The organism is Caenispirillum bisanense, from assembly GCF_900230255.1.
Classification (GTDB): domain Bacteria; phylum Pseudomonadota; class Alphaproteobacteria; order Rhodospirillales; family Rhodospirillaceae; genus Caenispirillum; species Caenispirillum bisanense_A.
Genome location: NZ_OCNJ01000012.1, coordinates 1 through 55,058, shown reverse-complemented (window position 1 = coordinate 55,058; position 55,058 = coordinate 1). Strand labels below are relative to the sequence as shown.

Annotated in this window: 55 protein-coding genes and 1 tRNA gene (1 of these 56 running past the window's edge); 14 read left to right on the top strand and 42 right to left on the bottom strand. The window is 69.3% G+C overall.

Features of this window, described 5'->3' with window-relative positions; translation table 11 throughout:
* The 3 genes in view from CRP50_RS21070 to CRP50_RS21060 are tightly spaced (each overlapping or abutting the next) and all read right to left on the bottom strand, a layout consistent with a single transcriptional unit that may run on beyond the window.
* Positions 1 to 1,875: the 5' portion of a PP2C family protein-serine/threonine phosphatase gene (locus CRP50_RS21070; RefSeq protein WP_097281173.1), read on the bottom strand. The gene continues 99 nt to the left of window position 1, outside the view; 1,875 of the gene's 1,974 nt are visible here — the first part of the coding sequence; the start codon lies at positions 1,873 to 1,875; the stop codon falls past the left edge of the window.
* Complete coding sequence (locus CRP50_RS21065; RefSeq protein ID WP_097281172.1) at positions 1,872 to 3,728, bottom strand: hypothetical protein; 1,857 nt, start codon at positions 3,726 to 3,728, stop codon at positions 1,872 to 1,874. The genes CRP50_RS21070 and CRP50_RS21065 overlap by 4 nt, the downstream gene beginning before the upstream one ends.
* Positions 3,725 to 4,549 (bottom strand): hypothetical protein, encoded by an 825-nt coding sequence (locus tag CRP50_RS21060; RefSeq protein WP_097281171.1) that lies wholly within the window; start codon positions 4,547 to 4,549, stop codon positions 3,725 to 3,727. Before CRP50_RS21060 ends, CRP50_RS21065 begins: the two co-directional genes overlap by 4 nt.
* A 147-nt stretch (positions 4,550 to 4,696) precedes the next feature.
* Here CRP50_RS21060 and CRP50_RS21055 point away from each other — a divergent pair, with 147 nt between their 5' ends.
* Entirely contained in the window at positions 4,697 to 5,056 is a 360-nt protein-coding gene (locus tag CRP50_RS21055; protein WP_097281170.1) for a hypothetical protein, read from the top strand.
* Here the strand turns inward: CRP50_RS21055 and CRP50_RS21050 are convergent.
* A complete protein-coding gene (locus CRP50_RS21050; RefSeq protein WP_097281169.1) occupies positions 5,020 to 5,580 on the bottom strand; it encodes a Uma2 family endonuclease in 561 nt (186 codons plus the stop codon). The two genes, CRP50_RS21055 and CRP50_RS21050, sit on opposite strands and share 37 nt — an antisense overlap.
* A 113-nt stretch (positions 5,581 to 5,693) precedes the next feature.
* Here CRP50_RS21050 and CRP50_RS21045 point away from each other — a divergent pair, with 113 nt between their 5' ends.
* Positions 5,694 to 6,878, top strand: coding sequence for a hypothetical protein (locus CRP50_RS21045; protein ID WP_097281168.1), 1,185 nt, complete (start codon positions 5,694 to 5,696; stop codon positions 6,876 to 6,878).
* Positions 6,879 to 7,134: 256 nt separating this feature from the next.
* Here the strand turns inward: CRP50_RS21045 and CRP50_RS21040 are convergent, their stop codons facing one another.
* The 15 genes from CRP50_RS21040 to urtA all read right to left on the bottom strand — a co-directional run bounded on the left by CRP50_RS21040 (position 7,135) and on the right by urtA (position 21,425).
* Complete coding sequence (locus tag CRP50_RS21040) at positions 7,135 to 7,662, bottom strand: TIGR00645 family protein (RefSeq protein ID WP_217992098.1); 528 nt, start codon at positions 7,660 to 7,662, stop codon at positions 7,135 to 7,137.
* Between the two features lie 144 nt (positions 7,663 to 7,806).
* Positions 7,807 to 9,384 carry an alkyl hydroperoxide reductase subunit F gene (gene ahpF, locus CRP50_RS21035; protein ID WP_097281166.1) on the bottom strand — a complete coding sequence of 526 codons (1,578 nt, stop codon included), beginning with the start codon at positions 9,382 to 9,384 and terminating at the stop codon, positions 7,807 to 7,809.
* 94 nt (positions 9,385 to 9,478) lie between these two features.
* Positions 9,479 to 10,042, bottom strand: coding sequence for an alkyl hydroperoxide reductase subunit C (ahpC, locus tag CRP50_RS21030; RefSeq protein ID WP_097281165.1), 564 nt, complete (start codon positions 10,040 to 10,042; stop codon positions 9,479 to 9,481).
* Between the two features lie 146 nt (positions 10,043 to 10,188).
* Entirely contained in the window at positions 10,189 to 10,815 is a 627-nt protein-coding gene (ureG, locus tag CRP50_RS21025; RefSeq protein WP_097281164.1) for an urease accessory protein UreG, read from the bottom strand.
* Positions 10,812 to 11,492 (bottom strand): urease accessory protein UreF, encoded by a 681-nt coding sequence (locus tag CRP50_RS21020; protein ID WP_097281163.1) that lies wholly within the window; start codon positions 11,490 to 11,492, stop codon positions 10,812 to 10,814. Before CRP50_RS21020 ends, ureG begins: the two co-directional genes overlap by 4 nt.
* Positions 11,482 to 11,976 carry an urease accessory protein UreE gene (gene ureE / locus CRP50_RS21015; protein WP_097281162.1) on the bottom strand — a complete coding sequence of 165 codons (495 nt, stop codon included), beginning with the start codon at positions 11,974 to 11,976 and terminating at the stop codon, positions 11,482 to 11,484. The genes CRP50_RS21020 and ureE overlap by 11 nt, the downstream gene beginning before the upstream one ends.
* Positions 11,977 to 12,311: 335 nt before the next feature.
* Positions 12,312 to 14,021 (bottom strand): urease subunit alpha, encoded by a 1,710-nt coding sequence (gene ureC, locus CRP50_RS21010; protein ID WP_097281161.1) that lies wholly within the window; start codon positions 14,019 to 14,021, stop codon positions 12,312 to 12,314.
* A 4-nt stretch (positions 14,022 to 14,025) separates the two neighbouring features.
* A complete protein-coding gene (locus tag CRP50_RS21005) occupies positions 14,026 to 14,337 on the bottom strand; it encodes an urease subunit beta (protein WP_097281160.1) in 312 nt (103 codons plus the stop codon).
* 11 nt (positions 14,338 to 14,348) lie between these two features.
* The gene (locus CRP50_RS21000; protein ID WP_097281159.1) at positions 14,349 to 14,651 is read right to left on the bottom strand and encodes an urease subunit gamma; all 303 of its coding nucleotides are present in this window, start codon (positions 14,649 to 14,651) and stop codon (positions 14,349 to 14,351) included.
* A 254-nt stretch (positions 14,652 to 14,905) separates the two neighbouring features.
* Positions 14,906 to 15,745, bottom strand: coding sequence for an urease accessory protein UreD (locus CRP50_RS20995; protein ID WP_097281158.1), 840 nt, complete (start codon positions 15,743 to 15,745; stop codon positions 14,906 to 14,908).
* Positions 15,720 to 16,415 carry an urea ABC transporter ATP-binding subunit UrtE gene (gene urtE / locus CRP50_RS20990; RefSeq protein ID WP_097281157.1) on the bottom strand — a complete coding sequence of 232 codons (696 nt, stop codon included), beginning with the start codon at positions 16,413 to 16,415 and terminating at the stop codon, positions 15,720 to 15,722. The genes CRP50_RS20995 and urtE overlap by 26 nt, the downstream gene beginning before the upstream one ends.
* A gap of 2 nt (positions 16,416 to 16,417) precedes the next feature.
* Positions 16,418 to 17,203 (bottom strand): urea ABC transporter ATP-binding protein UrtD, encoded by a 786-nt coding sequence (gene urtD, locus CRP50_RS20985; protein ID WP_097281156.1) that lies wholly within the window; start codon positions 17,201 to 17,203, stop codon positions 16,418 to 16,420.
* Positions 17,196 to 18,350 carry an urea ABC transporter permease subunit UrtC gene (gene urtC, locus CRP50_RS20980; protein ID WP_097281155.1) on the bottom strand — a complete coding sequence of 385 codons (1,155 nt, stop codon included), beginning with the start codon at positions 18,348 to 18,350 and terminating at the stop codon, positions 17,196 to 17,198. The genes urtD and urtC overlap by 8 nt, the downstream gene beginning before the upstream one ends.
* A 28-nt stretch (positions 18,351 to 18,378) precedes the next feature.
* Positions 18,379 to 20,019, bottom strand: coding sequence for an urea ABC transporter permease subunit UrtB (gene urtB / locus CRP50_RS20975; protein ID WP_097281154.1), 1,641 nt, complete (start codon positions 20,017 to 20,019; stop codon positions 18,379 to 18,381).
* Between the two features lie 122 nt (positions 20,020 to 20,141).
* A complete protein-coding gene (urtA, locus tag CRP50_RS20970) occupies positions 20,142 to 21,425 on the bottom strand; it encodes an urea ABC transporter substrate-binding protein (RefSeq protein ID WP_097281153.1) in 1,284 nt (427 codons plus the stop codon).
* A gap of 453 nt (positions 21,426 to 21,878) precedes the next feature.
* Between urtA and CRP50_RS20965 the strand changes: the two genes are divergently transcribed.
* The 4 genes from CRP50_RS20965 (at position 21,879) to CRP50_RS20950 (ending at position 25,449) form a co-directional block, all read left to right on the top strand.
* Positions 21,879 to 22,619, top strand: coding sequence for a response regulator transcription factor (locus CRP50_RS20965; RefSeq protein ID WP_217992097.1), 741 nt, complete (start codon positions 21,879 to 21,881; stop codon positions 22,617 to 22,619).
* Positions 22,620 to 22,697: 78 nt separating this feature from the next.
* Positions 22,698 to 23,390: a TetR/AcrR family transcriptional regulator gene (locus tag CRP50_RS20960; RefSeq protein WP_097281151.1), complete on the top strand. Its 693-nt coding sequence runs from the start codon at positions 22,698 to 22,700 to the stop codon at positions 23,388 to 23,390.
* On the top strand, positions 23,387 to 24,691 hold the full coding sequence (locus tag CRP50_RS20955) for a phenylacetate--CoA ligase family protein (protein WP_097281150.1): 1,305 nt from the start codon (positions 23,387 to 23,389) through the stop codon (positions 24,689 to 24,691). Before CRP50_RS20960 ends, CRP50_RS20955 begins: the two co-directional genes overlap by 4 nt.
* Complete coding sequence (locus CRP50_RS20950) at positions 24,688 to 25,449, top strand: enoyl-CoA hydratase/isomerase family protein (protein WP_097281149.1); 762 nt, start codon at positions 24,688 to 24,690, stop codon at positions 25,447 to 25,449. Before CRP50_RS20955 ends, CRP50_RS20950 begins: the two co-directional genes overlap by 4 nt.
* 13 nt (positions 25,450 to 25,462) lie before the next feature.
* On the opposite strand, the gene CRP50_RS20945 is transcribed toward CRP50_RS20950, so the two are convergent.
* Positions 25,463 to 26,389 carry a LysR family transcriptional regulator gene (locus CRP50_RS20945; RefSeq protein WP_097281148.1) on the bottom strand — a complete coding sequence of 309 codons (927 nt, stop codon included), beginning with the start codon at positions 26,387 to 26,389 and terminating at the stop codon, positions 25,463 to 25,465.
* 95 nt (positions 26,390 to 26,484) lie between these two features.
* On the opposite strand from CRP50_RS20945, the gene CRP50_RS20940 reads away from it, so the two are divergent.
* Complete coding sequence (locus CRP50_RS20940; protein WP_097281147.1) at positions 26,485 to 27,297, top strand: NAD(P)H-dependent oxidoreductase; 813 nt, start codon at positions 26,485 to 26,487, stop codon at positions 27,295 to 27,297.
* Positions 27,298 to 27,384: 87 nt separating this feature from the next.
* Here CRP50_RS20940 and rpsA read toward each other — a convergent pair whose 3' ends face one another.
* From rpsA to aroA, 3 genes are all read right to left on the bottom strand, one after another.
* Entirely contained in the window at positions 27,385 to 29,193 is a 1,809-nt protein-coding gene (gene rpsA / locus CRP50_RS20935) for a 30S ribosomal protein S1 (RefSeq protein WP_281257959.1), read from the bottom strand.
* Between the two features lie 206 nt (positions 29,194 to 29,399).
* Positions 29,400 to 30,038, bottom strand: a complete 639-nt coding sequence (gene cmk, locus CRP50_RS20930; RefSeq protein WP_097281145.1) for a (d)CMP kinase — start codon at positions 30,036 to 30,038, stop codon at positions 29,400 to 29,402.
* Complete coding sequence (gene aroA / locus CRP50_RS20925; protein WP_097281144.1) at positions 30,035 to 31,408, bottom strand: 3-phosphoshikimate 1-carboxyvinyltransferase; 1,374 nt, start codon at positions 31,406 to 31,408, stop codon at positions 30,035 to 30,037. The genes cmk and aroA overlap by 4 nt, the downstream gene beginning before the upstream one ends.
* 256 nt (positions 31,409 to 31,664) lie before the next feature.
* Here aroA and CRP50_RS20920 point away from each other — a divergent pair, with 256 nt between their 5' ends.
* Together CRP50_RS20920 and CRP50_RS20915 are read left to right on the top strand one after the other, a co-directional pair.
* On the top strand, positions 31,665 to 31,991 hold the full coding sequence (locus CRP50_RS20920) for a TIGR02300 family protein (RefSeq protein WP_097281143.1): 327 nt from the start codon (positions 31,665 to 31,667) through the stop codon (positions 31,989 to 31,991).
* A 198-nt stretch (positions 31,992 to 32,189) separates the two neighbouring features.
* Positions 32,190 to 32,265: transfer RNA gene (locus tag CRP50_RS20915), tRNA-Ala, on the top strand.
* 61 nt (positions 32,266 to 32,326) lie between these two features.
* Here CRP50_RS20915 and CRP50_RS20910 read toward each other — a convergent pair.
* Positions 32,327 to 33,175 (bottom strand): hypothetical protein, encoded by an 849-nt coding sequence (locus CRP50_RS20910; RefSeq protein ID WP_097281142.1) that lies wholly within the window; start codon positions 33,173 to 33,175, stop codon positions 32,327 to 32,329.
* Positions 33,176 to 33,356: 181 nt separating this feature from the next.
* On the opposite strand from CRP50_RS20910, the gene CRP50_RS20905 reads away from it, so the two are divergent.
* The 4 genes from CRP50_RS20905 (at position 33,357) to CRP50_RS26565 (ending at position 36,000) form a co-directional block, all read left to right on the top strand.
* Positions 33,357 to 33,827, top strand: coding sequence for a CoA-binding protein (locus CRP50_RS20905; protein WP_097281141.1), 471 nt, complete (start codon positions 33,357 to 33,359; stop codon positions 33,825 to 33,827).
* Between the two features lie 122 nt (positions 33,828 to 33,949).
* Positions 33,950 to 34,789 (top strand): ParA family protein, encoded by an 840-nt coding sequence (locus CRP50_RS20900; protein WP_097281140.1) that lies wholly within the window; start codon positions 33,950 to 33,952, stop codon positions 34,787 to 34,789.
* Entirely contained in the window at positions 34,782 to 35,318 is a 537-nt protein-coding gene (locus CRP50_RS25280; protein ID WP_141415216.1) for a hypothetical protein, read from the top strand. Before CRP50_RS20900 ends, CRP50_RS25280 begins: the two co-directional genes overlap by 8 nt.
* Complete coding sequence (locus CRP50_RS26565) at positions 35,305 to 36,000, top strand: HEPN domain-containing protein (protein WP_141415215.1); 696 nt, start codon at positions 35,305 to 35,307, stop codon at positions 35,998 to 36,000. Before CRP50_RS25280 ends, CRP50_RS26565 begins: the two co-directional genes overlap by 14 nt.
* On the opposite strand, the gene gyrB is transcribed toward CRP50_RS26565, so the two are convergent.
* The 18 genes from gyrB to ubiE form a co-directional block, all read right to left on the bottom strand.
* A complete protein-coding gene (gene gyrB, locus CRP50_RS20895; protein WP_097281139.1) occupies positions 36,001 to 38,442 on the bottom strand; it encodes a DNA topoisomerase (ATP-hydrolyzing) subunit B in 2,442 nt (813 codons plus the stop codon).
* 16 nt (positions 38,443 to 38,458) lie between these two features.
* Complete coding sequence (recF, locus tag CRP50_RS20890) at positions 38,459 to 39,583, bottom strand: DNA replication/repair protein RecF (protein ID WP_217992096.1); 1,125 nt, start codon at positions 39,581 to 39,583, stop codon at positions 38,459 to 38,461.
* A gap of 101 nt (positions 39,584 to 39,684) precedes the next feature.
* The gene (dnaN, locus tag CRP50_RS20885; protein WP_097281138.1) at positions 39,685 to 40,803 is read right to left on the bottom strand and encodes a DNA polymerase III subunit beta; all 1,119 of its coding nucleotides are present in this window, start codon (positions 40,801 to 40,803) and stop codon (positions 39,685 to 39,687) included.
* A gap of 133 nt (positions 40,804 to 40,936) precedes the next feature.
* Positions 40,937 to 41,494 carry a hypothetical protein gene (locus CRP50_RS20880; protein ID WP_097281137.1) on the bottom strand — a complete coding sequence of 186 codons (558 nt, stop codon included), beginning with the start codon at positions 41,492 to 41,494 and terminating at the stop codon, positions 40,937 to 40,939.
* 5 nt (positions 41,495 to 41,499) lie between these two features.
* Positions 41,500 to 41,694, bottom strand: coding sequence for a hypothetical protein (locus CRP50_RS20875; protein WP_097281136.1), 195 nt, complete (start codon positions 41,692 to 41,694; stop codon positions 41,500 to 41,502).
* 59 nt (positions 41,695 to 41,753) lie between these two features.
* Positions 41,754 to 43,247 carry a chromosomal replication initiator protein DnaA gene (gene dnaA / locus CRP50_RS20870; RefSeq protein ID WP_245913596.1) on the bottom strand — a complete coding sequence of 498 codons (1,494 nt, stop codon included), beginning with the start codon at positions 43,245 to 43,247 and terminating at the stop codon, positions 41,754 to 41,756.
* Positions 43,248 to 44,016: 769 nt separating this feature from the next.
* Positions 44,017 to 44,286, bottom strand: a complete 270-nt coding sequence (gene rpsT / locus CRP50_RS20865; RefSeq protein WP_097281135.1) for a 30S ribosomal protein S20 — start codon at positions 44,284 to 44,286, stop codon at positions 44,017 to 44,019.
* Between the two features lie 148 nt (positions 44,287 to 44,434).
* A complete protein-coding gene (locus tag CRP50_RS20860; protein ID WP_097281134.1) occupies positions 44,435 to 45,211 on the bottom strand; it encodes an enoyl-CoA hydratase in 777 nt (258 codons plus the stop codon).
* Positions 45,212 to 45,276: 65 nt separating this feature from the next.
* Positions 45,277 to 45,657 (bottom strand): hypothetical protein, encoded by a 381-nt coding sequence (locus tag CRP50_RS20855; RefSeq protein ID WP_097281133.1) that lies wholly within the window; start codon positions 45,655 to 45,657, stop codon positions 45,277 to 45,279.
* Positions 45,658 to 45,672: 15 nt separating this feature from the next.
* Positions 45,673 to 46,527, bottom strand: a complete 855-nt coding sequence (mutM, locus tag CRP50_RS20850) for a bifunctional DNA-formamidopyrimidine glycosylase/DNA-(apurinic or apyrimidinic site) lyase (protein ID WP_097281132.1) — start codon at positions 46,525 to 46,527, stop codon at positions 45,673 to 45,675.
* A 132-nt stretch (positions 46,528 to 46,659) separates the two neighbouring features.
* Complete coding sequence (cysK, locus tag CRP50_RS20845; RefSeq protein ID WP_097281131.1) at positions 46,660 to 47,613, bottom strand: cysteine synthase A; 954 nt, start codon at positions 47,611 to 47,613, stop codon at positions 46,660 to 46,662.
* 106 nt (positions 47,614 to 47,719) lie between these two features.
* Positions 47,720 to 48,175 (bottom strand): RrF2 family transcriptional regulator, encoded by a 456-nt coding sequence (locus tag CRP50_RS20840; protein WP_097281130.1) that lies wholly within the window; start codon positions 48,173 to 48,175, stop codon positions 47,720 to 47,722.
* Between the two features lie 26 nt (positions 48,176 to 48,201).
* On the bottom strand, positions 48,202 to 48,696 hold the full coding sequence (gene dut / locus CRP50_RS20835; RefSeq protein WP_097281129.1) for a dUTP diphosphatase: 495 nt from the start codon (positions 48,694 to 48,696) through the stop codon (positions 48,202 to 48,204).
* A complete protein-coding gene (gene coaBC, locus CRP50_RS20830; protein WP_097281128.1) occupies positions 48,693 to 49,922 on the bottom strand; it encodes a bifunctional phosphopantothenoylcysteine decarboxylase/phosphopantothenate--cysteine ligase CoaBC in 1,230 nt (409 codons plus the stop codon). Before coaBC ends, dut begins: the two co-directional genes overlap by 4 nt.
* Before the next feature lie 42 nt (positions 49,923 to 49,964).
* Positions 49,965 to 50,804, bottom strand: coding sequence for a hypothetical protein (locus CRP50_RS20825; RefSeq protein ID WP_097281127.1), 840 nt, complete (start codon positions 50,802 to 50,804; stop codon positions 49,965 to 49,967).
* A gap of 83 nt (positions 50,805 to 50,887) precedes the next feature.
* Complete coding sequence (locus CRP50_RS20820; protein WP_097281126.1) at positions 50,888 to 51,298, bottom strand: hypothetical protein; 411 nt, start codon at positions 51,296 to 51,298, stop codon at positions 50,888 to 50,890.
* A 126-nt stretch (positions 51,299 to 51,424) separates the two neighbouring features.
* Positions 51,425 to 52,972 carry a 2-polyprenylphenol 6-hydroxylase gene (gene ubiB, locus CRP50_RS20815; protein ID WP_097281125.1) on the bottom strand — a complete coding sequence of 516 codons (1,548 nt, stop codon included), beginning with the start codon at positions 52,970 to 52,972 and terminating at the stop codon, positions 51,425 to 51,427.
* Between the two features lie 19 nt (positions 52,973 to 52,991).
* Complete coding sequence (gene ubiE, locus CRP50_RS20810) at positions 52,992 to 53,816, bottom strand: bifunctional demethylmenaquinone methyltransferase/2-methoxy-6-polyprenyl-1,4-benzoquinol methylase UbiE (RefSeq protein ID WP_097281124.1); 825 nt, start codon at positions 53,814 to 53,816, stop codon at positions 52,992 to 52,994.
* Between the two features lie 125 nt (positions 53,817 to 53,941).
* On the opposite strand from ubiE, the gene CRP50_RS20805 reads away from it, so the two are divergent.
* Entirely contained in the window at positions 53,942 to 54,610 is a 669-nt protein-coding gene (locus CRP50_RS20805; RefSeq protein WP_097281123.1) for a glutathione S-transferase family protein, read from the top strand.
* Positions 54,611 to 55,058 lie beyond the last annotated feature (448 nt).

The following is a 55,058-nucleotide window of genomic DNA, read 5'->3' as shown; positions in this document are numbered from 1 at the left end:
CTCGGGCGACGGATCGTCCGCCGCCCGCAGTGCCTCGGCCACCCGCGCCCGCGCCGGGGCCGACCCGTGCGCCGGCACCAGACCGGGCGACGGGAAGACGACGGCCGAACGCGCCGGCAGGTCGAACGCGCCTTCGCCGGCGGCGGCCTCCGCCTCGGCCGTGCGCGCCAGTTCCACGGCGTCGCCCAGGCGGCGCACGGCGACCGGCGGCGCGAAGCCCCACCCGGCCCAGGTGACCGTCGCCGACGGCGCATCCAGCGTCACCGCCATGACCGCATAGGCGTCGCCGTTGTCCTCGCCGCTCAGCAGCTGGCGGGTGCGTTCGAGCGCCGGGCCGGGCGTCATGCCGGCCGCCAGCAGGGCGCGCAGGGAGGCGCGCGCCGTCGCCGACTGGAACCCGCCCGCCAGGCCGCCGGCGGCCGGCTGGCCCAGGGTGACGGCGAGCGTGGTCTCATCAAGCCAGAAATAGTCGTAGAAGGCGCCGTCGAAGTCGCTCGCCGGCACCAGCAGGCCGCCGACGTCCAGCGACGGCCGCGGCAGCAGGCCGCGCGGCAGCATGGACTGCTGCATGCGGCGGGCGATTTCCAGCTGCTGCTGCAACTGGAACAGCTCGGTCTTGGTCTCCAGGGCGGCGCGCAGCTCGGTCACCAGCTTCTCCAGCCGGCGGTGCTGGTCGCCGACGCGCTCGGCCATGACTTCCACCGCCGCCGCCAGGGCGCGGTCGCCGCCGCGGGCGCCGTCGCCGCTGCTCATCATCTCGATGCGCGCGAGGTCGGCGAGCAGGGAGTCGCGGCCCTCCGGCGACAGGGTATTGGCCATCTGCATCATCTGGGCGCGGATGAAGTCCTGCTGGCGTGCCCATTGGCGGCTGCGCTGCTCCTCGCTGTCGCGCAGGCGGCGCACGCGGTCGCGGAAGATCTTGATGGAGCGCGCCATCTCGCCGATCTCGTCGCCGCGCTCGTGGCCCGGCACCTCGACGCTCGTGCTGCCGCGCGACAGCTGCGACAGCGCGGCGATGGCGGGCTCCAGCGGCCCCAGCGTGCGCACCAGGAACCACCGCATGGCGAAGATCAGCAGGGCGCAGACGCCGAGCACCAGGGTCAGCGACAGGCCGTCCATGACGTCGAGCCAGCGCACGAAGAGGGTGCGGTCGCGCAGCACCACCACATGGCCCTGCGGCTGGCCGCCCGGCTGGCGCAAGGGAACGGCGACGCCCTGCACGGCGCCGAGCTGGGCCTGCGTCACCTCGAAGGTCGCCCCGGCGCGGTTGGCGAAGGCGTCGGCCACTTCCGGCCACTCGATGGCACCGGCGGCGGCGGCGGGGCGGCCGGCGGGGTCGAGCAGGAAGCCGGCGACGCCGGCGGTGCGCACCACCTGCCCGAGCACCGGGCCGAGTTGCTGCACGGCCACGAAGCCCTTGGCGGCGGAGGCATCGCCGCCGGCCCCGGCCACCAGGAGGGCGAGGCCGTCGGGCGCCGAGGACACGGTGTGGAAGCCGCGGCGGGCGGAGACCAGCTGGCTCACCCGGCGCTCGTCGAGGCGGGTCGGCGCCGCCCCCGGCGGCCACACCAGGATCACCTGGCCGAGGGAATCGTAGACCGTCACCTCGCGGATGCCGCTGGCGGCCAGCGGGTCGAGGGCGGCCATGGCGTCGACCATGTCGCCCCCGCCGATGGCGGCGGCGACGCGGGTGCGGGTGACGTCGGCCGCCTCGGCCACCGTCGCTTCCCACACGCGCTGCAGGGCGAGGCGCTCGGTATCCTCGGTGAGCGAGGATTCTAGGCCGCGGCGCACCACCGTCACCGCAGTCAGCACCAGGGCGAGCAGGGTGATGGAGAGCGCGAAGAGCAGGATGACGCGGCGGACGATGCTCATCGCTTCAGCCCCCCGCGCAGGGCAAGCGCCCCTTCGGCCGCGGCGGCGGCGGCGGCGGCGAGGGCGCAGAGCACCAGCAGGCCGGCGGCGCCCACCGGGCCGGTCACCCAGCCGGCGACGACGCCGAGGATGGCGGCGAGCGACGCCCACGGCCAGGCCGTCCCGCCGTCGTCCAGCGCCTGCAGGCCGCGGGCAGCGGGCGCCGCGGCACCGATGACGAGGCCGCCGATGGTGACCGCCAAGGGCGCGTCGGCCAGCGGCGCCACCACGGCGGCGACCGCCAGGGCGGCGGGAATGGTCACCACCGCCACCATGCGCGACCGCCAACGGTAGAGCACCAGCAGCATGGCGCCGGCCCCGACGGCGGCGGCCAGATGGGCGCCCCACAGCACGATGGTGCCGAAGGCGGCGCCCGGCATGAAGGGCGTCACCGCCGCCAGCCACAGACCGGCGCCGGCCCAGGCGACGATGGGCAGGGCGAGCGCCAGCGGCCGCTGCGGCACGCCGGCATTGCCGCGCGCCGCGGCGGCGGTGCCGAAGCGGCTGCCCTGCAGGGCGAGGCCGACGAGGGCGAGGATGGCGACGACCCAGCTCATCCACGTGCCGCCGACCAGCGATTCCAGGTGCACCACGCCGGCCCCGGCCGACAGGCCGAGGGCGCCGTGCACGGCGGTGCCGGCGGTGATGGCGGGGTGACGGCTGGCGACGCCGGCCACCGCGGCGACGGCGGCGGCGGTGGCGAGCGCCAGCAGCGGCAGGGCGAACAGCGCCTCGTGGAACACCGGCAGCACGACGATGATGGCGGCCGCCAGCCCGGCGGCGAAGGCCGGCCGCGGCACCGGCGGCAGCAGGCGCAGGAAGGCGCCGGCGGCGGCACCGGCGACGGCGGCCGTCACGGCGGCCACCGGCGGGATGCTGGCGTCGCCGCCGGTCATCACCATGCCGGCGGCGATGGCGGCGACCAGGGTGATGCGGAAGGTGGCCGGCCCGACGGCGAGGCCGCCGTGATCGAGCCGCAACGGCACCAGCCCGTCGGGCGCAAAGGCGCCGGAGCGGGTGAGATGATCGCCGAGCTGCCCGGCGGCGGCGGCGGCGTCACGGTTGAAGCTGAAGTCGCGCACTTCCAGCAGGTAGGCGTGCGCCCGCGCCACGCGGTCGTTGACGGCCACCAGCAGTCGGTTGAGCGCCTCGGCCAGCGGCCCCACGGGTCCGTCGCGCAGGTCGCCGGAAGAAGCGTCGAACTTGCGCTCGGCCATGCGCTGCTGCAGCGCGACCACCGTCTGCTGCGGCCGTTCCACCAGATCGCGCCAGGTGCTCAGCACCATGTGCCCGGCCAGCAGCAGAGCGGTGACCAGCACCACCACGAAGCGCAGGCCCGCCCCGTCCAGGCCCGGTGGGCTGACGTCGGTGGCGCGGCCGAGCACCAGCCGGCCGACCACGGCCCCGTCCACCACCACCGGGAAGGCGGCGGCGACGACGCCCGCCTGCTCCAGCGCAGCGGCATCGGTGGCGCCGCTGACGAGGTCCAGCCGCCCCGGCGCCGACCAGCGCCCGACGACGCGGCCTTCCGGCGTCTCGACGGCGGCGATCACCACCCCTTCGGCAGGTCCGAGTTCCTCGCCCAGGTAGTCGGACAGGCCGACGGCGTCGGGCAGGGCGATGCCGGCGCCGACGTATTCGGCGATGTCGCGGGTGATGCCGCCGGCCACCAGCTCCAGCCGCAGCGCCGCGCTCTCCCGCCCGAGAGAGGCGGCGGAGAGCACCAGCGACATGGCCGTCGTCACCCACGGCACGATGACGACGGCGGTCGCCACCATGAACAGCAGGGCGAGGGTGCGGGTATTGGCGGTCATGCCGCTTCTCCCCGGCGGGCGGCGGCGGGATCGGCGGCGGCGCGCGGCGGCGGCTCGGCGGCCTGCGAGCGGTCGAGGCGGCGGACTTCCTCTTCCACCGTGCGCAGGCGGCGCAGCACGTCGCCGAGGCCCGGCAGCGCCTTCAGGATGGCGTCGGACGGTGTCTTGCCGGCGGACACGGCGGCGGCGGCGGCCTCCAGGTCCTCGGCGGCGGCGGCGTTGCGGGCGGCGGCGGTGCGGGTGGCGAGCGCGGTGCCGGCCACCGCCAGCACGGCGGCGACGGCCAGCGCGAGGCCACCGACGATCACCGGCAGCCGCATGGCGGAGATCACCTCGATGATGACGTCGCGGCGCAGGGCGCGGGCGACCACGGTGCCGCTGCGCTCGCCGAAGGCGTTGACGACGGCGGCGCCGACCACGTTCTCGGCCGCCGTCTCGCGCGTCCAGCCGCCGGCGACCTCGGCGCTGCCGGCGGCGCCGCCCAGCCATTCGGTGGGCGCCGCGGCGCCGATGCGCTCGTGCTCGCTGGCGAAGACGACGACGCCGGCGGCATCCAGGATGTAGATGTCGGCGCCGCGCTTCACCGCCAGGCTGAGCGAGTCGACCAGGGCCTGCAGGTCGGCCTGATATTCCAGGGGGTAGCCGAGGGCGGCACGCGCGGCGGCCGGGCCTTCCACGCGGTTGACCAGCGTTTCCAGCTGGTCGAGGGCGAGGCGCGTCTTGACTTCCTCGAGCGTGGCGAAGAACGTCGCCAACGCCAGCGCCAGAACGACGGCGGCGCACAGCCAGACGGTAATCGCAAGGCGACCGAACCCTCGCATTTCCCTCCCCCAAAAGGAAACCCCAATCCCCACCTCAGGATGGCGCACTCTCCCTTGGTTTACAACAGCGGTTGGATATCCTCGGCAGCGGCGCGCGTCGGCTGCGGCAAATCAGGGTCATTTTACGCGCGGCAGGAGATTTGACGCATGGCGCTCGACCGACGCTTGCACGCCATCCTGGCCCGGCTGGAGGCTCCGGGCGGCGAGGCCGTGGCGGCCCTGCGGGCGCTGGAACGCCTGCTGCCGGAGCGGGCGAGCCTGGCCGACGTGCTGTTCGTCGGCCTGCACCACCTGCGCCAGGACATCGACGATCCGTCGCTGGTGGTGGAGACACGGCGCCTGACCGCGCAGGCGGAGGCGGCCGAACGGCGGGCGGAAACCGCCGAGCGCCGAGTCGCGGCCATGGAGGCCGCCCTGCGTTCCGCTCTCGACGAGATCGAGGCGCTGCGCGGCGCCCTCGACCGGCCCGATCAGCCGTCCTCGTCGGGCGGCGCGAGGTCGGGGTAGGCGACCAGCAGGAACAGCGACACGCCGAGCGCCGCGAGGCGGATGGTGGCCTGCGTCCCTTCCACCAGATCCTCGCGCCATTCCCCGCCGATGCGGCGGTTGACCAGGCAGGCCGGGCGGTCGGCGGAGAACAGCAGGATCTCCTTGGCCGTGCGCTGGCGGCGGTAGACTGCCAGCCGCGCCGCATCCTCGGGGCCGAGGTCGGTGACGTCGGGCACCACCAGGGCGATGAGCGCGACATCGGCCCGCCGCCCCACCTTGGCCGGGATGGAGACGATGACGTCGGCGATGCGGTAGTGGTCACCCGCCTCGTCCTCGATGCCGACGCCGGCCCCGGCGTCGATGCGCTGGCGGCCGTCGGCGCGGCGGGCGCAGCCGGTGATCGCGCCGAACACCGACAGGCCCCGCATCACCAGCGGCTCGGGCCGCGGCGACAGCGTCACCACCTCGCCCGCCACCAGCTCCTGGCGCCAGCCCATGGCGCCCATGTTGGGGTCGGCACTGATGAACTCCTTGAGGCGCATGGGGACTCCTGCTTGCGATGCCGATCCTTCGGATGAGCGGCTGACCAATTGCGGTGGTCGGGATTTTAGAGCATCCTTTCCGCGATTCCATTGCAAGATGCCGGGACCGACCGATGAAGAAGATGCCGATGCCGCCGCCGGCGACGCTTCAGCCGCGGTACTGGGGCAACCTCTCCCAGTATCACGAACTCTACGAGCCGGAAGGTCTCGTCGATGCGGTCGAGGATTTCGACAAGCTGTGGAGCAAGATCAACTGGAAGACCTTCCAGGCCTCCACCCATTCCCGCATCACCGACGCAGACAAGCTCGAGAAGATGCGCAAGAGCATGGCCACCACCTGGGCCAAGCGCATGAAGAACGTGCATGGGCAGCTCGACAGCATCGTCCTGAAGTCGCGCAAGCTCATCGCCGACATCCCGGGCGACAAGAAGGAGGCGGTCAAGCCGCTGAACGCGCTGCTGCCCGACGTGACGCGGTTCCGCAAGGGCATCCCCCTCAAGTTCGACGACAGCGACTTCCTGGAAGCCATCGAGGCCCTGCAGGGCGACGATGACGACTCCGGCGGAGGCGGCGCCGGCGGCAAGGGGAAAGGAAAGGGCAAAGGCAAGGACAAGGACAAGGACAGCGAGAAGGAAAAGCCCATCGACGCGGGCGCCTTCCGCAAGGCCGCCGCGGCCATCGCCACCGCCGCCAAGAGCGGCGGAGCGCCGGCTTCGACGGTCGCCAGGATCCACGGCGAGGCGCTCGACATCATCGGCGGCCACAACAAGGACCAGCGGGCGCAGAACCGCTTGTTCAAGAGCCTGATGCCGCTCGGCGGCGACAAGATCGCCAAGCAGGTGGCCAACGGCCTCAAGGATCGCGCCGCCGCCAAGATCGCCGACTCGCTGCCCGACGACGTCGCCGCCAAGCTGAAGAAGGTGGGCTTCAACCCCGGCGCCAAGAACGAGAACAAGCAGAAGCTGGAGAAAATCGCCAAGGAAATGGAAAAGTCGACCGCTGCCATCAAGAAGGCGCTGGAGACTTCCTACAAGCACATCGGCAGCCTGACCAAGGCCGCCAACGGCAACGCCATGATGAACAAGAAGCTGGACGAGACGGAGAAGCTTCTCGACATCATGTCGCGCATCTACGGCGACATCGAGTCCTTCACCGGCACGGTGACGGAAGCGGCCGAACTGATGAAGAACGGCAAGCCGACCAACGGCATCCGCCTGGAAAAGCTGGAAGCCGACCGCCTCGCCAAGGCCTTCGGCCTGCTGGAACGCTGGGCGGCGAGCTGGCAACGGATGGTGTAGGCGGCGCGACGCGCCCCTTCCCCTTCCCCTCCCCCACCCCTTGTCATGCGCGGACTTGATCCGCGCATCCACGACGTCCCCGGCGGCGGCCGCGCGGCGCCTCTGCCACGGCTGACGCCGTGCACGCCGTGGATGGCCGGGCCGAGCCCGGCCATGACGAATTCAGCTGTGTTTTCAAAGGGCTGACATGGTGGGCGGCGCCCCCCCGGCGGCAACCGCCCGGCGCCTTCCCCCACACCCGCCGCGCCGGGTGACGTCAGTGTCCGGCCTTGCCGTCGCTCGACCCGACATGCGGTTCCACGTCGTGCGACCACTTGTCCATGAGCGCCAGCACCATGCCCGAGACGGCGATGGTCAGGTGGATGGCGATGAGCCAGGGCACCTGCTCGGGGTCGGGGCCGTCGGGGTCCATGAAGACCTTCAGCAGCTGGATCGCCGAAATGGCGGCGATGGAGCCCAGCAGCTTCAGCTTCAGGCCGCTGAAGTCCATGGTGTCCATCCACGCCGGGCGGTCGTGGTGATCGCGGGCGAAGCGGGACACGAAGTTCTCGTACGAGACGAAGATCACCATCAGCATCAGGTTGGCGAGCAGGGTCATGTCGACCAGCGCCAGCACCATCAGCACCACCTGCTGCTCGGTCATGTCGAAGATGTGCGGCAGCAGGTGCAGCAGTTCCTGGCCGAACTTCAGCATCAGCGCGGCGATGCCCAGCACCAGCCCGACGTAGAACGGGAACAGCAACCAGCGGCTGGCGAACAGCCCATTCTCGATCTTGTGTTCCACCCCGATGATCCCCCGAAAGTGGTAAGTGACGGTCGGGGCGGACTTTGGCACGACCCGCCGCGGGAGGCAACGGGCGGTGCCGCACATGCGAACAGCCCGGCCACGAACGGCCGGGCTGCTGCATTCGACAGGGTAATCCGGCGCTTACGCCGCGGCCCGGGCCGGCTGCGGCAGGCGGATCAGGTAGTCGAAGGCCGAGAGCGCCGCCTTGGAGCCCTCGCCCATGGCGATGACGATCTGCTTGTAGGGCACGGTCGTCGCATCGCCGGCGGCGAAGACACCCGGCACCGACGTACGACCGCCGGCATCGACCTCGATCTCGCCGCGCGGGCTGAGGGCGACGGTGCCCTTCAGCCACTCGGTGTTGGGCACCAGGCCGATCTGCACGAAGATGCCTTCCAGCTCCAGGGTGTGCAGGGCGTCGGTGGTGCGGTCCTTGTAGGTCAGGCCGGTCACCTTGTTGCCGTCGCCGACCACCTCGGTCGTCTGGCCGGAGGTGATGACGGTCACGTTGGGCAGGCTGTGCAGCTTGGCCTGCAGCACGGCGTCGGCGCGCAGCTTGGTGTCGAACTCGATGAGCGTGACGTGCGCCACGATGCCGGCCAGGTCGATGGCCGCCTCGACGCCCGAGTTGCCGCCGCCGATCACCGCCACGCGCTTGCCCTTGAACAGCGGGCCGTCGCAGTGCGGGCAGTAGGCCACGCCCTTGTTGCGGTAGTCGTCCTCACCCGGCACGTTCATCTGGCGCCAGCGGGCACCGGTGGACAGTACGACGGAGCGCGACTTCAGCACCGCGCCGCTCGCCAGGTGCACCTCGATCAGGCCGCCGGTCTCGGTCGCGGGCACCAGCGTCTCGGCGCGCTGCAGGTTCATGATGTCGACGTCGTAGTCGCGCACGTGCTGTTCCAGCTGCGCGGCCAGCTTGGGGCCTTCGGTGTGGGAGACCGAGATGAAGTTCTCGATACCCATGGTGTCGAGCACCTGGCCGCCGAAGCGTTCCGCCGCGACGCCCGTGCGGATGCCCTTGCGGGCGGCGTAGATGGCGGCCGACGCGCCGGCCGGGCCGCCGCCGATCACCAGCACCTCGAAGGCGTCCTTCTGCTTGATCTTCTCGGCCTCGCGGGCGACGGCGCCGGTGTCGATCTTGGCCAGCACCTGCTCCAGGCTCATGCGGCCCTGGCCGAAGGTTTCGCCGTTGAGGAAGATGGTCGGCACCGCCATGACCTTGCGGGCCTCGACCTCGTCGGGGAACAGCGCGCCGTCGATGGCGACGTGCTTGATGTTGGGGTTGAGCACGCTCATGAGGTTGAGCGCCTGCACCACGTCCGGGCAGTTCTGGCACGACAGCGAGAAGTAGGTCTCGAAGCGGTATTCGCCGTCGAGCGCCTGCACCTGGGCGATGACGTCCTGCGCCGTCTTGCTCGGGTGGCCGCCGACCTGCAGGAGGGCGAGCACCAGCGAGTTGAACTCGTGCCCCATGGGGATGCCGGCGAAGCGCACTTCGACGGCGGTGCCGGCGCGGCGGATGGCGAAGGACGGCGTGCGGGCGTCGTCGTCGGCGCGGACGACGGTGATCTTGTCCGACAGCGCGGCGAGGTCCGTCAGCAGCTCGTTCAGCTCCTGCGACTTGGCGCCGTCGTCGAGGGACGCGACCAGCTCCACCGGCTGGGTGATGTTCTCGAAGTAGGCCTTCAACTGGGTCTGGATGGTGCTGTCCAACATGGCGGCTGGGCTCCCCTCGGCGTGTCGGTTCGGAAGGTCCGCGAAGGCCCGGACGGACGCGACGTCCGGGCCTTCCACGGCTGATGCGGCAGACTTAGATCTTGCCGACCAGGTCGAGCGACGGAGCGAGGGTCTTCTCGCCTTCCTTCCACTTGGCCGGGCAGACTTCGCCCGGATGCGCGGCCACGTACTGGGCGGCCTTCACCTTGCGCAGCAGCTCGAGCGCGTCGCGGCCGATGCCGCCGGCGGTGATCTCGACGATCTGGATCTTGCCCTCGGGGTCGATCACGAAGGTGCCGCGGTCGGCGATGCCTTCTTCCTCGATCAGGACCTCGAAGTTGCGGCTGATGGCGAGGGTCGGGTCGCCGAGCATGGTGTACTTGATCTTGCCGATAGCCGGCGAGGTGTCGTGCCAGGCCTTGTGGGCGAAGTGGGTGTCGGTGGAGACGCTGTAGATCTCGACACCGAGCTTCTGGAATTCGGCGTAGTTGTCGGCCAGGTCTTCCAGCTCGGTCGGGCAGACGAAGGTGAAGTCGGCCGGGTAGAAGAACACCACCGACCACTTGCCCTTCAGGTCGGCGTCAGTGACGGTCTTGAACTGGCCGTCCTTGTAGGCATTGGCCTTGAACGGCTTGATCTCGGTGTTGATCAGGGACATCGAATTCTCCAGTGGTTGGGTGTGCCTCTCGACAGGAGTGAATGTAGCGAGGCCCAGACCAGATGAGAAATTCGTTATATTGCCATTTTTAACAGGCTGAATCGATCAAACAGGAAGGGAGCCGCGGCCCCCTTCCCCCGCCTGCCTCACCGCGGGTCGCGCAGGCCGCCCTTACGGACCAGGAAGTCGATGACCTCCGGCACGCCTTTGCCGGCCTTCACCTGGGCGAACAGGAAGGGCCGCTCGCCGCGCATCTTCCTGGCGTCGCGGTCCATCACCTCCAGCGAGGCGCCGACCATGGGCGCCAGATCGATCTTGTTGATGATGAGCAGGTCGGAGCGCGTGATGCCCGGCCCACCCTTGCGCGGGATCTTGTCGCCCGCCGACACGTCGATGACGTAGAGCGTGATGTCGGCCAGTTCCGGCGAGAAGGTGGCCGACAGGTTGTCGCCGCCGCTCTCGACGAAGATCACCTCCAGGTCGGGGAAGCGGCGGTGCATGTCGGCCACCGCCGCCAGGTTGATGGAGGCGTCCTCGCGGATGGCGGTATGCGGGCAGCCGCCGGTCTCGACGCCGGCGATGCGCTCCGGCGGCAGGGCGCCCGAGCGGGTGAGGAACTCGGCGTCCTCGCGGGTGTAGATGTCGTTGGTGATGGCGGCGATGCGCCAGGTGTCGCGCATGGCCTTGCACAGGGCGTCGAGCAGCGCCGTCTTGCCGGAGCCCACCGGGCCGCCGATGCCGACGCGAAGGGGGGAGGATGCGGAAGCGGTCATGAGCGGAACAGCCTCGTGTACTGGGTTTCGTGGAACATGCTGAACAGGTCGACCATGGGCGCGGCGGCGCCGAAGTCCTCCGGCGGACGGGCGAGCGCGGCGCGGGCGGCGGCGGCGACGGCGGGGCCGAGCGCCGCCTGCACGCGCTGGCCGTCGGTCTGGCCGAGCGGCACCAGACGCACCGCCGCGCTCACCAGATTGGCGGTGAAGGCGTGCAGGAAAGCCGTCAGCGCCGGCGCCAGCGGCACATCGTGCGCCGCCGCCGCCACCGCCACGGCGACCGGATAGGCCGGCGGGCGGTCGAGGGCGGCGCAGCGCTCGGCCAGGGCATCGAGGCGCGGGTGCGGCCAGCTGGCCTGCACGGCGGTCAGGAAGGCGCGGCCCTGGGCGGCGCTTTCCAGCGCCAGTTCGGCGGTGCCGCGGAAGGCGTCGGCAACTTCGATCACGCGGTCCAGCGCGGCACCCTCGGCCGCCCAGGCGTCGCGGAACAGGTCGGCGTCGCTGCGGCCGGCGCCGTGGGCGAGCACGCCGCGCACCCAGTCCTCCAGCGTCGCCCGGTCATGCACGGCTCCGCTTTCCACCGCCCACTCCAGGCCGTGGGAATAGGTATAGGCGCCGACCGGGAAGGACGGCGACAGCCAGGTCATGAGGCGGTAAAGGGCGTCTTCAGTGATCATGGCCGTGGTCGTCTTGGTGGTGATGACCGTGGCCGTGGCCGTGCCCGCCGCCGGAATAGGCGCCGCCCTCCGGCTGGAAGGGGGCGGAGCGGCGGCGGACACCGGCGCCGAGGCCCTGCACCATGGCGGCGATGACGTGATCCCACGCGATGCGCAGTGTATGCGCGTCCACCACCTGCAACGGCAGATGCCGGTTGCCCAGGTGCCACGCCATGCGGGCGAGGTGCAGCGGGTCGGTGCAGGCGATGTCGGCCACCTCCTCCGCCGCCGCGACGACGCGCAGCACGCCGCCATCGTCCAGCGCGAGGCCGTCGCCGTCCACGAGCATGACGGCGTCCGGCAGGTCGAGCAGCACGTCGCCGCCGTCATCGACAGGCAGCCGGATGCGCCGCCGATGCCGCTCGGCCACGGGGAGGGTGACGGTCCCGACGGCGGACGCGGCGTCCCAGGTGCCGGCGGGAAGGACGGTGGTGGCTCGGGTCATGGGGGTGGTCCTTGGGCGTTGTGCTTTTTGTAGCCACCAAGACACCAAGGACACCAAGGGTGCCGCTTCGCGGCACGGGACGAGGGAGGGGAGGCCCTCCCTCGCGCTCCCTCCGCATTGTTTCTCCATTTCCTTGTCATGGCCGGACTTGATCCGGCCATCCACGGCGTCACGGCCGGCGGCCTTGGCTCCGTCCTCTACGACACGCGGCGGGGGAGCCGTGGATGCCCGGGTCGAGCCCGGGCATGACAAGGGAACAAGAGAGAGAAAGAAGCGACGATGCGATATCCTCTTGGTGTACTTGGTGCCTTGGTGGCTAAACCATCGGCGGACGATCAGAACAGGAAATACCGCTGCGCCATGGGCAGCACCTCGGCCGGCTCGCAGGTCAGCAACTCCCCGTCCGCCCGCACCTCATAGGTCTCCGGGTCGACCTCGATCACCGGGCACGCCCCGTTGTGGACCATGTCCGCCTTCCGCACCGTGCGGCAGCCTTCCACCGCCAGGACGGAGCGCGTCAGGCCCAGCCGCTCCGCCGCGCCGGATGCCGCGAAGGCGCCCGAGACGAAGGTGACGCAGCTCGCCCCCATGGCGCGGCCGAAGCTGCCGAACATCGGGCGGTAGTGGACCGGCTGCGGCGTCGGGATGGAGGCGTTGGGGTCGCCCATGAGCGCCGCCGCGATCATGCCGCTCTTCAGGATCAGGTCGGGCTTCACACCGAAGAAGGCCGGCTTCCACAGCACCAGGTCGGCCAGCTTGCCGACCTCCACCGAGCCGACGTGCCGGCTGATGCCGTGGGCGAGCGCCGGGTTGATGGTGTACTTGGCGATGTAGCGGCGCACCCGGACGTTGTCGTTGTCGCCCGTCTCCTCCTGCAGGCGGCCGCGCTGGACCTTCATCTTGTGCGCCGTCTGCCAGGTGCGGGTGACCACCTCGCCGACGCGGCCCATGGCCTGGCTGTCCGACGAGATCATGGAGAAGGCGCCGAGGTCGTGGAGAATATCCTCCGCCGCGATGGTCTCGCGCCGGATGCGGCTTTCCGCGAAAGCCACGTCCTCGGGGATCTTGGGGTCGAGGTGGTGGCACACCATGAGCATGTCCAGGTGCTCGTCCAGCGTGTTCACCGTGAAGGGCCGCGTCGGGTTGGTGGACGACGGCAGCACGTTGGCGACGCCGGCCAGCTTGATGATGTCCGGCGCATGGCCGCCGCCCGCCCCTTCGGTGTGGAAGGCGTGGATGGTGCGGCCCTTGAAGGCGGCCACCGTGTTCTCGACGAAGCCGCTTTCGTTCAGCGTGTCGGTGTGGATGGCGACCTGCACGTCCATCTCGTCGGCGACCGTCAGGCAGCAGTCGATGGCGGCCGGCGTGGTGCCCCAGTCCTCGTGCAGCTTGAGGCCGATGGCACCGCCGTCCACCTGCTCGCGCAGGGCGTCGGGACGGCTCGCGTTGCCCTTGCCGAAGAAGCCCATGTTCATGGGCAGGCCCTCCGCCGCCTGCATCATGCGGGTGAGGTGCCAGGGGCCGGGGGTGCAGGTGGTGGCGTTGGTGCCCTCCGCCGGGCCGGTGCCGCCGCCGAGCATGGTGGTGATGCCCGAATGCAGCGCCTCCTCCACCTGCTGCGGGCAGATCCAGTGGATGTGCGCGTCGATGCCGCCGGCGGTGAGGATGCGGCCCTCGCCGGCGATGACCTCCGTCCCCGGCCCGACGACGATGTCCACGCCCGGCTGTACATCGGGATTGCCGGCCTTGCCGATGGCCGCGATGCGGCCGTCCTTGAGGCCCACGTCGGCCTTCACGATGCCCCAGTGGTCGACGATGAGCGCGTTGGTGATGATGGTATCCACCGCCCCTTGCGCGCGCGAGCGCTGCGACTGGCCCATGCCGTCGCGGATCACCTTGCCGCCGCCGAACTTCACTTCCTCGCCGTAGGTGGTGAAGTCCTTCTCCACCTCGATGAGCAGGTCGGTATCGGCGAGGCGCACGCGGTCGCCGACGGTGGGGCCGAACATGTCGGCATAGGCGGCGCGGTCGATGCGATATGCCATGCTGTCAGTCCCCCAGGGTGCCGTCGACGTGGCCGTTGAAGCCGATGACCACCCGGTCGCCGGCATAGGCCACCAGCGTCACCGCGCGCGCCTGACCGGGCTCGAACCGCACCGCCGTACCGGCCGGGATGTCGAGGCGATGGCCGCGCGCCGCCGCGCGGTCGAAGTCGAGCGCGCCGTTGACCTCGGCGAAATGGTAGTGGCTGCCCACCTGCACCGGCCGGTCGCCGGTGTTCTTCACGGTGACCGTGACGGTGGGGCGGTCGGCATTGAGCACGATCTCGCCCGCCGCCGGGAGGATTTCTCCGGGGATCATGACGCGCCTCCTCAGCGGATGGGATGGTGGACGGTGACGAGCTTGGTGCCGTCGGGGAAGGTGGCCTCCACCTGGATGTCGTGGATCATCTCGGGGATGCCCTCCATCACCTGCTCGCGCGTCAGCACGCCGGCGCCGGCCTGCATGAGGTCGGCGACCGTGCGCCCGTCGCGCGCGCCTTCGACCACGTAGTCTGTGATGAGCGCCACCGCCTCGGGGTAGTTGAGCTTCACCCCCCGCTCCAGCCGCTTGCGCGCCACCATGGCCGCCATGGCGACCAGGAGCTTGTCCTTTTCCCGCTGCGTCAGGTTCATTGTGCTTTCGGTCCCCTATGGTTTTTGAACCACCAAGGCACCAAGACACCAAGGAGGCTGTGCCGATTGCAGCGCCTTCAGATCATTGTCATGGCCGGGCTCGACCCGGCCATCCACGGCGCCACCGGCGCAAGCCGTCTTGCCGCAGTGCCCGGACCCACCACGTGGATGCCCGGATCGAGTCCGGGCATGACACTGGCTGGGGGGTGATCTTCTCCTTGGTGTCTTGGTGTCTTGGTGGTTAATCCGCCCTCTCACACATGCCACAACCGCGGCAGCCGCGCCGGCAATCCGCCCGCCGCCTGCCGCAACCACGCCCACACGTCCGCAAAGTCCGCCCGCAGGGCCGCCGCGTCCCGGCCGAGCCAGCGCACCACCAGCACGCCGCCGACCACCGTCGCGCCGCGCAGCACGGCCTCGCGGCCCTCCAGCGCCCGCACGCCGTCGCGCAAGTCCTCCAGCCCCGCGCCGACGCACACCGCCGTCGCCGCCGCCACCGCGCCGCCGAAGCCGGCGGCGTGGTCGAGCGGGGCGCGCAAGGGTGCGTCCAGGTGCAGGGCGTCCATCCACACCAGCCGACCGCCGACGCGCACCTCCCAGGCATCGCGCAGCAGGCCCGTCTTAACCGATTCGCCGTGGGCGGTGCGGCCGAACACCACCATCTCGCCGGCCAGCGCGCGTGCATCCGGCGCGACCTCCAGCGTCGTGAGACGGCGCAGGCGGGCGGCGTCGAACAGGATGGTCTCCTGCGGCAGCCATTCGAGCCACGCCCCCGCACCGGCGGTCAGCGAGACGGTCACGCGCACGTCGGGGCCGAGGGAGCGGTAGACCTTCTCCGCCGCCTGCGCCATGACCAGCAGGCGGGCGCCGGGGTCGGCCTCGACCGCCACCTCCAGCACGTCGCCGCCGACCAGGCCGCCGGCGGTGTTGGTGAGGCAGGCGGTCAGCGGCTCGCCGGCCGCCACGCGCGGGAACAGGGCGCGCAAGGGGGCCGCCTGGTGCAGGTCGCGCAGGCCGCGCGGCCCGGCGGCGACGCGCAGGCGGCCGTGGAAGCGGGAGGGTGCGGGCTCACACCGTAAGGTGACGGCGGACATCCGCCTCCTCCATGCTGTCGCGGGTGCCGGCGAGCACCACCTCGCCGCGGTCCATCACAGCATAATCGTCGGCGAGGTCGCGGGCGAACTCGAAATACTGCTCGACCAGCAGGATCGCCATGTCGCCGCGTTGCCCGAGCAACCGGATGACCCGCTCGATGTCCTTGATGATGCTGGGCTGGATGCCCTCCGTCGGCTCGTCGAGCACCAGCAGGCGCGGCTTGGTGACCAGCGCGCGGGCGATGGCGAGCTGCTGCTGCTGGCCGCCGGACAGGTCGCCGCCGCGCCGGTGCAGCATGGACTTCAGCACCGGGAACAGCTCGAAGATCTCGTCGGGCAGGCGGCGCTCGCCGCGCGGCAGGCAGGCATAGGCGGTTTCCAGGTTCTCGCGCACGGTCAGGCGCGGGAAGATCTCGCGCCCCTGCGGCACGTAGGCGATGCCGCGCCGCGCCCGCTGGTGGGTCGGCAGGCGGGTGATGTCGTCGTCCTCCCACCGAATGGCGCCGCGGCTGACGGGATGCAGGCCGAGCACGGCGTTGAGCAGCGACGTCTTGCCGACGCCGTTGCGCCCGAGCAGGCAGAACACCCGCCCCTTCTGCGCCGTCAGCCCGACGCCGCGCAGGGTGTGGGAGGCGCCGTAGTGCAGGTGGATGTCGGATACCGTCAGCATGGTCAGCGCCCCAGGTAGACTTCGATGACACGCTCGTTGGCCTGCACGGTGGCGAGGCTGCCTTCGGCCAGCACCGAGCCCTCGTGCAGCACCGTGACCTTGCAGCCGAGCGCCCGCACGAACTCCATGTCGTGCTCGACCACGAGGACGGAGCGGTCGCGGGCGATCTCGCGCAGCAGGTCGGCGGTCTGTTCGGTCTCGGCGTCGGTCATGCCGGCGACCGGCTCGTCGAGCATGAGGAAGCGCGGCTCCTGCGCCAGCAGCATGCCGATTTCCAACCACTGCTTCTGCCCGTGGCTGAGGGCGCCCGCCAGGGCCTGCGCCCGCTCCGTCAGGCGGATGGTCGCGAGCAGGGCGTCGATGCGGTCGCGCTGGGCGCCGGTCAGGCTCGCCAGCAGCACGGCGAAGGTGCGGCGCGGGCCCTTCAGCGCCAGTTCCAGGTTCTCGAACACCGTCAGGTTCTCGAACACCGTCGGCTTCTGGAACTTGCGGCCGATGCCCAGGTTGGCGATGGCGGCCTCGTCCAGCTTCGTCAGGTCCACCGAGCCATCGAACAGCACCGCGCCTTCGTCGGGTCGCGTCTTGCCGGTGATGACGTCCATCATGGTGGTCTTGCCGGCACCGTTGGGGCCGATGATGGTCCGCATCTCGCCGGGTGCGATGACGAGGCTGAGCGTGTTCAGCGCCTTGAAGCCGTCGAAGCTGACCGACACGCCGTCGAGGTAGAGGATGCTGCCGGCGGCCAGCGCGGCCGGGCCGTGGTTGGTGGCGAGCGCGGGTTCAGGCATGGGTCTTCTCTCCGCTCGGCTGGGTGTCGGGAGTGGGCAGCGTCGGGCGGCGCAGGCCCTTCACCGTCGCCGCGAGGCCCAGCAGGCCCTTGGGCAGGAACAGGGTGACGACGACGAACAGGGCGCCCAGGAAGAACAGCCAGATCTCCGGCGCGACGCCGGTGAAGAAGGACTTGGCGCCGTTCACCGTCAGCGCCCCCAGGATGGGGCCGAACAGCGTGCCCCGGCCGCCGACGGCGGTCCAGATCGCCACCTCGATGGAGTTGGCGGGCGAGAACTCCGACGGGTTGATGATGCCCACCTGCGGCACATACAGCGCGCCTGCGATGCCGGCGATCATGGCCGAGACGGTGAAGGCGAACAGCTTGGCCCCCGTCACCGAATGGCCGAGGAATCGCACCCGGCTCTCGGCATCGCGCAGCGCCAGCAGCACACGGCCGAGGCGCGACGTCACGATGAAGCGGCACAGCAGGTAGGAGGCGGCCAGGAACAGCACGGTGGCGACATAAAGCCCGACCTTGGTGGCGTCGGCGGTCATGTCGAAGCCGAGGATTTCCTTGAAGTCGGTCAGGCCGTTGTTGCCGCCGAAGCCCATCTCGTTGCGGAAGAAGGCGAGCATCAGGGCATAGGTCATGGCCTGGGTGATGATCGACAGGTAGACGCCGGTGATGCGCGAGCGGAAGGCCAGCCAGCCGAACACGAAGGCCAGCGCGCCGGGCACCAGCACCACCATGAGGGCGGCGAACCAGAACTGGTCGAAGCCCCACCAGTACCATGGCAGCTCCTTCCAGTTGAGGAACACCATGAAGTCGGGCAGGTCGGCGTTGCCGTAGACGCTGCGGTCGCCGATGCCGCGCATGAGGTACATGCCCATGGCATAGCCGCCGAGCGCGAAGAAGGCGCCGTGGCCGAGGCTCAGCACGCCGGCGAAGCCCCACACCAGATCGAGCGCCAGCGCCAGCAGGGCGTAGCACAGGTACTTGCCCATCAGCTGCACCACCCAGGTCGGCACGTGCAGGGCGCTGTCGGCCGGCGCGAAGGCGTTGAGCAGCGGCACGCCGACGGCGAAGGCGGCGGTGAGGATCAGGAAGACGGTCCAGCCGCGTCCCTTCTCCAGGCTGGCCAGTCGGCGGGTGATCGGTCCCATGGCTGGTTTTCTCCCTTGGCCGCGCGGATCAGTTCTCGAAGGCCCGGCCGCGCAGGGCGAACAGCCCGCGGGGACGCTTCTGGATGAACAGGATGATGAACACCAGCACCAGGATCTTGCCGAGCATGGCGCCCGCCATCGGCTCCAGGAACTTGTTGACGACGCCGAGCGAGAAGGCCCCCGCCAGCGCGCCCCACAGCGAGCCGACGCCGCCGAACACCACCACCATGAAGCTGTCGACGATGTAGCCCTGGCCGAGGTTGGGGCTGACGTTGGCGACCTGACTGATGGCCACGCCCGCCACCCCGGCGATGCCGGAGCCGAGGCCGAAGGTCAGGGCGTCCACCCGGCCGGTCGGGATCCCCATGGCCGAGGCCATGCGGCGGTTCTGGGTGACGGCGCGCATGTTCAGCCCCATGGACGACCAGCGCAGGAACGCGGCCAGCCCGCCGAGCACGGCGAAGGCGAACAGGATGATGACGATGCGGTTGGCGGTCAGCGACAGGCCGAGCAGTTCCAGCGAGCCGGACATCCACTCGGGGTTCGCCACCTCGCGGTTGGTGGCGCCGAACAGGGACCGCACCGCCTGCTGCAGGATCAGGCTGATGCCCCAGGTGGCGAGCAGGGTCTCCAGCGGCCGGCCGTAGAGGAAGCGGATGATGCCGCGCTCCATGGCGACGCCGACCGCGCCGGTCACCACGAAGGCGGCGGGGATGGCGACCACCAGATAGAGCCCGAAGACCGACGGCGGCAGGGTGGCGCGGAACACCTCCTGCACCACGAAGGTCGTGTAGGCGCCGAGCATGAGCATCTCGCCGTGCGCCATGTTGATGACGCCCATGACGCCGAAGGTGATGGCGAGCCCGATGGCCGCCAGCAGCAGGATGGAGCCCGCCGACAGGCCGAAGATCAGGTTCTGGCCGACCTCCAGCACCGCCATGCGGGTGTCGATGGCCTTCACGGCGTCGCCGGCCGCCTCGCGCACGGCCGCGTCGGGGTCGTTGGCGGCGGCGGTCGTCAGCAGGGCCTTGAGCGCCGGGTCGTTGGTGTCCGACAGGGTTTCCACCGCCGCCAGACGCTCGGCCGCCGTGCCGCCGCCGAGCAATTGCACGGCCGCCAGCGCCCGGGTCAGGGCCTCGCGCGCGCCGGCGTCGGTTTCGGCGTCCAGCGCGCGGACCAGCGCCGGAGCGGCCTCGGGCGTCGGGTTGCCGAGCACCTGCCGGGCGGCGGTGATGCGCTCCGCCGGATTTTCACTGAACAGCAGGAAGGCGCCGAGCGCGGCCTCGATCTGCGTGCGGATCTGGTTGTTGGCGACGATCTTCGCCAGCGGGGCGCCGTCGGCCGGGCCGACGGCCTCGCCGGTGGCGGCGTCGGTCAGGGTGCCGCCGGCGGCGATGAGGATGCGCCCCGTCTCCTTGTGGCGCACCAGCTGGCCGGCCGACAGGGCGCGCAGCACCTGCGGCGTGCGGGCATCGCCGAGCGCCGCCAGGGCGTCCACCGCCTTGGCCTTGTCGCCGAAGCTCTTCTGGTCGAGCGCGGTGACGGCCGCCTCGAAGGCAGCGGCATCGGCGGCGCGCGCGGGCGCGGCGGCGGAGACCAGCAACACGGCGCCGATCATCGCGGTGAGCGCCAGTGCGAGCAGCAGCTTGAACGACGGACGTCGGGGCACGGGCGAACCTCCCGGAGCGGCGGAACGAAATCGCAGGGGGATCCGGCGGCGGCCTGGCGAGAGAGAGAGGCAGGCCGCCGCCGGGGGTAGGTCAGGTCAGGTCGGGTGCGACCGGGCGGCGATCACATGCCGGCCTGGGCGTAGGTCGGCTTCTCGCAGTTGCCGCAGACCCACGGGTAGGTCCAGTCGGCGGTCAGCTTGGCCGATTCGGGGATGAAGTCGGACCAGGCGTCGCCCGCCACCAGGCCGTCGGTGCGCCACACGGTGGCGAACTGGCCGTCCGGCTGGATCTCGCCGATGAGCACCGGCTTGGTGATGTGGTGGTTCGGCAGCATTTCCGAGATGCCGCCGGTCAGGTTCGGCACCTTCTGGCCGTACATGGCCTGGCGCACGGCGTCGACGTCGGCGGTGCCGGCCTGCTTCACGGCCTGGACCCACATGTTGAAGCCGATGTAGTGGGCTTCCATGGGGTCGTTGGTGACGCGCTTGTCGTTCTTGATGAAGGCGTGCCACTTCTTGATGAAGGCGTCGTTGACGGCCGCGTCTTCGCTCATGAAGTAGTTCCAGGCGGCCAGGTGGCCGACCAGCGGCTTGGTGTCGATGCCGGCCAGTTCCTCTTCACCCACCGAGAAGGCGACGACGGGGATGTCCTGGGCCTTGATGCCCTGGTTGGCCAGTTCCTTGTAGAACGGCACGTTGGCGTCGCCGTTGATGGTGGAGACGACGGCCGTCTTCTTGCCCGCCGAGCCGAACTTCTTCACGTCGGACACGATGGTCTGCCAGTCGGAATGACCGAACGGCGTGTAGTTGATCATGATGTCGTCGGCGGCGACGCCCTTGTCCTTGAGGTACTGCTCGAGGATCTTGTTGGTCGTGCGCGGATAGACGTAGTCGGTGCCGGCCAGCACGAAGCGCTGCACGCCCAGCTCGTTCATCAGGTAGTCGACGGCCGGGATGGCCTGCTGGTTGGGGGCGGCACCCGTGTAGAAGATGTTGCGCGAGCTTTCCTCGCCTTCGTACTGCACCGGGTAGAACAGCAGGCCGTTCAGCTCTTCCACCACCGGCAGCACGGACTTGCGCGACACCGAGGTCCAGCAGCCGAAGATCGCCGCCACCTTTTCCTTCTCCAGCAGTTCGCGGGTCTTTTCCGCGAACAGCGGCCAGTCGGACGCGGGGTCGACCACCACCGGCTCCACCTTCATGCCGAGCAGGCCGCCCTGGGCGTTCAGGTCGTCGATGAGCATCAGCATGGCGTCTTTCAGGGTCGTCTCGGAAATCGCCATGGTGCCGGAGAGCGAATGCAGGATGCCGACCTTGATGGTCTCGGCCGCCTGCGCCGGGATCGCCAGGCCGGCGACACCCGAGAGACAGAGGGCTCCGGCAATGAGGGAACGGATACGCTTCATCGGTTGCGTCCTCGCCAGGAAGTGGATCACGGGCCCTCTTTGGCAGGTTCCGTGCCAAAGCCCGTAAGGCCTTGATCCCCTTGGCCGGACGTCGCTGCACTGCCGCGAAAGCGGGCGCAATTCATGCTGCATTGCCAAAACAGCGGGCGCCGCTGCGCAAGATTGAGGCAAAATTGCGAAATGCTCACATCAGAAGCACGGCGGAAATACAATATCCGCAGCAGCGATAGCGGCTTTACGAACGTTTCCGGAAAGTGTATGAGCGTGGATCATCCAGAGCATCTCGCCACTTTTTCCTGACCATTCACGGCATCAACAGGATGTTTCCGGATTTTTTCTTGGGTCCGTCTAAGGAGACCACGTCCGACGTGACTTATCCACTCCCCGTTTCGCGATCGTTTCCCGGCGACCACCCCAACAGCGCCGTTGGCGCCCGCCGCGGCGCGTGACACCATGACGACGGCGGAGGCGGAAGGGGCGCGCGAGATGATCGGCAAGAAGCATGTTCTGGTTGTCGAAGACGACGGCGCGGTGCGGGAGATGATTGCCGCATTCCTGAGCAACGCCGGCTACGCCGTCACGACCGTCGCCGACGGCTTCGCCCTGCAGACGGTGCTGGAGCGCGAGCCGGTGGACCTGCTGCTGCTCGACCTCGGCCTGCCCGACTGCGACGGGCTGGAGGTGGCGCGCCAATTGCGCGCCCGCTCCCGCCTCGGCATCATCATGGTGACGGCCCGCGACGAGCCCGAAGACCGCGCCCGCGGCCTGGAGCTCGGCGCCGACGACTACATCACCAAGCCCTTCTTCCCGCGCGAGCTGCTGGCGCGGGTGCGCAACGTGCTCGACCGCTCCGGCGGCAACCTCGACATGGTGGCGCCCGACGTGCTGTCGTTCGGCCGCTGGGTGATGGACCGCGCCAACCGCCGCCTGGTCTCCACCGACGGCCGCGACGCCGCCCTGACGGGAGCCGAGTTCGACCTCCTGTGCGTCCTGCTCGACCACCCCGGCCAGCTGCTCGGCCGCGACGTCCTGGCGGCGGCGGTGGACGACAAGAAGCCCGACGCCGGCGCCCGCTCCGTCGACATCCTGGTCAGCCGCCTGCGCAAGAAGCTCGCCGACGACGGCACCCTGATCGAAACCCTGCGCGGCCACGGCTATAGGTTCGCGGCGCGGGTGGAGCGGGGCCTCCCCTGATCCCGCTGCCCCCACCGACCACTTGACGGCAGGTTCTTTTCCTGAAAATGATATCAACGTCATTTCTAGGAGCCGCCCATGTCCGCCGCCCCACCCCTCGCCCTGCCCGACCCGCCCTCCCCCGACAGCGCCTTTGCCGATGTGCTGGAGCAGGCGGCGGCGGGCGGGCGGAAGGCGGAGCGGACGCGGGCGGCCATTCGTGCCGCCGTGTGCCGGCTGCTCGACGACGGCCCGCCGGAGCACCTGAAGGTCGCCGACATCTGCCGCGCCGCCGGTATCGCGCACGGCACCTTCTACATCTACTTCAAGGACATCCACGCCGTGATCGGCACCGTGCTGGCCGACTTCGTGCCCTTCGTGCAGGCCGTGATGCGCGCCGCCGGGCGCAGCGGCGGCAGCGCCGGGCTCGACCGGGTGCGGCCGGCCACCGCCGCCTATGTGGCGCTGTTCGCTCGCAACGTCGGGCTCATGCGCTGCCTCACCGCCGGGCTCGAAGGCTTTCCCGAGGCGCGCGAGGCCTTCCAGCGCCTGAACCGCGAATGGGCGCAGACGGTGGCCGAGGCGGCCCGGCGAGACGCCGCCGCCGCCGGCCGCGCCCTGCCCGACCGCGACGAGCTGCTGCGCCGCGCCTATGCCCTCGGCGGCATGGTCGACCAGTACCTCGTCGCCCTGCACGTCCACCGCGATCCGACGCTGGCCGCCCTGTCGGGCGACGACGACACGGTGATCAATACCCTCACCCTCATCTGGAAGCGGGGGATGACGCCATGAGCCTGCTGCCCGACGGCCCCTTCGCTGCCCCCGACGTGCTGCACGCCCACCAGCAGGCGCTGTGGCAGGCGCAGCGCCGCCATGTGACGGAGCGCTCCGCCTTCTACCGCGACCTGTGGCTGGGCGCCGCCCCGCCCGAGGATCTGCGCGACCTGCCCGCCCTGCCGCTGTCGGACAAGAGCCAGTTGCGCCTCTCCCAGGCGGCGCAACCGCCCTTCGGGGACTATCTGGCGGCGCCGCGGGCGCAGGCGGTGCGGCTGCATCGCACCTCCGGCACCACGGGGCAGGCCATGAACCTCGCCCTGTCGGCGCGCGACTGTCACATCACCCAGGTGGTCGGCGGACGCTGCCACGGTGCGGCGGGCCTCGGCCCCGGCCACACGGTCGTGCATTGCCTCAATTACCAGATGTGGATGGGCGGCGTGACCGACCACATGACGCTGGAGGCGACCGGCGCCCTGGTGGTGCCCTTCGGCGTCGGCAACACCGACCTGCTCATCCGCACCATCCGCGAGGTCGGCATCGACGCCATCTCCTGCACGCCGTCCTACCCGGCGGTGCTGGAGCGGGTGCTGGCGGAGCGCTTCCCCGGCCTCGCCCCGCGCGACCTCGGCCTGCGGCTCGGGCTGTTCGGCGGTGAGCCTGGGCTCGACGACCCCGCCTTCCGCACCCGCCTGCGCGGTGTGTGGGGCATGGAGCCGCGCAACGCCAACTACGGCGTCTCCGACGTGTTCTCCAACTTTGCCGCCGAATGCCCGCACGACACCCGCCTGCACTTCCTGGCCGCCGACGTGCTGTGGCCGGAGCTGATAGACCCCGACACCGAACAGCCCCTACCGCTGGCCGCCGGCAGCCAGGGCGAGCTGGTGCTCACCCACCTGGTGCGCGACTGCCAGCCGCTGGTGCGCTTCCGCACCGGCGACATCATCGCGGTGGACGAAACCGCCCCCTGCACCTGCGGCCGCACCGGCTTCCGCTTCCGCGTCGTCGGGCGCAGCGACGACATGGTGGTGGTGCGCGGCCTGAACATGTTCCCGACCATGGTGGCGGCGGTGATCGGCCGCTTCGCCGAATTGTCGGGCGACTACCGCATCGTGCTGCCCGGCCCGCCGCCCTACGACGTGCTGCCGGTGCATGCCGAACTGGCCGCCGGCGAAGTTGCCGGCCCCGGCCTCGCCGCCCGCATCGAGGCCGCCGTGAAGACCCAGCTCGGCGCCACCGCCCGCGTCACCCTGCTGCCGCCGGGCAGCCTGCCGCTGACCGAGGGCAAGACCCGCCGCGTGATCCGGAGCGACCGATGACCGAATTCCCCTACGACACCGTCCGCTCCACCCTGGTCGCCGAGGGCGTGCGCCGCATCGCCCTGAACCGGCCGGAACGCCTGAACGCCATGAACCGGGCGCTGATCGACGACGTCGCCCGCGCCTTCGACGACGCCAACGCCGACCCCGCCACCCGCGCCATCGTGTTCACCGGCGAGGGCCGCGCTTTCTGCGCCGGCGACGACCGCCGCGACCACGTCCACCCCGCCGGGCCGGAGGAGGCGCGCGACCTAGTGGACGCCATCCAGCGCGCCACCGTCGCCATGGTGCTCGGCCCTAAGCCGGTGGTCGGCGCCATCCACGGGTGGGCGGTGGGCGGCGGCTTCGAATGGGCCATCAACTGCGACTTCCCGCTGTGGGGCCGCTCCGCCCGCGCCTTCTTCCCGGAGGTATCGCTGAACCTGTTCGTCACCGGCGCCGTCACCGCGCTGCTGCCGGCCCTCGTCGGGCCGGTGAAGGCGCGCGAGATGCTGTACTTCGGCGACCGCTACACCGCACCCGAACTGCTCGCCGCCGGCGTCGCCTGGAAGGTGGTGGACGACGAGCGCCTGCCGCAGGAGGCCCAGGCCGTCGCCGAACGCCTCGCCGCCCTGCCGCCGCTGGCGGTGCGGGCCATGAAGCGGGTGCTGACGCAGACGGCGACCACCGACTTCCATCGCGCCCTGCAACTGGAGACCGACGCCACCGTCGCCGGCTTCCTCGACCCCGAGACGACGCGCCGCCTGCAGGCGTTCTGACGCGCGCGCCGCATCACGCGCCGGTCGTCGCGATCCCCGGCAGGCGCCGGATCTCCTCGACCAGCGTGTCGATGAGCAGCCGGACACGGGCGATCGCGGCGCGTTCCGGCACGATGAGCATGTTGAGCGGCGTGGGCGGAAGGGCGTAGTCCGCCAGCACGGGCTCCAGCGCACCCTCCGCCAGCAGGTCTTCCACGAGCCACCGGTGGGCCGGGCCGATGCCGCGTCCGGCCCGGAACGCCTCGCGCGCCGCCAGACCATGGTCGACCCGCAGATCGCCCGCGACGGGAACGCTGTGCCGTCGCCCCTCCGGCCCCTCCAGGACGAGCGTTTCGCTGCCGGCGACGTTCGACATGCGGATGACGTTGTGCGCGGCGAGGTCCTCCGGCGTCTCGGGGCGCCCGTGCGCCGCGAGGTAACCCGGCGCCGCCACGATCAGCCGGGCGCTGTCGCCGAGGCGATGCAGCTTCATCGAGCTGTCGGTCAGGGGGCCGAGGCGCAACGCGACGTCCACCCCCTCCTTCACGAGGTCGATGCGATCGTCGGTCAGGCTCAGATCGACGCGGATCGCCGGATGGCGCGCCTGGAACGCGAAGACCATCCGGGTGACGTGCAGAACGCCGAGGGTGGCCGTGCAGGACAGGCGCACGGTGCCCGACGGTGCGCCGCGCGTTTCCGCGATTTCCTCGTTCGCCTGCTCGACCAGCCGCAGGATCTGCACGCAGTGCGCATAGTACCGCCGGCCTTCCTCGGTCGGCGTGACGCGGCGGGTGGTGCGGCTGAGCAGGGACACGCCGAGCGCCTCCTCCAGCTCCCGCAGGCGCCGGGTGACGGTCGCCTGGCCGACGCGCAGGTCCCGCGCCACGGCCGACAGGCTGCCCCGCTCGGAGACGCGGACGAAGGTGCGCATGCGGTCGAGGGTGACGTCGGATCTATTCATTTTTCGGCACGATCTTATCCATTGCCCATGAATACCGGATCAGTCGGAGGGGCGCTAGGCTGCCGGCCGGCTCCAACAACAACCGGACGATGGTCATGAACGTGCTTCTCGTCTTCGCCCACCCGGAACCGCGGTCGCTCGCCGCATCCCTGCGCGACGCGGCAATCCAAGATCTGCAGGCCGCAGGGCACGCGGTGCAGGTGTCCGATCTCTACGCCATGGGGTGGAAATCCGCGGTCGACCGCGCCGACTTCCCCTCGCTGCCGCCGGACCAGCGCCTGAAGGTGGCCGCCGCCTCCGGTGCCGCCTTCGCCGCCGACGCGCTCACCGACGACGTGCGGGCCGAGCAGGACAAGCTGGACTGGGCCGACGCGCTCATCCTCCAGTTTCCGCTGTGGTGGTATTCCATGCCGGCGATCCTCAAGGGCTGGGTCGACCGCGTCTATTCCTACGGCTTCGCCTACGGCGTCGGCGAGCACAGCGACCGGCACTGGGGCGACCGCTTCGGCGAGGGCCGCTTCGCCGGCAAGCGGGCCATGCTGATCGTCACCACCGGCGGCTGGGACGAGCACTATTCCGCGCGCGGGATCAACGGCCCCATGGACGACCTGCTGTTCCCGATCAACCACGGCATCCTCTACTACCCCGGCTTCGACGTGCTGCCGCCCTTCGTCGCCTATCGGGTGGACCGGCTCGACGCGGCCGGGTTCGACGCCATGGCCGGCGCCTTGCGCGACAGGATGCGGACCCTTGAGACCACCGCGCCGATCCCCTACCGCCGGCAGAACGGCGGCGACTACCACATCCCCAGCCTGCGGCTGCGCGCCGACCTCGGCGCGCCCGGGGCGGCAGGGTTCCGGCTGCACCTGCGCGACGCCGACGAGCCCGCCGCCGCCGGGACGGCCTGACCCATCCCCACAAAGACGAACGCCCCGGTCCTCGCGGACCGGGGCGTCTGCCTCAGGCGTATGCACGCCGGAGAACCGTGGAGGACGTTAGTCTTCCTTGGTCTCTTCCTGCTTCTGACGCAGGGCGGCGCCGAGGATGTCGCCCAGCGACGCGCCGGAGTCGGTCGAACCGTACTCGGCCATCGCCTGCTTCTCCTCGTCGATCTCGCGGGCCTTGATGGAGACCGAGATCTTGCGGTTCTTGGTGTCCAGCGCGGTCACCTTGGCATCGACCTTCTCGCCGACGGCGAAGCGCTCGGGGCGCTGGTCGTTGCGCTCACGCGACAGGTCGGACTTGCGGATGAAGGCCGTGCCCATGCCGCCGACGTCCACCTCGATGCCGTTGTCCTGCACCGCGGTGATGACGCAGGTGACGATCTGGCCCTTGCGCAGGCCATCGGCAGCGCGCTCGAACGGATCTTCGGCCAGCTGCTTGATGCCGAGCGAGATGCGCTCCTTCTCGGTGTCGACGTCGAGAACCTTCGCCTTCACCACGTCGCCGCGCTTGTAGTCCTTGACCGCTTCGTCGCCGGACATCTTCCAGTCCAGGTCGGAGAGGTGGACCATGCCGTCGATCTCGCCCTCGAGGCCGATGAACAGACCGAATTCGGTGATGTTCTTGATCTCGCCTTCGACGACGGTGCCCGGCGGGAACTTGGCCGAGAAGTCTTCCCAGGGGTTGCCCAGGCACTGCTTGAGGCCGAGCGAGATGCGACGCTTCTCGGGATCGACGTCGAGCACCATGACTTCCACTTCCTGCGAAGTGGAGACGATCTTGCCCGGGTGGATGTTCTTCTTGGTCCACGACATTTCGGAGACGTGCACCAGACCTTCCACGCCCGGCTCCAGCTCCACGAAGGCGCCGTAGTCGGTGATGTTGGTCACGCGGCCCATGAACTTGGTACCGACCGGGTACTTGGCCTGCACGCCTTCCCACGGATCGGCTTCCAGCTGCTTCATGCCGAGGCTGATGCGCTGGGTTTCCGGGTTGAAGCGGATGACCTGCACCTTGACGGTCTGGCCGATGGACAGCGCCTCGGTCGGGTGGTTGACGCGCTTCCACGAGATGTCGGTGACGTGCAGCAGGCCGTCGACGCCGCCCAGGTCCACGAACGCGCCGTAGTCGGTGATGTTCTTCACCACGCCTTCGAGGATCATGCCTTCCTTCAGGCCGGCCATCAGCTTGGCGCGCTCTTCCGCGCGGCTCTCTTCGAGCACGGCGCGGCGGCTGACCACGATGTTGCCGCGGGCGCGGTCCATCTTCAGGATCTGGAAGGTCTGCGGGTTGCCCATCAGCGGCGTGATGTCACGCACCGGGCGGATGTCCACCTGGCTGCCCGGCAGGAAGGCGACGGCGCCCGACAGGTCGACCGTGAAGCCACCCTTGACGCGGCCGAAGATGATGCCGTCGACGCGCTGGTTCTCGTTGAACTTGGTCTCGAGAACGTTCCAGGCCTCTTCGCGGCGCGCCTTGTCGCGCGACAGCACGATGATGCCGTCACGGTCTTCGTAGCGCTCGACGTACACGTCGACCACGTCGCCCGGGCGCAGCGCGGATTCTTCACCGGCGCGCGAGAATTCCTTCAGGTTGATGCGGCCCTCGGACTTGAGGCCCACGTCGACCAGCGCGAAGTCACCGTCCACGGAAACGACGGTGCCACGGATGACGGTGCCCTCGAGGCCCGCCTCACGACCCAGGCTCTCGTCGAGCAGGGAGGCGAAATCTTCCATGCCGAAATCGGCAGCGGCTTCAGCCATGTTCACTTCTTCCTTTCGTGTGTACTGGTCTTTCCGGCCGACCGGTTGTATCCGGCGGTCTTTATGCGGCACCCCGGACCATCCGGAGCCACCGCCCATGTCGTTCCCTCTTTACCTCTGCCGCCGCCCCTGTTCCGACCCTGGCGGGTCGGGGGACAGACGGCACGCTCAGGCGCCGCTAAGGGCTCCCGGCGCTTGCGCGCCGCCGACCCGGTCGGGTCGGTGAAAATCTTTCTGCCGCCGCCCTAGCAAGGCCGGGCGGCAGCGGACTGCCGAAACGCCGAATGGGCCGCCGGGTTACCCCGTCACCCCAGCCTGCCGTCGGTCACGTAGCGGACGGCCAGCGCGAAGACCTGCTCGGCATCGAGATCGCTGGTGTCGAACACCAGAGCATCCTCCGCCGGCGCCAGGGGCGCCACAGAGCGGCCTGCGTCGCGCGCATCGCGGTTCACCATGTCCTGGCGAACCGCGGACTCTATAACGTCGAGTCCCTTTTCGCGCAACTCCTTGAATCGCCGTTTCGCGCGCACATCGATGGATGCCGTCACGAACATCTTGCGATCGGCGTCGGGGCAGACCACCGTGCCGATGTCCCGCCCGTCGAGCACCGCCCCCTTGGCACCGTCGGGCGGCGCCGCCGCGAAGCGGCGCTGGAAGTCGAGCAGGGCCGCCCGCACGGCGGGAATGGCCGCCACCTTGCTGGCCGCCTGGGCCACGTCGTCGGTGCGCAGGCGCCCATCGTCCAGCAGGGCCGGGTCGAGCGAGCGGGCGGCGACCTCGGCCGTCGCCTCGTCGGCCGGATCGCCGCCCGCCTGCAGCACGGCGAAGCCGACCGCGCGATACAGCGACCCGGTGTCGAGATAGGCAAAGCCGAAGTGCCGCGCAAGGCGGCGGGCCAGCGTTCCCTTGCCCGAGGCGGCGGGGCCGTCGATGGCGACAATCATGGGGCGGCGGTCTCCGTCAGCGGGCGGATGCGGGCACCCAGGTCGTTCATCAGGCGGGCGAAGCCGGGGAAGCTGGTGTCGATGGCCGAGGCGTCGTCCACCGCCACCGGCTCGCGCGTCACCATGCCGAGCACCAGGAAGCTCATGGCGATGCGGTGGTCCAGGTTGACGGCGATGGTGGCGCCGCCGCGCGGCGGCTCGCCGGTGCCCTCGACGATGAGGTCGTCGCCTTCCACCGTCACCGTGGCGCCGCAGGCCGCCAGGCCCTCGGCCATGGCGGTCAGGCGGTCGGATTCCTTGACGCGCAGCTCGCCCAGGCCGTTCATGCGCGTGGTGCCCGAGGCGCAGGCGGCGGCGACCGCCAGGATGGGGAATTCGTCGATCATGGAGGCGGCGCGGTCCGCCGGCACGTCGATTCCGGTCAGGCCGGTGGAGCGGATTTCCAGGTCGGCGACGGGCTCGCCGCCCTCGACGCGCTCGTTCAGCAGGATGATGTCGGCGCCCATTTCCTTCAGCGTCTCGTAGAGGCCGAAGCGCAGCGGGTTGGTGCCGACGTTGCGCAGGATCAGGTGGCTGTCGCCGGTAATCAGCGCCGCCACCACCGGGAAGGCGGCCGAGCTGGGGTCGCCCGGCACCACCACGGGGGCGGCGCGCAGTTCCGGCTGGCCGACCAGGGTGACGCGGCGCCCCGTCGGGCCGTGCGGCTCCACCGTCAGGCTGGCGCCGAAGTGGCCGAGCATGCGTTCGGTGTGGTCGCGGGTTGCCGTCGTCTCGATCACCGTCGTCTCGCCCGGCGCATTGAGACCGGCGAGCAGCACCGCACTTTTTACCTGGGCGCTGGCGACGGGGGTTTCGTAGGTCACCGGCACGGCCTCGCCGGTGCCCTTGACGGCCAGCGGCAGACGGCCGCCTTCGCGCGACCAGAACTCGGCGCCGAAGCGGCTCAGCGGCTCGGTCACCCGCTTCATGGGGCGACGGCGCAAGGATGCGTCACCGGTCATGACGCTGGTCATGGGGTGGGTGGCGAGCAGGCCCATGAGCAGGCGCGCGCTGGTGCCCGAATTGCCCATGTCGAGCACGTCGGCCGGCTCGGTCAGGCCGCCGATGCCGCGGCCCCAGACGCGCCACACGGCCTCGCCGGCGTGGTCCTCGCGCACCACCTCGGCGCCCAGCTGGCGCATGGCGGCGGCGGTGGCCAGCACGTCCTCGCCTTCCAGCAGGCCGCGCACCACCGTCTCGCCGACGGCCAGCGCGCCCAGCATGAGCGAGCGGTGCGAAATGGACTTGTCGCCCGGCACCCGCAGTTCGCCGGACAGGCCGGCGACGGCGTCGGAGCGCAGGGCGCGCGGCGAAGGGGCGGCGGTGCTCATTGGTCGTCTCTTCCGCTTTATCTCTTGCGGCGCCGCCGTCTGCACTATATTGGGCGGCGCGGGAGCCTGTGTTTACCACACAGGGGAAGCATGCCAACAGGGCATTGCGCAGGCCCGGCATCCATGACAAGAACACAGCGGGACCTCCAGCCCGCCGGGTGCGCCATTTGGCTTTGACAGGCCGGGGCGATCATGGCAAATGCCCGGTCCCTGAGAGACCAGACAGTCGAGCTAGTTGGAGTGGGAGGACCACCGCGTGGCGAAACCGGAATGGGGCATGAAGCGGACCTGCACGCACTGCGGCGCCCGTTTCTATGATCTGAACAAGTCGCCCATCATCTGCCCGAAGTGCGGCGCCGAGAACGAAGCGGAAGTGCCGCTGAAGATCCGTCGCACCAAGGATACCAAGGTCGCCAAGCCGGCCAAGGTCGCCGTGCCCGACGACGAGACCGAAGAGGAAGATCTCGGCGTCGAGGACAACGACGACGAGGACGTGATCGAAGACACCACCGACCTCGGCGAGGACGACGAGGACATGTCGGAGGTGATGGAGCACGTCGAAAGCGAAGACGACGAAACCTGACGCGGGGCCCCGCCCAGGGGCTCCTCCGCCCGCTCCCCCGGCGCCGCCCGACCCCCGTCGGGCCGCGCCGGACGCGGCGGCGGGACCGGCGGCGAAGACGATGCGACGGCAGGTGATTTTTTCGCTTGCAGGCCATCGGCGAAGCGAGTAGGTTCCGCGTCCTCGGGCCGACCCAACCGGCCGGAGGGATTACCAGACGGGGCTGTAGCTCAGTTGGGAGAGCGCTACAATGGCATTGTAGAGGTCAGGGGTTCGATTCCCCTCAGCTCCACCAGATACCGAAGCCCGCCGCCGGGACACCGCGGCGGGCTTCGTGCTTTCGAACCCCTGCCCCGTCAGCGGTGCAGGTCGCGGATGTCGGCTTCCAGGTCGTTGAGGCGGCCGGCCTCGTCTTCCAGCAGGGTGCCGACGGCGGCGATCTTGGCGCTGAGCGGGCCCTGTTCGATGAAGGCGCGCATGTCGCCGGCGCGGCCGGCGTCGCGGAAGGCTTTGCCCTGGGCTTCCACCCACATCATGTAGTGGTAGCGCGCGCCGTCGGTCATGGGCGAGACGGCGTCGGTGATGAGGCCGATCTGCTTCACCGCCTCCTTGATGCCGGCCTTGACCACGAAGGACTTGCCGCAGGCGGCCTTGGCGCCCTTCACGGCGGTGTCGTACTTCTTCATGCAGGCGAGGAAGGCCTTCTGGCAGGCGATGGCCTCGGGCAGCGGCTTGCCGTCGACGCCCGACAGCTGCACCTCCTTGGCGGTCGCGAACCACTTCACGCCCGGCTTCTTCAGGAAGTCGGCGCTGCACAGGTCCTTGGCGTGGCGGCCGAGGATGTCGGTGAGCGGCCGCGGCGCGTTGTTCAGCGCCTCCTGCTTCTGCACCGAGTAGTCCATGAGGATGGAGTCGAGCGCCTCCGACAGCTTGGCGATCTCCTTGCGGTAGTCGTCGCCCTTGTCGGCCTTGTCGGCCTTTTCCAGCTGCTTGACGTAGTCTTCGCGCGCCTTCATGAAGACCACCATGGCCTTCTCGGTGCTGTCGAGCGTCGGCTTGGCGAGCGCCGCGTCCAGGGTCTTGCAGGCCGACTCCAGGCCGCTCGACTTGCGGAACACGCCGAGCAGGCTCTCGCTCGGCTTCTTCTTGCCGGTGGCCGTCTCGAACTGCTTCTTGGCGGCCTGCCACTGCTTCAGATAGCTCACGTGCTGATCCCCGATGCGATAGGCGCCCCGCCGCCCCCATGTCGGCGAAGCATGAACCATATCTACACCGAATGATCGCGGACATTCTACCTTTTGGCGCGGAGGCCGGGCCGGGCACGGGCGGGCGCGGTCGCGCGTTGCTGGAACAGAACCCCCGTTCCTCACGCACCGGAGGCCCGCCATGGTCGAGTTCCGCCACGATCCGTCCGTCGTCCCCGAGGACCCCAACGACAAGATCGCCTACCCCGAGGAGTACCTGCGCGAGATCCTGCACGACGTGTTCAAGGTGGCCGTGCTGGGCTTCCACCCGGACTACGAGAGCGCCGCCTACGTCCAGCGCCTGAAGGAATGCGACTACCACATCATCCCGGTGAACCCCAACCTGGCCGGCGAGATGCACGTGAACGAGGTGGTGCCGGCGAGCCTGTTCGACATCCCGAGCAAGTTCGACATGCTGCAGGTGTTCGGCGGCCCGGAAGACGCGATGTTCGCCGCCCAAGGCATCGCCGAGCACCGCGAGAAGCTGGGCGTGAAGGTGCTGTGGCTGGAACCCGGCACCTGGAACCCCGAAGCCGCCCGCCTGGCCGAAAGCGCCGGCGTGCGGGTGGTCATGGGGCTGGATGCGGCGGAGGTGGCGGAGAGGTTGGGGTGAGAGGATGGAGCGGGCGGCTGCTAGAAGGAAACCAGTTCGCGCTAGAGCCGCCGGCAACCTCTTGATGCATCCACCAATTTACTGCACCCTCCTTATATTTCGCATAAGCCAGGAGGGTAAGCATGAAGGTTATTAGCATTGTCAATATGAAGGGCGGCGTCGCCAAGACTACTCTCGCAGTAAACTTGGCCGATGCGCTGACGCAGCGGCACGGCAAGAAAGTCTTGCTAGTTGACCTGGACCCGCAGTTCAATGCTACTCAATGCCTTTTCTCGGGAAGCGAATATATCGAACTAAGGCAAAAGGGCGTCCCGACGATACACGATATATTTAATGATTCGCCCAACTCGTACGTGTCTGTAGTTTCTGGAACGACAAGGCGCGATTCACGCCCGCTGGAGGAGATCAGCCCCACCGTCGCAAAAGACCGCCTCCATATTATAATTGGCGACCTTGAGCTATACCGTCTGGAAATGGGAACAGGGCAAGGGCGCGAGCAGCGCCTGAAGCGATACCTAGACGCCACCAAGGCAAAAGAAAAATATGATTATGTGATTATTGACACACCTCCGACGCCATCGGCTTGGATGATGAGCGCCCTAATCGCCTCAGACTACTATTTAGTTCCCGTTAAGCCAGAACCTCTGTCAACGACAGGCATCGATCTACTAAGGGGCGTCATTCACCGCTGCTCGGAGAACTTCGGGCATCCGATATCGCTGCTCGGCGTGGTGTTGACGATTGCGGAAATCAACACCAATGTGTTCCGTGAAGCGAAGAGCTTTCTGGACGGCAACGACGTGTGGCGTGGGAAGCGTTTTAACGCACACCTTCCCAAAAGGACGGCCATAGCAAGAGGGCAATTTTCCCAGCAACAGATCCTAGACCTGCAGGACGCTGAGAGCAAAAGACTCCTGGCCAATGTTGCCAAAGAATTCTTAGAGAGAATTGGCGATGAGTGAAGAGCAGAAGAGACGACCCAGAAGCCGGTCCCAAGACCCTCGAAAATTTGCTCGATTTATTGAGGAGCTTCACTGGCTCCTTGAGTCAAATCGGGACATAGACTTCAAGTATATGCTAAAACCCCTTCTATCACCTGAGAACCACAGCAACACCAAGAGCTACAGATTCGACGAGTTCATGCCTGACAACCCTAACAAGCAGATGCTTGTAGGTGTTCTTCCTGTAATGTTTTCGGATGAAAGACTATTTCCGAACAATGAAGACATAGCAGATTTCTCTGCGACCGTACTTAACGCAAAAATACCAAGGTGGGAGAAAAAATCTAAATACGAAATTATTGGCCACATAGTGTGCCATACTGCGGAAGCAGACGATCAAAGACTGGAAAAAATCGCGCGGGCCCTCTCGAAAATAGCATCCGGAAGCTCCGGAAGAAATTATCTGATTGCGGCCAGCAGAATTGAGAAAAAGGGATGGAACGAGATAATACAGGAGCTCATCGGGGAAACCAAAGATGACGGATATTGACAAATCTTTCGCCGACCTCACCATATTTATAGAAAATTACAGCTTAGCACAGGCCGCAGGGGGTCCAGAATTTATAGCCCCTTTGAGAGTAATACATAAAAGGCTTTATCACCTTATGATCTGGATACAGCCTCTTGCGACAGCGGCGGGAGGTGCGAGGGAAGGCTCAGACGAGAATCTAAAATTCTTATACTTTGCGGAGTGCGTTTCGGATTTATGCCAAGCCGTATTGGTTGGGAGCCAAGGAATCTATAAAAGTGCCGCCATTGTTTTGAGGAGCGCGGTGGAGAATGCGATCAAATATATACTGATTAGATGTGGAGGCACGCCTAACCACACATCCGTCCACGAGCTGTTTTCTGATACGCGAGCTCGCCTAAATACTTCGCATCGGTCAATTGTGCCGGCGCTTGATAACCTTCGCGCAGAATATAGCGTTCTTTGTACGTACACTCACACCGCCGACCCCACCAAGATGACGCTGGCGCTCCACTTAAACCACTATCCTTTTTTTGAGGAAGGTCTTTGGAAGAAGTTTGGCAGCACCGCCAGCCGGTGCTGCGCAAACATACATATTGCTACCAGTTTACTAGAAAAAGACGCCTTTCGCAGCCTTCCCTATCAACACCGTGACATAGTGCTATCGGGACTACCAAGGCAGCTACGACGGACTCTCCAGTAGCTAAACATCCAGATTCGTCACGTTCAGCGCGTTCTCCTGGATGAACTCGCGCCGCGGTTCCACGACGTCGCCCATGAGGGTGGAGAACACCTCCTGGGCTTCGTCGGCGTGGGCGATCTTCACCTGCAGCAGGCTGCGGGCGTTGGGGTCGAGCGTCGTTTCCCACAGCTGGTCCGGGTTCATTTCGCCCAGGCCCTTGTAGCGCTGCATGGACAGGCCCTTGCGGCCGACCTCGATGAAGCTGTCGAGCAGCTGGACCGGGCCGCGGATCTGGCGCTCGGCGTCCTTGATCTTCAGCATCGCCACCTTGCCGTAATACTCGCCCAGTTCCTGCGCCATGCCGTTGAGGCGGCGGGCTTCCGAGCTGTGGACGGCCAGCGCGTCGATGACGTGGGTTTCCGTCACCCCGCGCAGGGTGCGCTTCAGCACGATGGCGCCGTCGTCGCGCACCTCGCCGGTCCAGCCCTTGTCGTGCTCGTCCTCCTGCAGGTCCAGGCGGCGGGCGACGTATTGCGCGGCGGCCTGGCCCTTGGCGGGATCGGCGAGCGTCTCCGGGTTGAAGGCGCCGGCGATGGCCACCTGTTCCAGCAGGCGCATGGGCACGCGGCGGGTCATGTTGCCGAGCAGCGTCTTGGCCTGGCGGCCCTTCTCCACCAGCTCGCGCAGGTGGTTGCCGCTGATCTGGGCGCCGGTGTTCAGGGTCAGCACCGAGTCGTCGATGGCCGTGCCGATGAGGAATTCCTCCATGGCCCGGTCGTCCTTCAGGTAGGTGGACGACTTGCCGCGCGTCACCTTGTAGAGCGGCGGCTGGGCGATGTAGAGGTGCCCCTTCTCCACCAGATCCGGCATCTGACGGAAGAAGAACGTCAGCAGTAGGGTGCGGATGTGGCTGCCGTCGACGTCGGCGTCGGTCATGATGATGATCTTGTGGTAGCGCAGCTTCTCCAGCGTGAAGTCGTCGCGCCCGATGCCGGTGCCGAGCGCGGTGATCAGCGTGCCGATTTCCTGGCTGCCCAGCATCTTGTCGAAGCGCGCGCGCTCCACGTTCAGGATCTTGCCGCGCAGGGGCAGGATGGCCTGGAAGGCGCGGTCGCGGCCCTGCTTGGCGGAGCCGCCGGCCGAGTCGCCCTCCACGATGAACAGTTCGGAGGCGGCCGGGTCGCGGTTCTGGCAGTCGGCCAGCTTGCCGGGCAGGCTCGCGATGTCGAGTGCGCCCTTGCGGCGGGTCAGTTCACGGGCGCGGCGGGCGGCCTCGCGGGCGGCGGAGGCTTCCACCACCTTGCCGACGATCTTGCGGGCTTCCTGCGGGTGTTCCTCGAACCACTGGGCCAGCTTGTCGGCGACGATGGTCTCGACCACCGGCCGGACCTCGGAGCTGACCAGCTTCTCCTTGGTCTGGCTGGAGAACTTGGGGTCGGGCACCTTCACCGACAGCACGCACGACAGGCCCTCGCGCATGTCCTCGCCGGTCGGCTGCACCTTTTCCTTCTTCAGCAGGCCGGTTTCGGTGGCATAGGCGTTGATGGTGCGCGTCAGCGCGGCGCGGAAGCCGGCCAGATGGGTGCCGCCGTCCTTCTGCGGGATGTTGTTGGTGAAGCACAGCATGGTCTCGTGGTAGGCGTCGGTCCATTCCAGGGCCGCCTCCACGGTGATGCCGTCGCGCTCGCCGGCCACCGCGATGGGCGGCTCGTGCAGCGACTGCTTGGCGCGGTCGAGGTAGCGGACGAAGGCCTCGATGCCGCCCTCGTAGTGGAATTCGGTCTGCTTGGGCTCGGCGTGGCGGCGGTCTTCCAGCACCAGGTAGACGCCGGAGTTGAGGAAGGCCAGCTCGCGCAGGCGGTGTTCCAGCGTCGCGAACTCGTACTCGGTGATGGTGAAGATGTCGGGGCTGGCCTTGAAGGTGACCTCGGTGCCCGACTGCGGCTGGTTGCGGCGCGCATCCCACGGCGCGTCGCCCACCATTTCCAGGTGCTTGGCGGTCTCGCCGTTCTCGAAGCGGGCGTAATAGGCCTTGCCGTCGCGCCAGATGCGCAGGTCGAGCCATTCCGACAGGGCGTTCACCACCGACACGCCGACGCCGTGCAGACCGCCCGAGACCTTGTAGCTGTTCTGGTCGAACTTACCGCCGGCGTGCAGCTGGGTCATGATGACCTCGGCGGCCGACACGCCTTCCTCCTTGTGGATGTCCACCGGGATGCCGCGGCCGTTGTCGCGCACCGTGACCGAGCCGTCGCCGTTGAGGATGACTTCCGAGCGGTCGCACCAGCCGGCCAGCGCCTCGTCGATGGCGTTGTCCACCACCTCGTAGACCATGTGGTGCAGGCCCGAGCCGTCGTCGGTGTCGCCGATGTACATGCCGGGGCGCTTGCGCACCGCCTCCAGCCCTTTCAGAACCTTGATCGAGCTGGAGTCGTAGACGGGGACGGCCTGGGGTTCGCTCATGGTCACACTCTTGGTTTCAGTGCAAACGGGTGGGGGAGACGGTCGCCTCCCACACCGTGAGGTACTGGGCGCGCTCGCCGAAGCCGGCGAACAGCGCATGGTCGGTTCCGGTCAGCCAGCTCTGCGCGCCGAGGGCGGCCAGCTGGTCGAACAGGGCACGGCGGCGGGCATCGTCGAGATGCGCCGCCACCTCGTCGAGCAGCAGCAGCGGCGCCATGCCGCGCGCCGCCGCCTGGATGCGGGCCTGCGCCAGCACCAGGGAAATGAGCACCGCCTTCTGCTCGCCGGTCGAACACTGCTCGGCCGGCACACCCTTGGCGGCGTGGCGCACCGCGAGGTCGGTGCGGTGCGGCCCTTCGGCCGTGGTGCCGGCCTCGGCATCGCGGCGGCGGGCGGCGGCGAGGGCCTCGCGCAGGCGGTCCTCCGCGTCCACCGCCGGGGCGCCGTCGAGCCAGCCCTCCACCAGCCCGTCGAGCCGCGCCTCGGCCTTCGGGAACGGCCCTTCGGCCTCGGCCAGGGCGGCGGTCAGGCGGCCCATGAAGTCGCGGCGGGCGGCGGCGACGGCCACCCCGTGGGTCGCCATGGCGTCTTCCAGCCCGGCGAGCCAGGCCTTGTCCATCCGCCCGTCGCGCAACAGCCTGTTGCGCTGGCGCATGGCGGTCTCGTAGGCGGCGGTGCGCGTCGCGTGCGCCGGATCGAGGCCGTAGACCATGCGGTCGAGGAACCGCCGGCGGGCGCTCGCCCCTTCCACGAAGATGCGATCCATCTCCGGCGTCAGCCACAGGGCCGTGACATAGTGCCCCAGGTCGCCCTGCGCCCGTGCCGTCTCGCCGTCGATGTGCACCGTGCGGCGGTCGCTCGGGCCGCGCTCGCGCCCGGTGCCGATGGTCACCTCGCCGAGCGGCCCATGCACCCGGGCGGCGACGGCCCATCCGGCGAAGGGGGCGCCCTCGGCGTCGCGGCGGGTCACCTCCGACAGCTTCGCCCGCCGCAGGCCGCGGCCGGGGGAGAGGAAGGACAGCGCCTCCAGCAGGTTGGTCTTGCCGGCGCCGTTGTGGCCGGTCAGCACCACCGGGCGCAGGTCCACGTCCAGCCGCAGGTGGCCGTAGGCGCGAAAGTCGGTGAGCGTCAGGCGGGTCACGCCGATGCGCTCCCCTGCCCCGCCCGATCCGCCGCCGTGCGCGGCCGCGCCGCCCTCGGACGCATGGAAAACCCGGTCCCGTCCACGCAAAATGGCGCCCGTCACACCCGCATGGGCATCAGGACGTAGATCGCCGAGCCGTCGTTGACCTCGCGGATGACGGTGGGGCTGGCGGCGTCGGCCATGTCGAAGCGGGCCGCCTCGCCCTCGATCTGCGCCATGATGTCGAGCAGGTAGCGGGAGTTGAAGCCGATCTCGAGCGGGCTCGCGTCGTAGGCCGCCTCCACCTCTTCCACCGCCGAGCCGGCCTCGGGGCTGGAGGCCGACAGGGTCAGCACGCCCTTTTCCAGCGCCACCTTGATGGCTCGGCTCTTTTCCGTGGAGATGGCCGAGACGCGGTCGACGGCATCGGCGAAGACCTTGCGGTCGACTTCCAGGATCTTGTCGTTCTCGGTCGGGATGACGCGCTCGTAGTCGGGAAAGGTGCCGTCGATGAGCTTGGAGGTCAGCACCGCCTCGTCGAAGGCGAAGCGGATCTTGGTCTCCGACAGGCTGACGGACACTTCCATGCCCGTTTCCTCGATGAGCTTGCGCAGCTCGCCCACCGTCTTGCGCGGCACGATGACGCCCGGCATGCCGCCGGCGCCCTCGGGCAGCGGCACCTCGAAGCGGGCGAGGCGGTGGCCGTCGGTCGCGACCGCGCGCAGCACGTCGACGCCGTTGGACTTGGCGGCGTGCAGGTAGATGCCGTTCAGGTAGAAGCGGGTCTCTTCCGTCGAGATGGCGAAGCGGGTGCGGTCGATCAGCGCCCGCAGGTCGGCGGCCGAAAGGCGGAAGGTGTGGCTGAACTCGCCGCCCACCATGGCCGGGAAGTCCTCCACCGGCAGGCACGACAGCGAGAAGCGCGAGCGGCCCGAGCGCAGCGACAGCTGGCTGTCGGCGCTGTCGTAGGTCAGCTCGATCTGCGAGCCGTCGGGCAGCTTGCGGACGATGTCGTGCAGGGTGTGGGCCGGCGCCGTGGTGGCGCCCGGCTGGCCGGTTTCCGCCGGCACCGCCTCGATGATCTCGAGGTCCATGTCGGTGGCGTTGAGCTTCAGGCCGTCACCGGTGGCGTCGAGGCGGACGTTGGACAGGATGGGAATGGTGTTGCGCCGCTCCACGACGCTCTGAACGTGTCCGAGGGACTTCAGAAGGACGGAGCGTTCGATGGTCAGTCTCATTGTCGCAAGCGGCCTGAAAATGGTTTGACAAGAATGGCTTCCCGCCCGCTTCGGACAGGGGGCCCGAGTATACCACAGGGCACCGGGGGGAGAAGGGAAAAGGCCCCGAAACACCGGTCCGGCGGGTGTAGGCTCAGCCCCCGTCGCCGATCGCTTGACGCAGCGGCTCCAGGCCCGTTCCCCAGATCCTGATGACCAGGAACAGAACCAGCAGGACGAAGGAATAGGCGAAGGCGCCGAGGATGCTCATGCCGAGCTGGCGCCAGATGTTGCCCAGCCCCTCCAGCGCTCCCGACAGCGTCGTGGCGAGGCGGCGGTGCTCGTCCGCGACGGCGGTGACCGCCGCCTCTCCCGCGTCGGACAACCGCGTGACCGCTGCGGCGGCATGCCCGGCGAAGACCTCGTCGGCAATCTGCGCCCGTAAGGCGTCCTCGCTGCCGGCCAAGTAGCTTTCCGCCGCCTCGCCGACCATGCGGCGGGCGGCATCGCGGAAGTCTTCCAGCTCGTGCGGGCCGACGGAGAACACGTAGTCCTCGACCTCCTGCGGCGTCGGGTCGCGCCCCTTTTCGCCGCGGAACCGGATCATCCAGTCCCGCTTGCGCTCCTTGTACAGAGCATAGGCAAGAAGTCCCGTCAGGCGCGGCTCGTCACCCGCCTCCACGAGGCGTTCGAACATGCGATTGTAGGGCATGGCGGTCAGCCCGCGGCGTCGCGCAACGCGCGGTCGAGCCTCTGGCGGTCGATGACCTTGTAGCGCCGGCCGCTTCGATCGGTCAGGAACCGCGTCGCCTTGGCGGTCGACTTCATGTCGATGACGATCACGCCGGCCGGTCCGCGTGCGCGCGCCGCGGCCGGATCTCGCCTCAGAAGCAGGGTCTGTTCCGCAGTCATGGCCCCTCCCGTCCTACGGGAAAATATCGCGCGGGCCGCCCGCCTCGTCAATGCCCCGCTCAGCTCTCCAGCATGCGGCGCAGCAGGTTCACGTCCTCGGCGAAGGCCGGATCCTGGCCCATCAGCTCCTCGACCTTCTTCACGGCGTGCATGACCGTGGTGTGGTCGCGGCCGCCGAACTTGCGGCCGATCTCCGGCAGCGAGCGGCTGGTCAGCTGCTTGGCGAGGTACATGGCCACCTGGCGCGGCCGGGTGACGGCGCGGGCGCGGCGGGCCGAGTGCATGTCGGAAATGCGGATCTGGAAGTGCTCGGCGACCTTCTTCTGGATTTCCTCGATGGTCACCCGGCGGTCGTAGGCGCGCAAGAGGTCGGCCAGCACCTCGTGCGCCGTCTCCAGCGACAGCTCGCGGCCGACCAGCTGGGCGTGGGCGACCAGGCGCGTCAGGGCGCCTTCCAGCTCGCGGGCGTTGGAAGTGATCTTGTGGGCGAGGAATTCCTTCACCTTCACCGGCACCTCGACGCCCATCTGCTCGGCCTTCGAATCGAGGATGCCGAGGCGCAGCTCGTAGGTGGTCGGGTGGATGTCGGCGACCAGGCCCGAGGCCATGCGCGAGCGCAGGCGGGCGCCGATCTCTTCCAGGTCGTTGGGCGACTTGTCGGCGGAAATGACGATCTGCCGGCCCTGGTCGACCAGGGCGTTGAAGGTGTGGAAGAACTCTTCCTGCGTCGAGTCCTTGCCGGAAATGAACTGCACGTCGTCGATCATCAGCACGTCGACGGTGCGGAACTGCTCCTTGAAGCTGATGGTGTCCTGGTGGCGCAGGGCGCGCACGAAGGAATACATGAACTTCTCGGCGCTCATGTAGATCACCCGGCGGTCCGGGCGGCGCTCGCGCAGGCGGTGGGCGATGGCGTGCATGAGGTGGGTCTTGCCGAGGCCGACGCCGCCGTAGAGGAACAGCGGGTTGAACGACACCATGTCGGAATCGGCCACCCGGTTGGCGGCGGCGTAGGCGAACTCGTTGGGCTTGCCGACGACGAAGTTGTCGAAGGTGTAGCGCGGGTCGAGCGGCGCCGACAGGTCGTCGACCACCGGAGTCGCGGTCACCAGCGCCGGCACGCCGGCCGACGGGGCCTGCGGCACGGTGGCGGGAAGGCTGGCGGGACGCATGGGTTCGGACGGCATGGCGCGCTCCGGCAGGGCGGTGACGGAGGCCGTGAGGGCGGTGGTCTGGGCCGCGGCGGCGGCGAGGCGGCCGCGCGGCTCCGGCGCCAGGCGCGGGGCTCCGGCAACGACCGTCACGTCGACGCTGCGCACCATGGGATTCTCGCCGTTCCACAGCGACCGGATGCGGTCGGCGTAGTGGGTCAGCACCCAGTCGCGGATGAATCGGGTGGGCACCGCCAGCGTCACCGCGCCGTCCTGCAGGCCGGCGACGGTCATGGGCTTCACCCAGCTCTTGAACGCGGCATCCCCGAACTCTTCGCGCAGACGATCCTGGACCCGATCCCACTGGGCGGCGAGTCCGGCGTCCATCTGGCCCTTGTCCATAAACGACTCCGACGCACTCTCGACTTGCAACGATGCCCCAGACACCGCGGTCTCCCACGTTCTCTCGGGACCCCCGCCTCGCCTGCCCCGTGGCAAACGGACGCTTGACCGGCGGCCGGCGTTGAGCCGTCCGGTGGGTCCACCATTATCCAATGCGATCCGTCGCGCGGTTCGCGCACGGCCTCGTTTCCCCCGCCGCCCTTCGGATTTTCGCCGCCGGCCCTGCCGGTTCGGTGGCTGATTGGCGGCGCCGGCGTACTGGCTCCGGCACCGGAGGCGTTGGGCGATGCGCCTCTGGAGGTCGCCCGAAGGCGCCGTGCGCGGCGCGCTTCGGCCCCGGCCGCCGGACCCTTGGGCACGACGTCGGCCGACCCTTCTGCGAGGGTGTCTGCCGAGGCCCGACAATGATTCCCCAAAACGCCCCGTCGAGAAAGCCGAATCTTGGCCACGGCAGCGGAACGTTTTATTTGGAATGCGAAAAGGAAACCGCGGCCCTTCAGCGGTCGACTGAAAGACTCGGCATCATTTTCGCTATCATCGGTGATCGGCATCCCTGTCTCGGGACGCCCTCTAGCAAGCCACGACAGCTAGCCGAAGGCAATATGTCCGAAAAGGGAACGGCGCATTTTGTGGATTCGCGGGAAAACGCGCGCCAAGCGCGCAAAAGGCCGCGCCTCCGCCGGGCGGAGGGCGGCCCCGGCCGAATCCGGTTCGGGTCGCCAGCGGGTGCCCGCAAGGAGCACCGCGGCTGACCGTACGGAAAGCTGTCTTACGCGGCCTTCAGTGCCTTCACGCGCGCGTTCAGGCGCGAGATCTTGCGAGCGGCGGTGTTCTTGTGCATCACGCCCTTCGTCACGGCGCGCGCGATTTCCGGCGCGGCGGTGGTGATGGCGGCCTGCGCCTGGTCGTAGTCGCCCGAGGCGATCGCCATCTCGACCTTCTTCATGAAGGTGCGGGTACGCGACTTGCGGGAGTGGTTGATCTCGTAGCGCTTGGCGTTGCGGACGATGCGCTTCTTCGCCGACTTGTGATGGGCCATTGCCTAACCTTGTTGTCTGTCCGTTTGGAACCGGCTTCGTACCGAAGCGCGGGTTATAAGGAATCACGAGCATGCCGTCAACCGGCAGCTTGTGGAAAACCGCCCCGGCCGGCGGATGCCGGCGGCCGGGGCGGCACACCGGCGTGACTCAGCGGTTCTTGAAATTGGGCTGGCGCTTCTCGACGAAGGCCGCCATGCCTTCCTTCTGGTCTTCGGTCGCGAAGGTGGAGTGGAACAGCCGGCGCTCGAACATGATGCCCTGCTGCAGGGTCGTCTCGTAGGAGGCGTTGACCGCTTCCTTGGTCATGTACACGGCCGGGCGCGACATGCCGGCGATGCGGTCGGCGATCTTCACCGCCTCGTCCACCAGGTCGGCGGCCGGCACGATTCGCGACACGAGGCCCGAACGCTCGGCTTCGGCGGCGTCCATCTGGCGGCCGGTCAGGCACATGTCCATGGCCTTCGACTTGCCGACGAATCGGGTCAGGCGCTGCGTGCCGCCGGAGCCCGGGATGGTGCCGATGGTGATTTCCGGCTGGCCGAACTTGGCGTTCTCGGCGGCGATGATGAAGTCGCACATCATGGCGATCTCGCAGCCGCCGCCCAGCGCGTAGCCCGCCACCGCCGCGATGATCGGCTTGCGGCAGGTGGTGATGCGCTGCCAGCCCACCGTGATGAAGTCCTGGAGGTAGGCGTCCATGTAGGTCTTGTCGGCCATCTCCTTGATGTCGGCGCCGGCCGCGAAGGCCTTCTCGGAGCCGGTCAGGACGATGCAGCCCACCTCGTCGTCGGCCTCGAAGGCGTCGAGCGCCGCGCCCAGGTCCTTGATGAGGCCGACGCACAGCGCGTTCAGGGCCTTCGGACGGTTCAGCGTGATGAGACCGACGCGGCCGCGCGTCTCCACCAGGATGTTCTCGTAGGGCATCGGAAAATGCTCCGTGGTCGATGGCTTGGGTTATGGTCTTTGGCGAAAATGGGCCTCGCGGGGGCTCAGTCCGGGGAAACCTCGAACCGGACCACGAGGCCGGATGCACCGCCCGGCGGGCGGGGGAAAGCGATGTGCAGGGTTTCCCCTTCGCGGCGGAACTCGGCGTTCGCGCTGCGCGTCCAGCCGAGCTGCGGCAGCGTCTCGGCATAGAAGTCGAGCACCTGGGCAGGCGTCGTCGGGCCGCTGGCATAGGCCTCGACGATACGGCCATAGGGCGAATCGAACAGCGTCGTGCTGTCGGTGCTCTGCTGCAGGCCCGGCATCAACGGCAGGTCTTCGAACCCGTCGACGAACGACTCGGCCCGGGCGCCGCCGGCGAGCGCCAGCACCACCAGAGCTGCGAGCACCGCCAGGGGGGCCCGTATGGCAGGCAGGATCCGCATGGCGCACACGCTATCTCACCGCTGTCGTTTGGCACAGAAAAAAGTCGAGCGCCCGGCCTGCACGATCCGGGCGATTCCGGGGGCACGCCCTTCGGCGGCGCCGCAGTCGCACCCGGGGCAGGGCTGCCCCTCGCGATCGTAGACGGCGAAGGCGTGCTGGAAGTACCCGAGTTCGCCGGAAGCCTGGCGGTAGTCCTTCAGCGACGACCCGCCGGCGGCGATGGCCTCCGTCAGCACCGACTTGATGGCGGGCACCAGCGCCGCGATCTTCGCCCGTCCGACGTTGTCGGCCAGCCGCCGCGGCGAGATGCGCGCCCGGAACAACGCCTCGCAGACGTAGATGTTGCCGAGGCCCGCCACCACACCCTGGTCGAGCAGCGCGCTCTTGATGGGCGTGCGCTTGCCGGCCAGGGCGGCCTCCAGCACGGCGGGCGTGAAGGCGTCCGACAACGGTTCCGGCCCCATCTCGGCCAGCAGCGGGTGCGACTCCACCGCCTCCACCGTCGACAGGGTCATCAGGCCGAACCGCCGCGGGTCGTTGTAGGTGACCAGCGCTCCGTCCTCGGTGGTGAACAGCACGTGGTCGTGCGGCCCCGGCGGCGGGAAGTTGGTGCCCTGCGGGCTCACCACCATGGAGCCCGACATGCCGAGGTGGCCAAGCAGCGCCACGCCGTCGTCCAGCTCCCACACGAAGTACTTGCCGCGGCGGCGGATGCGCTGCAGGCGCCGCCCCGTGAGGGCGGCGGCGAATCCGGCGGGAAAGGGGATGCGCAGGTCCGGCCGGCGGACCTCCACCTGCACGAGTCGCCGCCCCTCCAGCACCAGGGAGAGGCCACGGCAGACGGTTTCGACTTCGGGCAATTCAGGCATGGTTTCCGCACTGTAGCGGGTTCCACGGCGGTGTGAAGGGGCGAGCGGAAAAGGGGCGGCACCCTGCGGCGCCGCCCCTCCCCCGTCCTGTGACCGTCGCGGCCGATCAGGCGTCTTCGAACACGATGCCGGTCAGGCGTCTTCGAACAGCGCCGTCGACAGGTAGCGTTCAGCGAAGCTCGGCAGGATGACGACGATGGTCTTGCCGGCCATGTCGTCGCGCGCCGCCACTTCCAGCGCCGCGGCGATGGCCGCGCCGCCGGAGATGCCGACCGGCAGGCCGTCCAGCTTGGCGGCCTTGCGGGCGGTGGCGAAGGCGGTCTCGTTGCCGATCTTCAGCACTTCGTCGATGACGTCGCGGGCCAGCACGCCCGGCACGAAGCCGGCGCCGATGCCCTGGATCTTGTGCGGGCCGGGGGCGCCGCCGGACAGCACCGGGCTGTCCTCGGGCTCGACGGCGATCATCTTCACGCTCGGCTTGCGCTCCTTCAGCACCGTGCCGAGGCCGGTGATGGTGCCGCCGGTGCCGACGCCGGAAATCACCACGTCGACGGCGCCGTCGGTGTCCTTCCAGATCTCCTCGGCGGTGGTGGCGCGGTGGATCGCAGGGTTCGCCGGGTTCTCGAACTGCTGCAGCAGCACGGCGTTGGGCAGCTCCTTCACCAGTTCCTCGGCGCGGGCGACGGCGCCCTTCATGCCGTTGGCGGCGGGCGTCAGCACCAGCTCGGCGCCCAGGTGCTTGAGCATCTTGCGGCGCTCGAGCGACATGCTCTCGGGCATGGTGAGGATGAGCTTGTAGCCCTTGGCGGCGGCCACGAAAGCCAGCGCGATGCCCGTGTTGCCCGAGGTCGGCTCGACCAGAACCGTGTCCTTGCCGATGCGGCCGTCGGCCTCGGCGGCCTCGATCATGGCCAGGCCGATGCGGTCCTTGACGCTGGCGAGCGGGTTGAAGAACTCGCACTTGCCGAGCACAGTCGCCTTGGCGCCGGCTTCCTCGGCGATGCGCTTCAGCCGCACGAGCGGCGTCGCGCCGATGGTGTCCAGGATGGAGTCGTAGACCTTGCCGCGGAATTCGGGCTGGCTCATGGCATAAATCCCCGTTCTTGAGTGTAGTTCATCCGATATGCAGCAAACTTGACTGTATTTATAGCCGCATGGGAGCGAATTGCAATGGGCGGGGAGACGTATGGTTTCAGATGGTGAAGTCCATGGCCTCGTGGGCCTCGCTGCGCAGGCCGCCCTGGAAGGCCTTGGTGCACAGGTCGTCGACGGTGATGGAGTCGAGGCGCTGCATGAGTTCCTCCTGCATCTCCGCCCACATGGGGCGCACCACCGTCAGGCCGAGCGGGCTGCCGGGCAGGTCCTTGTAGGGGTCTTCCGCCGCCTCCATGGCCTGCACCACGCGCACGATCTCGCCCACCGTCACGCGGCGGCGTTCGCGGGCGAGGCGGTAGCCGCCCTTCGGCCCGCGCACGCCGACCAGGATGCCCGAGCGCACCAGGTGCTGCAGGGTCTGTTCCAGGTAGCGCCGGGGGATGCCCTGGCGGCGGGTGATCTCGCGGCTCTGCACCGGCTCGCCGCCGGCGTGGTAGGCGATGTCGAGCACGGCCTCGATGGCGAACAGCAGCTTCTTCGACGGGCGGAGCATGATGGGCGGTCCGTTGTTCTGAACGATCAGGCGGAAGTCTCGGCGCCGACCCCGGTGGAGCCGAAGCCGCCGGCGCCGCGCGCCGATTCGGGCAGGGCGTCCACCTCGGCCCACACGGCGCGGGTGACGGGGGCGACGATCATCTGCGCGATGCGGTCGCCGCGGGCGATGGTGAAGGGCGCATCCCCCAGGTTCACCAGGATCACCTTCACCTCGCCGCGATAATCGGCATCCACCGTCCCCGGGCTGTTGAGCACCGTGACGCCGTGCTTGGCGGCGAGGCCGGAGCGCGGCCGCACCTGCGCCTCGAAGCCTTCCGGCAGGGCGAAGGCGAGGCCCGTCGGCACCAGGGCACGCCCCATGGGGGCCAGGGTGAGCGGCGCGTCCTCGGGCAGGGCGGCGCGCAGGTCCATGCCGGCCGCATGGGCGGTCTCGTAGGCCGGCAGAGGCAGGTCGGCGCCGTGCGGCAGGCGGGTGACGGCCACCGTCAGGCGATCGGTGGAGGCGGGAAAGGCGGTCATGCGGGCTCCTTGGGCGAGGCGGCGGCGAGCGCCTCGGCGATGCGGGCGGCGAGGCGCTCGGCGGCGGCCTGCTTGGTCAGGCGCGGCCAGTCCTCGACGCCGTGGTCGGTGATGAGGTGCAGGGTGTTGTCGTCGCCGCCGAAGGTGCCGGTGGCGGGGGAAACGTCGTTGGCGAGGATCCAGTCGCAGCCCTTGCGGCGGCGCTTGGCGACGGCGTGCTCGACCACCGTTTCCGTCTCGGCGGCGAAGCCGACCACGAGTCGCGGTCGGCGGGCGCCCGCCTGCGACAGGGTGGCCAGGATGTCGGGGTTCTCGCTCAGCACCAGGGCCGGCGGCGCGCCGCCCGGCTGCTTCTTCAGCTTCTGGTCGGCGGCTTCCACCCGCCAGTCGGCGACGGCGGCGGCGCAGACCAGGATGTCGGCGGGCAGCGCGGCCTGACAGGCGGCGAGCATGTCGCGGGCGCTTTCCACCCGCACCATGCGCACGCCGGCGGGGTCGGGGATGGTGACCGGGCCGCTGACCAGCGTCACCTCGGCCCCCAGCGCGGCCAGGGCGGCGGCCACCGCATGGCCCTGCTTGCCGGAGGAGCGGTTGGCGATGAAGCGCACCGGGTCGATGGCTTCCACCGTCGGGCCGCTGGTGACCACGGCGCGGCGGCCGGCGAGCGGCCTGGGCGCCGCCGACTCGGCGAAGAAGCCCTTGACGGCGGCGATGATCTCCGCCACCTCGGCCATGCGGCCGGCGCCGACCTCGCCGCAGGCCAGATCACCGGAGTTCGGGCCGACGGTGCGCACGCCGCGCCGCTTCAGGGTCGCCAGATTGTCCTGGGTGGCCGAGTGGCTCCACATCATGGTGTTCATGGCGGGCGCCACCAGCACCGGCTTGTCGGTGGCGAGCAGCGCGGTCGTCGCCAGGTCGTCGGCCATGCCGGCGGCCATTTTCGCCAACACGTCGGCCGTCGCCGGCGCCACCACCACCAGATCGGCCTCGCGCGACAGGCGGATGTGGCCCATTTCCGATTCGTCGGTGAGGGAGAACAGGTCCTGATAGACCTTTTCCTCCGACAGGGCCGCCACCGACAGCGGCGTGACGAACTGCGCGCCGCCCTTGGTGAGGATGCAGCGCACCCGCACGCCGCGGTCGCGCAGACGGCGGATCAGCTCCAGCGACTTATACGCCGCGATGCCGCCGGTGATGATGAGCAGGACGCGCCGCCCGTCGAGCATGGAGAATTTCCATCAATTTAACGCGATGAAGGTGTGGATAACCTAGCGATCACGGCGCCCGATGGCAAGGCGCAAGGCGGGGTATTCGACGCGCTGACGCAAACGGTCCAGCCAGCCCGGCCTCGCCTCCCCCGCCAGGGCCGCCACGTCGACCAGGGCGGCGGCGGCGCGCACGAAGGCGGCGTGCCGCTCCTCCGCCGCCAGCGGCGGCAATCCGGTGGCGGCGGCCCAGGCGTCCAAAGTCGCGGGGGCGAGCGGCAGGCGGCGGCGATGGGCCCAGGCGGCGGCGGCCAGTTCCTGCCCCCACCAGCCCGCCGCCACGGGGTCGAGCGCACGCACCAGGGCGGCGGTCTGCGCCGGCGCCGCGGCGGCGGGGTAGTCGGGCCAGATGTCGGCATAGAGGTAATCGGGCCGCCGCCCGCCCGTCGCCGCGGCGAGGCGGGCGGCGAAATCGGGAGCCAGCACGTCGGCCTGCAGCAGGGTCACCTTGTCCCGGTGGGGCCAGGCGTCGAAGCCGCTGCCGGCGCACATGACGGCGATCACGTCGGGGGCGACCTCCGCCACCACCACCCGCTCCACCTCGGGCTTGGCCGCCACCGCATGGGCATGGAGCCCCATGCCGAGGCCGGCGACGACCACGAGGCCGCGCGCCCGCTCCCCGTGCCAGGCGTGGCTTTCCCGCTCCAGGGCACCGTTGGACATCCACGGCGTGCGGCCCTTGCAGAGGACGGCGCGGCGCGGCTCCACCACCGTGCGGCTGACGTAGCCGTGGGCGGCGCTGCCCCGCTGCACGCGCAGGCGCCACGGCCCTGCCTCCGCCTCACGCCACGGGGGCTCGGCGAGCGGCTCGAATCCGAAACGGCGGAGGGCGGCGGCGGTCATGGGGCAGCGGCAGGGGCGGTTGCGGGACGGCGCGGCTGCGCAACCCTACAACGCGGCCCCTCCGGCGCGGGATGACGGTGCGGTTAAAGATAGCCGAGGGTGGTGAAAGCCCCACGCGAGGCGGGCCGCAGGCGCCAGGTGCCGACGAAGGGGTTGTACAGCGCCACCAGACCGCCGGCGCCGCCGCGGCCGTCGTCCAGCCACGGCGCCCGCGCCTCCACCATGCCCTTCACGAACAGGCTGAAGACGCTGCCGGAATGGCCGAGCAGGCGGGACAGTTCCTCGGTCTTGGCACCCGGGCAGGCGGCCATGGCGCAGATCACGCGCCGCTCCACGTCGGTCGCCGGCCAGGCCGTGAAGGCGCTGACGATGCGCCGCTCCATGGCCTCCAGCCCCATGGGCCGCAAGCCGAGCGCCGCGCCGGACCGCTTCGGGCCGGGGAAGACGATGACGTTCGATTCCTGCGGGACCCGGGCGGCGGCGGCAGTGTTCATGATGGCGTTCCTGGCGTGACGGACGGGGACGAGCCTCTTCCGAAAAGCCTAGGGCGCCCGCCCCTCTCCGGGCCAGCGAGCTTAGGGGCTAGCACCATATGTCGGCGGCTACCCCCTCGGTCGGGCCTAGTTGCCGATGAGCAGGCCCAGCAGGATGACCACCAGCGCCCACGGCAGCAGCATGAGCACGGTCATGCGCGACCGCCGCGCCACCCGCTGCCCGGCCAGGGCGGCGAGGGTTTCCGGGTGCAGGCGCACCCCGCCGGAGGTGATCATGGCGGCGATCTTCTCGCCGTCGTCGATGATCTTCGGCAGCTTCTCCAGCGTGCCGACGACGCCGCCGACGGTCTGGCGGATGCGCGCCTCGGGGCCGAGGTTGGACCGCATCCAGTCCTCGATGAGGGGCTGCGACAGCTCCCACATGTTGATGTCGGGCGCCATGCGGCGGCCGACGCCTTCCGCCACCAGCATGGACTTCTGCAGCAGCAGCAGCTGCGGCTGCGCTTCCATCTCGAAGGTCTCGGTCACGGCGAACAGCTGGCCCAGCAGGCGGGCGATGGAAATCTCCTGCATGGGCTTGCCGAAGATCGGCTCGGCGATGGACCGCGCCGCCTGGGTGAAGGCGTCCACCGACTTGTCGGCCGGCACGTAGCCCGCCTCGAAGTGGATCTCGGCGACGCGGCGGTAGTTGCCGGTCAGGAAGCCGAGCAGCATCTCGCCGAGATAGCGCCGCGTCTGCACGTCGACGCGCCCCATGATGCCGAAGTCGACCGCCACCAGGTTGCCCTCGGCATCCACGAACAGGTTGCCGGGGTGCATGTCGGCGTGGAAGAAGCCGTCGCGGAAGACCATGTTGAAGAAGGCGTTGGCCGCCTTCGCCACCACCGCGGTCGGATCGAGCCCGGCGGCGATGACGGTGTCGCGCTCGTCGGTCGGGATGCCGGCGACGCGCTGCGACGTCATGATGCGCTTTGACGTGCGCTGCCAGTCGATGGCCGGCACGTAGAACGTGGTGTCGCCCGCGAAGTTGTCGGCCATTTCGGCGGCGGCGGCGGCCTCGAAGCGCAGGTCCATTTCCATGGTCACCGAGTCTTCGAAGGCGCGCACGCTCTCCACCGGCTTGAGGCGGCGGAGCGACGGCTGCGTCGCCTCCACGATCTCGGCGATCCAGTACATGAGGTCGAGGTCGCGCGCGATCATCTGCTCGACGCCCGGGCGCAGCACCTTGACCGCCACTTCCTGGCCGTCCGTCGTGGTGGCGAAGTGGACCTGGGCGATGGAGGCGGCGGCGACCGGCGTCTGCTCGAAGCTCGCGAAGAGGTCGCCGATGGGGTGGTCGAACTCCTCGGCGAAGATCTTCTCGACCTCGGCGAAGGGGAAGGGCGGCAGCTTGTCCTGCAGTTCCGACAGGTCCGTCGCCACTTCCTCGCCCATGAGGTCGGGGCGGGTGGACAAGGCCTGGCCCAGCTTGATGAAGCTCGGCCCCAGTTCGCGCAAGGCACGGGCGAGGCGCTGGCCGGGGCGGCCTTCGACGTTGCGGCGGCTGACGAGCTTGGCGAGCGCGGCGATCTCGCGCGCCACGCCGATGCTCTCCAGCGGGAACAGGGCGTCGTGGCGCGCCAGGACGCGGGCGATCTCGAACAGGCGGCCGAGGTTCTTGACGGTGCGGATCATGGTCTCTGCGGCCCGCCCGTCACAGGCGCCAGCCGGAGTGGATGCACGAGATGCCGCCCGACAGGTTGCGGTAGCGCACCTGGCCGAAGCCGGCCTCCTTCATCATCTCCACCATCCTGTCCTGCGGCGGGAAGCGGCGGATGCTCTCGGCCAGATACTGGTAGGCCTCGCGGTTGCGGGCGACCACCTGGCCCAGGGTCGGCAGCACCTTGAAGCTGTAGAGGTCGTAGGCGGCATCGAGCCCCGGCACCACGACGCGCGAGAATTCCAGGCAGAAGAAGCGGCCGCCCGGCTTCAGCACGCGGCGCGCCTCGGCCAGCGCGCGGTCGATGTGGGTCACGTTGCGCAGGCCGAAGGCGATGGTATAGAGGTCGAAGCTGCGGTCGGGGAACGGCAGGCTCTCGGCATTGCCGCACACCCACTCGAGCCCGGCGAGGCGCCCCTGGTCGGTGGCGCGCGAGCGGCCGACCTTCAGCATTTCGGCGTTGATGTCGCAGACCGTCACCCCGGCGACGGCGGAATTGGGCGCAGGCTCGGCCACGGTCTCGCCCGCCTCGCGCTTCTCGGCGCGGCGCACGGCGGCGACATGGCCGGCGCGGTCGAGGAAGCGGAAGGCGATGTCGCCCGTGCCGCCGGCCACGTCGAGCAGCGCCTGCCCGGGCTGCGGGTTCATCCAGTCGATGAGCGCGTTCTTCCACAGGCGGTGGACGCCGCCGCTCATCAGGTCGTTCATCAGGTCGTAGCGGGCGGCGACCGAGTCGAAGACCTCGCGCACGAGGGTCTGCTTCTCCTCGGTGCGGACGGTGCGGAACCCGAAGTGGGTGGTGTCGTTCTGCTGGCTCATGGCGGCGGAGGATAGCCCAAGGCGAATGCCGATGCGAGGGGGAACCGGCGGCGATCCGCGCGCCCCGTCAGGGGTCTACGCGATGGCGCTTGCTTGCGCCGCAACATAGGGTAAATAAGGTGTCCATGCGTGTCCTCTATTACCATTGTCTAAGCCCCTTCGCCCGCAAGGCCCGCGTCGTGCTGAAGGAGAAGGGCCTCGACTTCGACGAGATCGTCGTGCGCGACTGGGAGCGGCCGGACGAGTTCCTGGCGCTGAACCCCGCCGGCGACGTGCCTGTGCTCGTGGACGAGGGCGACCGGGTGATCTGCGGCGCGACGCCCATCTGCGAATACCTGGACGAAGCCTATCCCAAGCCCGGCCTGCTCGGCCCCGACCCCGTCACGCGGGCGGAGGTGCGGCGGCTGGTGGACTGGTTCGACCACAAGTTCTTCGCCGAGGTCACCGTCAACAGCGCCGGCGAGAAGCTGACCAAGCGCGTGCGCGGCGGCAGTGCGCCGGACAGCCGCGCCATCCGCGCCGGCCGCGCCAACGTGCACATCCACCTGCAGTACATCGCCTGGCTGACCGAACGCCGCACCTGGCTCGCCGGCGACGCCCTGTCGCTCGCCGACCTGACGGCGGCCTGCCACCTGTCGCTGGTGGACTACGCCGGCGACGTGCCGTGGGAAGACCACCCGCTCGCCAAGGACTGGTACGCCCGGGTGAAGAGCCGCCCGAGCTTCCGCCCCATCGTGAACGAGGTCATCCCGGGCATCCCGGCACCGGCGCATTACGCGGACCTGGATTTCTAGGGGCGGGCGCGCTGCCCGGCGGCCGACGCCCGTGCCGCCGTGGATGGCCGGATCAAGTCCGGCCATGAAAATTTCCTCTGTCTTATCAATCCCTTGTCATGCCCGGCCACCGAGCAGCCACCGAGCCGGGCATCTTCCGTGTTCAGCGTCAAGGGCAGTCGCTGGGTGGCCGGCGTCGGAGTGAACCGGGCGTGCTCCGCGTCAAGGCGCGCGGCGGGCGCGCCCGCCCTGCGGGCGGCTTCGGCCTTGACGCGTCCGCGCGCCCGGTTCGGGGGCCGGCCATGACGTCGGCGCGGAGCGCCGAGCGTCGGCCTTCGACGGGACGGCCTCACGAGGGCGCGGCGTACCTCCACGGCTGGTCGTCGCGGGCCATGGCGTTGAGGATGACCAGGGTCTTGCGCATCACCGCCGTCAGGGCGACCCGTCCGGGCCGGCGGTTCTCCGTGAT

Coding starts and splice junctions, on each gene's coding strand:
- CRP50_RS20900 (WP_097281140.1), top strand. CDS start 33,950: ATGAAGGTTATTAGCATTGTCAATATGAAGGGCGGCGTCGCCAAGACT.
- cysK (WP_097281131.1), bottom strand. CDS start 47,613: ATGAGCCAGCCCGAATTCCGCGGCAAGGTCTACGACTCCATCCTGGAC.
- CRP50_RS20860 (WP_097281134.1), bottom strand. CDS start 45,211: ATGCCCTACGAGAACATCCTGGTGGAGACGCGCGGCCGCGTCGGTCTC.
- CRP50_RS20950 (WP_097281149.1), top strand. CDS start 24,688: ATGACCGAATTCCCCTACGACACCGTCCGCTCCACCCTGGTCGCCGAG.
- rpsA (WP_281257959.1), bottom strand. CDS start 29,193: ATGGGCGGTGGCTCCGGATGGTCCGGGGTGCCGCATAAAGACCGCCGG.
- ureG (WP_097281164.1), bottom strand. CDS start 10,815: ATGACCGCTTCCGCATCCTCCCCCCTTCGCGTCGGCATCGGCGGCCCG.
- CRP50_RS20880 (WP_097281137.1), bottom strand. CDS start 41,494: ATGCCCTACAATCGCATGTTCGAACGCCTCGTGGAGGCGGGTGACGAG.
- ureE (WP_097281162.1), bottom strand. CDS start 11,976: ATGACCCGAGCCACCACCGTCCTTCCCGCCGGCACCTGGGACGCCGCG.
- urtE (WP_097281157.1), bottom strand. CDS start 16,415: ATGCTGACGGTATCCGACATCCACCTGCACTACGGCGCCTCCCACACC.
- ubiB (WP_097281125.1), bottom strand. CDS start 52,972: ATGATCCGCACCGTCAAGAACCTCGGCCGCCTGTTCGAGATCGCCCGC.
- CRP50_RS20965 (WP_217992097.1), top strand. CDS start 21,879: ATGACGACGGCGGAGGCGGAAGGGGCGCGCGAGATGATCGGCAAGAAG.
- gyrB (WP_097281139.1), bottom strand. CDS start 38,442: ATGAGCGAACCCCAGGCCGTCCCCGTCTACGACTCCAGCTCGATCAAG.
- coaBC (WP_097281128.1), bottom strand. CDS start 49,922: ATGCTCGACGGGCGGCGCGTCCTGCTCATCATCACCGGCGGCATCGCG.
- CRP50_RS20855 (WP_097281133.1), bottom strand. CDS start 45,657: ATGCGGATCCTGCCTGCCATACGGGCCCCCCTGGCGGTGCTCGCAGCT.
- CRP50_RS20905 (WP_097281141.1), top strand. CDS start 33,357: ATGGTCGAGTTCCGCCACGATCCGTCCGTCGTCCCCGAGGACCCCAAC.
- CRP50_RS25280 (WP_141415216.1), top strand. CDS start 34,782: ATGAGTGAAGAGCAGAAGAGACGACCCAGAAGCCGGTCCCAAGACCCT.
- CRP50_RS20940 (WP_097281147.1), top strand. CDS start 26,485: ATGAACGTGCTTCTCGTCTTCGCCCACCCGGAACCGCGGTCGCTCGCC.
- aroA (WP_097281144.1), bottom strand. CDS start 31,408: ATGAGCACCGCCGCCCCTTCGCCGCGCGCCCTGCGCTCCGACGCCGTC.
- rpsT (WP_097281135.1), bottom strand. CDS start 44,286: ATGGCCCATCACAAGTCGGCGAAGAAGCGCATCGTCCGCAACGCCAAG.
- CRP50_RS20805 (WP_097281123.1), top strand. CDS start 53,942: ATGCGTGTCCTCTATTACCATTGTCTAAGCCCCTTCGCCCGCAAGGCC.
- ureC (WP_097281161.1), bottom strand. CDS start 14,021: ATGGCATATCGCATCGACCGCGCCGCCTATGCCGACATGTTCGGCCCC.
- CRP50_RS20825 (WP_097281127.1), bottom strand. CDS start 50,804: ATGACCGCCGCCGCCCTCCGCCGTTTCGGATTCGAGCCGCTCGCCGAG.
- dnaA (WP_245913596.1), bottom strand. CDS start 43,247: ATGGACAAGGGCCAGATGGACGCCGGACTCGCCGCCCAGTGGGATCGG.
- CRP50_RS21060 (WP_097281171.1), bottom strand. CDS start 4,549: ATGCGAGGGTTCGGTCGCCTTGCGATTACCGTCTGGCTGTGCGCCGCC.
- ahpF (WP_097281166.1), bottom strand. CDS start 9,384: ATGTTGGACAGCACCATCCAGACCCAGTTGAAGGCCTACTTCGAGAAC.
- CRP50_RS20945 (WP_097281148.1), bottom strand. CDS start 26,389: ATGAATAGATCCGACGTCACCCTCGACCGCATGCGCACCTTCGTCCGC.
- CRP50_RS20820 (WP_097281126.1), bottom strand. CDS start 51,298: ATGAACACTGCCGCCGCCGCCCGGGTCCCGCAGGAATCGAACGTCATC.
- CRP50_RS21045 (WP_097281168.1), top strand. CDS start 5,694: ATGAAGAAGATGCCGATGCCGCCGCCGGCGACGCTTCAGCCGCGGTAC.
- CRP50_RS26565 (WP_141415215.1), top strand. CDS start 35,305: ATGACGGATATTGACAAATCTTTCGCCGACCTCACCATATTTATAGAA.
- CRP50_RS21055 (WP_097281170.1), top strand. CDS start 4,697: ATGGCGCTCGACCGACGCTTGCACGCCATCCTGGCCCGGCTGGAGGCT.
- CRP50_RS21000 (WP_097281159.1), bottom strand. CDS start 14,651: ATGAACCTGACGCAGCGGGAAAAGGACAAGCTCCTGGTCGCCATGGCG.
- mutM (WP_097281132.1), bottom strand. CDS start 46,527: ATGCCTGAATTGCCCGAAGTCGAAACCGTCTGCCGTGGCCTCTCCCTG.
- urtA (WP_097281153.1), bottom strand. CDS start 21,425: ATGAAGCGTATCCGTTCCCTCATTGCCGGAGCCCTCTGTCTCTCGGGT.
- CRP50_RS21050 (WP_097281169.1), bottom strand. CDS start 5,580: ATGCGCCTCAAGGAGTTCATCAGTGCCGACCCCAACATGGGCGCCATG.
- urtD (WP_097281156.1), bottom strand. CDS start 17,203: ATGCCTGAACCCGCGCTCGCCACCAACCACGGCCCGGCCGCGCTGGCC.
- ubiE (WP_097281124.1), bottom strand. CDS start 53,816: ATGAGCCAGCAGAACGACACCACCCACTTCGGGTTCCGCACCGTCCGC.
- CRP50_RS21005 (WP_097281160.1), bottom strand. CDS start 14,337: ATGATCCCCGGAGAAATCCTCCCGGCGGCGGGCGAGATCGTGCTCAAT.
- cmk (WP_097281145.1), bottom strand. CDS start 30,038: ATGATTGTCGCCATCGACGGCCCCGCCGCCTCGGGCAAGGGAACGCTG.
- CRP50_RS21020 (WP_097281163.1), bottom strand. CDS start 11,492: ATGATCACTGAAGACGCCCTTTACCGCCTCATGACCTGGCTGTCGCCG.
- dut (WP_097281129.1), bottom strand. CDS start 48,696: ATGACCGCCTTTCCCGCCTCCACCGATCGCCTGACGGTGGCCGTCACC.
- CRP50_RS20840 (WP_097281130.1), bottom strand. CDS start 48,175: ATGCTCCGCCCGTCGAAGAAGCTGCTGTTCGCCATCGAGGCCGTGCTC.
- CRP50_RS20960 (WP_097281151.1), top strand. CDS start 22,698: ATGTCCGCCGCCCCACCCCTCGCCCTGCCCGACCCGCCCTCCCCCGAC.
- CRP50_RS20955 (WP_097281150.1), top strand. CDS start 23,387: ATGAGCCTGCTGCCCGACGGCCCCTTCGCTGCCCCCGACGTGCTGCAC.
- ahpC (WP_097281165.1), bottom strand. CDS start 10,042: ATGTCCCTGATCAACACCGAGATCAAGCCGTTCAAGGCCAATGCCTAC.
- CRP50_RS20995 (WP_097281158.1), bottom strand. CDS start 15,745: ATGTCCGCCGTCACCTTACGGTGTGAGCCCGCACCCTCCCGCTTCCAC.
- CRP50_RS21065 (WP_097281172.1), bottom strand. CDS start 3,728: ATGACCGCCAATACCCGCACCCTCGCCCTGCTGTTCATGGTGGCGACC.
- CRP50_RS20875 (WP_097281136.1), bottom strand. CDS start 41,694: ATGACTGCGGAACAGACCCTGCTTCTGAGGCGAGATCCGGCCGCGGCG.
- dnaN (WP_097281138.1), bottom strand. CDS start 40,803: ATGAGACTGACCATCGAACGCTCCGTCCTTCTGAAGTCCCTCGGACAC.
- urtC (WP_097281155.1), bottom strand. CDS start 18,350: ATGGGACCGATCACCCGCCGACTGGCCAGCCTGGAGAAGGGACGCGGC.